This window comes from Sorangium sp. So ce381, assembly GCF_051473845.1.
Taxonomy (GTDB): Bacteria; Myxococcota_A; Polyangia; order Polyangiales; family Polyangiaceae; genus Sorangium; species Sorangium atrum.
Genome location: NZ_CP150336.1, coordinates 5040712 through 5098382 on the forward strand (window position 1 = coordinate 5040712; position 57671 = coordinate 5098382).

Consider the following 57671-nt stretch of genomic DNA (forward strand, 5'->3'; position numbering starts at 1 on the left):
CGGGTCGACGAGGCGATGGTGGAGGACGAGCTCGGGGCGATGCTGGCCACGGCGGCGCGCGAGAGCCGCAAGCAGCGCTCGCGGCAGCAGACGCCCGGTCGCTACTCGATGATGCCTGCGGACGAGGGCGCGTCGGTGCCGCGCTCGGAGCGCATGACCATCGGGGTGATGAAGGCGGCCCCGTCGTCGCGGCGCGACCCCGAGGCGACGCCGCTGCCGCGCTCCGGGCCGCGCAGCGCGGGCGCGCAGGAGCCGCGCAGCGCAGGCGCGCAGGAGCTCGCGTACCGCGAGCGCGTGGCGGCTGCCGTGGCTGCGCAGCGGCCGGAGCGCTCACGCGCGGAGGCGCCGGGGGAGGCCGCGTACCGCGCGCGCGAGGCGCCCGTGCCGCGCTCGGAGCGCCTGGGGGTCATGGTGGGGCCGCCCTCGTCGCGCGCGCGCCGTGAGCTGCCCGCTCCGACGCCGCTCCCGCCGCCGCCGGCCGCCGGCCCGGTGGTTGCGCGCAGGGACGCGTCGGCGCCGCCCTCCGCGAGGGGGGGCACCCACGCGCGGAGGGATGCGCCGCAGGCATCGCCGGCGGCTGGAGCCTACGTGCGGCGGGATACGCCGCTGGCAGGCTCGCATCCGGCCGAGGCCTACGCGCGGCGGGATACACCGGTGGTGGGCTCGCAGCAGGCCGGGGCGTACGCGCGTCGGGAGGCGCCGGCCGCGGCGTCTGCACGGCGGGAGACGTCCGCGCCGCTGTCGCAACAGGCCGTTCCGAGCTCGCGGCAGCAGGCCGGGGTGGCTCCACGCCGGGATACGCCGGCGGCGCATGCGCTTCCGCGGCAGGTGCCTCCGTCGCCTGCCGCGCAGCCGTGGGAGCAGCGCGACCTGCAGCCGTGGGAGCAGCGCGACCTGCAGCCGTGGGAGCAGCGCGACCTGCAGCCGTGGGAGGAGAACATCGGCCCGCAGCCAGGCGCGGCATCCCCGCAGCGCGATGTGCTCGCGATGGGCTCGCAGAACGGTGAGGCGCACCGCGGTCACTCCGCGCCGTCGCCGAGCTCCCATCGCGCGCCGCCGAGCTCCCACCGCGCGCCGCCGAGCTCCCACCGCGCGCCGCCGAGCTCCCATCAAGCGCCGCCGAGCTCCCATCAGGCGCCGCCGTCCTCTCGCAGGGCGCAGTTCCACGTCGACATCGCTCTCCTGTTCGATGAGCGAGGTCTGCCGCGCGCCGATCCCCAGGCGAAGTGACGCTCGGCCGGGGCGCGCCGTGCGGCTCATCCGTTGGCGGGGCGCCTGGCGATCCCTTTGTCGGCGAGCGGCCGCGTCGCACGGGTGACCGGCGGCGCGGCGGAGGGTAAGCTTCGCGCGGCCATGACGACAGGGACGAAGCAGGAGTCGATCCACGGCAAGCTCGTTCGCGCGCTCGAGCCCGTGCACATCGAGGTGGAGAACGAGAGCCGCATGCACAGCGTGCCGGTGGGCTCGGAGACCCACTTCAAGGTGCTCGTGGTGAGCGAGGCATTCCGGGGCCTGAGCCCGCTCGATCGCCACCGCCGCGTCAACGACGTGGTGCGCGAGGAGTTCCGCGCCGGGCTGCACGCCCTGACGATCCGCGCGATGACACCGGACGAGTGGGAGCGGCAGGGGGGCGCGGACTTCCGCTCTCCCGCGTGCCTGGGCGGCTCCAAGGCGGCGCCGGAGCCCGGCGCCAAGTCGGGCTGAGCGGCGAGGCGCGCATGGAGCTCGTCGTCGCGCTCGTCTCGGACCTGCACTTCGGCCCGGAGGCATCGTTCGGGGGCAAGCTGCGCAAGCTCACGGGCGAGGCGCCCGCGCTGACCCGCGCCTTCGTGAGGCGGATGAACGAGGTCACGCGGCCCGATCTCGTCGTGAACCTGGGCGACGACATCGAGGATGAGGGGCCCGAGGCCGATCGGGAGCGCTACGGCGCCTGCATGGCCGCGCTCGGCGGCCTGAAGGCCGAGCTCTTCCACGTCGCCGGCAACCACGACGTGGTCCACCTGAGCGAGGCCGAGCTGCTGTCGGCCTGGGGCAGACCCGAGGCGACGCGGCTCCACTACGCCTTCGACCGCGGCGGCTTCCATTTCACGGTCCTCCACACGCGCGAGCGCAAGGATCACGACATCTCGCTCGGGCCAGAGCAGCTCGCCTGGCTCGGAGAGGACCTCGCGGCGTCCTCGCTGCCCAAGATCGTGCTGATGCACCACAGCGCGGCCGATCAGGATCTCCGGGGCAACCGCTGGTTCGAGGGGAGCCCGCACATCTGCCTCGTGCGCGAGCGGCGCGCGATGCGGAAGATCTTCGAGGAGCACGGCGTGCTCGCCGTCTTCAACGGTCACCTGCACTGGAACCACCTCGACGTGATCCGGGGCATCCCGTACGTGACGCTCCAGAGCCTGATCGAGAACCTCGACGACGACGCGCCGGGCCGCCCCGCCGCGGCGCACGCGGTCGTGCGGCTCGGCCCGAAGCGCATCGTCGTGGAGATCGAGGGCGCCGAGCGGGCGCGGTACCAGTTCGACCGGCGGTAGGGGGCGGAGGGCGCCCGAGCCGCAAATTGAACAGGGAGACGGGGAAGCGGGGAGATGGGTGGTATTTCACTCCCCGTCTCCGCACCTCCCTGTGAACTTCACGAGAAAGTCGAGGGGATGCTTCAGCCGGCGCCCGCCGATTCAGCCGATGTCGTGAGCGCGGCGCGTCGCCGGCCCGACCGGGAATCGGCCGAGAGAGCCGCGCCAATGCCCGGTTTTGATCGTCGGTTTCAGGCGTGCGTCGGCTGGGAACTCCATTTGACACCTCATTCCGGGGCACTTTAGCGTTATTCTCGACCCTCATGCGTCGCAACGACTCACGCCTCCGCCCCGCTCTCCTCCTCGCGCTCGCCTTGTTCGGCGCCGATTGCGGTGACGACGCCATCTGTTCGCCAGGCGCCCTGTCCGCCTGTTTCCTCGCCGATGGGTCGCTCGGCGCGCAGCAGTGCAACGCGGATGGCACCGCGTTCGGCGCGTGTGCCCCCGTGGCGAGCGGGTCTCGACGAGGGTGCGAACACCTCGACGAAGCGTGCTGCCCCGCGCTCCCCGAAGAGCTCGTCGCGGGCTGCCACGCCGCAGCGAGCCAGGAGAACGACGCCGCGTGCGACGATTTCCTCGCGAGCGCCAACGCGGTCGACCTCTGCACAGGAGGGCCCGGCGAGGGCGGCGCGCCGGTGGTCCCTTATGGCCCGAGCTGCGCCGGCCTGCTCGACGCGTGCTGCGCGGCGCTGCCGGCGCAGCTCAGAGAAGCGTGCCACGCGACCGGATTCCGGGGCAACGAGCAGCTGTGTCACCGGTTCCTGGAGAGCGACGCCAAGGACAACGGCTTTTGCGCCGACGTCGACCCCGCGGCCGAGAGCTGCGGTTATCTGTCGGAGCGGTGCTGTCCCTCGCTCCCCGAGGGGGCGCGCGAGCGCTGCGCCGCCCTCGCGGGGGAGTCCGACGCGGCGCGGTGCCTCGACTACCTCGGCGGCGCAGCGGACGCGGGCCGCTGTCCGAGGCTCGCCCCGGACGAGCCGTTCAGCGCGGCCCCGTGCGAGGCGCTGCTCGATACGTGCTGCGCGACGCTCGATCCCGAGCTCGCGCTCGAGTGCGATCTGGCCGCGATGTCCGGCGTCCATGCCCGCTGCGAGGCGTTCACCGGCTCGATCCGCGCGTTCGGCCTCTGCCTCGACAGCGACGGCGCGGGGGGCGGCGGCGACGACTGCGGGGACACGTCGAGCGACGTGGACAACTGCGGAGTCTGCGGCAACGTCTGCGGCGACCAGCACGCGACGCCCTCGTGCGCGGCCGGCAGGTGCTCGCTCGCGTGCGACCTCGGCCACGCCGACTGCGACGGCGAGCCTGCGAACGGCTGCGAGGCAGACGTCGAAGGCGACGCGGACAACTGCGGGGCCTGCGGCAACACCTGCAGCGCGCTCCACGCCGCCGCCAGCTGCGTCGCGGGCGCCTGCGAAGCCGCGTGCGACGCCGGGTACGCCGATTGCGACGGCGAGCCTGCGAACGGCTGCGAGGTCGCGCTCGCCTCGGACCCGTTCAACTGCGGCGCCTGCGGCAACGACTGCGCGGGCGGCCTCTGCGGCGCCGGAGGGTGCGCCCCGGGCGCCACCTCGCTCGCCTCGGGCCTCGCGGTGCCTTCGGCCCTCGTCCTCGACAACAGCGCCCTTTACCTGGTCGGCTTCCAGCACGCCGGCGGCATCGCCGTCCGCATCGACAAGGTCTCCGGCGGCGCGACGTGCCTCGCCAACGGGGCTCCTCCCGGGGTCGTGGGCTGCAGCGCCGACCGCTTCGAGGGCATCGCGCTCCTCGGCGCCGACGCCGTCGTCACCGGCTCATCCGGCGTGGTCCGGTACCCCTTGTCCGGCGGCGCCGCGATCCCCCTCACCACCGCGATCCCCGACCCCTGGGCCGTCGTCACCGACGGCAGCGAGGTCTGGTTCACCTCGCTCTCCCAGGGCGGGATCTACCGCGTCGACGCCCTCACGAGCGGACAGCGCGCGCAGGAGATCACCGGCGTGTTCTCCGAGCCCGGGGGCGCCCTCGCGAGCGACGCGGAGCACCTCTACTGGTCCCGGACCGACGGCACCGTCGTGAAGCTCCGCAAGGACGGCACCGAGCGGCGCCAGATCGCGTCCGGACAGGTGGTGGACACGACGAACCTCACGCCTCACACCCTCGCCGTCGACGCCGGACACCTCTTCTGGAGCAGCCCGAACGGGTTCGTGTTCCGGCTCGCCAAGGACGGCGCCGACCTCACGGTGCTCGCCGACGACCAGCCGAACCCCGCCGGGATCGCCGTCGATCCCGGCGACGGCGGCGCCGTCTACTGGGCCAACCGCGTCGGCTCGATCCGCAAGGTCCCGAAGGCCGGAGGCGCCGTGACGACGCTCGCCGTCGGCCAGCGCGACGCGATCGCGATCGCCGTCGACGAGGCGTTCGTCTACTGGGCGACCCGGGCGGGGGACGTCCGCAAGATCGCGAAGTGAGCTGGAGAGCAGCCGGGAGATGCAGCGCATGCACGATCGCGTCGAGCGCAATCCGTCGCACCGAAGCCCTGTCCCGAGCCACCTCCGGCGCGTGCCGGCGGTGCGCCTCCTCGGGACGCTCGCCGTGCTGCTCGCCGCCGGGGTGGTGGCCGGCATGGGCTGCGGCAGGGAGCCGCCCCCGCCCGCCGTCGCGGCGCCGCCCCTGGGCGCGCAGGCGAACGACGACGCGTGCGCGTGCAGCGGCGGCTTTTATTACAACGGCGAGGCGATCCCGATCGAGGACACCCGGTGTGACAGCTTCGTGTGCGGGCGCGACCTCATCGCCTATCACTGCGTCGACCTCGGCGCGAACGACAACTGGCGCAGCTTCCCGGGGAACAGGTGCGGTGATCTCTCCTGTCCTGGCGCAGGAACCTTCTGCGGCGCGGACGTCGTGAACGGCGAGCCCGCGGCCCTGTACCAGTGCGCGGGCGCGGGGCAGATCCCGCTCGAGTGGACGATCTGCGAGGGGGGCTGCCGGCGCGGGGCGTGCACCGAAGCCGCGACCAGCGAGTGCCCGTGCGAGGTCCCGCCCGTGGCCGGCGGCGAGCACATCCCGCGCACCTGCGGGCAACGCGTGTGTTTCCCGACCGGCGCTGGCAGCGAGGGGGTGAAGATGGTGTGCACCGCGGACGGGTGGCAGAGCCTGGGGCTCTCGTGCGCGCAGGGCGCAGGCACCTGCAGCGCCTGCCGCGGGGTGCAGGACAGCTTCGACAACGAGGTGACCACGACCGCGTGCGGCGAGACGATCTGCGGCCTCGGGCACGGCAACCGCAGCGAATGGATCTGCGGAGAAGCGGGGTGGCTCGACCTCAATCGCCCCTGCGAGCCAGGCAAGCCGGAGGACGAGGGCGCGGAGTTCGGCCGCTGCCCGGAGCAGTTCCAGGACAAGGACGGGAAATGGAAGTCGGTCGAGCGAGGCCAGACCTTCTGCGGTGATCAGATCTTTCGTAGCCCCTGGAACAACGACCTGGCGCGGAGCTTTGGCGAGCCCTTGATCCGCATCAAGGGAAAGGCGACGCAGCTCTTCGCCTGCCCCGGGCCGGGCGCCCGCCCTGTGCCTTATCGCGACTGCTCCGCGCTCGGCGGCAGCGGCGAGTGCAAGCCCGTGCGGGAGCTGCCGGGCATGCACTACCACGAGGTCACCGGCGCGCAGCCCCAGGACGGCGCCAGGACGATCCGCGACTGGGACCGCTGCGACGAGGGGTGCCCCGCGGTCCCCGACGCGGTGTACACCGCCGCGGGGCCGGACGGCAACCGCTACTGCCGCCATCTGTTCTGCGGGCAACACGGGGTCACCGGTCGCGTCGGGACCTTGTACCAGTGCGCCTACGATGGTTGGACGTACTGTCCGCCGTCCGAGGAGTCCACAAAGGCCGTCGTGGGCCGTCCGGTGCCGTACGAGGAGTGCTCCGCGGCGTGCCTTCCGCGCGGCGCCAAGACCCACCACGACGTGTGTGATGCCACGTCGGATCAGGAGCCGTTCGGGATCCCGGATCCGGCGCCCGAGGCGAGCCCGTCGTCGCGCTGCGACGCGATCGTCGATTACCAGGGGAACGAGGTCCCTGTGACGTCGCGGCGGCGGGGCGCGAGCGTCTGCGGCCGCGGCGGGCAGGTGTTCGAGTGCCGCGATCGGCAGCTCTACCGCCCCGACGGCTGGCACGCCACGGGGATCTCGTGCGGCACGGCGTGCGGGATCTGCGGCCCGGATCCGTACGGGACCCAGAGCTCGTTCTGCAGGTCGATCGCGGAGTTCTTCGGCAACACGTGCAGCGACATCACCTCCGACCCGGAGGCGATCCTGTGCAACAACAGCGATGACGTCCTCCTGAACGACCCTGCCTACTGCGGCCACAACCCCGGCCTGCACGCCGCGGGGGACCCGTGGATGCTCTACACCTGCAAGGCGTATTGCGAGCGCGAGGACGGCGCCGCGACGCGCTGGGTGCCGTGCGAGGGGCGCGAAGGCGACGGCCGGAACGGGCGGGAGAGGACGCGGGTCTACCGCTTCGATCACGCGACCTACTGCCCCATGGGGTGCATGATCAACGAGAGGGTGAACGACGCGTGCATCGCGCCCACAGGCACCCTCCAGTTCCCCTTTCCCGACCACAAGATGATCCAGAACATAGGCCACAAGCCGGACTGGAATGACGGCCGGCACCTCGGCGAGGACATCGGCAAGGCGAGCGGCCGGACGGAGGGCACCTACGTCTTCCCGATCGCCCCTGGCAAGCTCCTCCGGGCGGGCATCAACTGCTCGCAGTACCTCGGCATCGCGCTCGTCGAGCACCGCTTCAAGGAGAACGGCGAGGAGAAGCGGTTCTGCTCCTTCTACGGGCACCTCGACGTGGATGAGCTGGCGATGGCCCTCGTGGGACAGGACGTCGGCACCGACACGCCGCTCGGGAAGATCGCCTATTGGGACGACATCCCGAGGCAACACAACCTCTATTGCGACGCCAAGTGGACGGAGTGCCCGGCGGAGGACAGCTTCCCCTGCGATCCGGGCAACTCGCACCTGCACTACGCGGTGCTCTCCCACGCCGAGTGCGCGCGCTTCGACGATGGGGGCGGCGCGCCGCCTGGGTACGATGCGTGCAACACCGCATCGGCGGTCGGATACCTCGACACGGAGACGCGGATCGAGTCCTATACCGCGCTCGACGAGACCTGCACGATCCCCATCTCGAGCCCCGACGGGTACATCTCCCCGGAGTGGTTCGTGACCTCTCGTCTACATTGACCCACCGCCGCGTCAGCGTCGGGCGCCGCGCGGGGAGGGAGGTGTCCTCGGTCCCCCTCGCGCCTCGCGCCGCCTCGCGCCGGCGGGCGCGCGACGTCAGGCGGTGGTCGGCGGGAGCGGCATCACGCACTCCACGAAATAGCGCAGGATGTCCTGCGGGGTGATGATCCCGACGAGGCGCCCCTCGCGCACCACCGGCAGGTGGTGGATCCGGTTCGCGCGCAGCAGGGTCATCACCTCGTCCGTGGGCATGAACTCGTCCACGCAGATGGGCGGGGTGCTCATCACGTCTGCAGCCGTCATGCCTGCGTACTCCTTGCGCAGGAGCACGCCCAGGAGATCCGTCTCGCTGACGAACCCGATGATGCGGTGCCCCTCGTCGATGACCGGCGCGCCGCTCAGGCGATGGTTGGCGAACAGCTGCAACATGTCGAGGACCGGCGTGCCGTGCTCCAAAGCGATCACGCGCTCGGTCATCAGATTGCGCGCATGGCCCTTCATGGTCCGGGGCATGTAATGCTCGACACGCAGCGGCGTCAAGTGCGCGCCGACGCACCGCGCCGAGCAGCCCGGTCAGCCGCCGTCCTTTCACACGTCACACGTCCCACGTCTCACGCCGATCCACGCCCACGCCGGGCCTCGCGCATGCCCTCCGTCGAGCGACCGCTGCGGACGGCCGTGGGGCGCGACGCACCGGTCGGCTCGGCGCTCGGCCGGCCTCGGCGCCTCCTGCCGGCCGCCCCGGCGGCCCGCAGGTCCGTCGAGGGAGCTCAGGAAGCCGACCGCGGGGGCCCGGGAGGCGCAGGCCCAGGCCGTCGTCCGCTCGGATGGATCGGGCCCGCCGAGCGCCTTTCGGGGCGCCTCCCGGCCGGAAGGTTGGCTGTCAGCGACAGGCCATCGTGTCGCCGTCAATCGCACTTCGACCTCGCCCCATCGCTCCTCCGTCCCCGGTGCCAGCATCGCTGTCCATGATGCCTTGGACAGAGCGGGAGTCTCGCGCCGACAGCGCCAACAGAGCGATCGCACCTCGACACAAAAAAAGCGACCCTTGCGTGCGCGTCGGTCTTTGCCCGGCGGGGTATCAGTGACATCTTTCCATTTGTCGCTGTAGCGGAGATGGCCCCATCGGCCGCTCCGACTCGTGGGCTTCTTCGCGGCTCGTGCATCTGAACAAGATCACGCACCGGCGTTCGACGCGCGCACCCCTTGGCCCGCGCCTCGGCGCCGGTCGTTTCGGGAGCTCGTGGGCCATGCGCTCATGGGCATCCCAGGGGGGCGTTATCCATGGAGCATTCGCGGAAGCTAGCTGCACTCCTCCTGGCCATCGCGGCGCTCTTCGCGAGCGCGTGCGCGGTGGCGCTCGATCCGGACGCTCCGGCCGAGGACGCCGGGGACGCCGCGTCCCAGGCCGCTCAGACGGCGAACGCGCTGACGTCGAACGCGTTGACGTCGAACGCGCTGACGTCGAACGCGCTGACGTCGAAGGCGCTGATCTCGAACGCGCTCACGGCCGAGGCGCTCTCCGGCCACCCGCTCACGGCCGAGGCGCTCCGTGACCCGGCCGCGCGCACCCTGCTGAAGTACGTCGCGGGCTGCGCGCTCCCCGCGGGCGAAGGCTTCACCGTCGCCGTCGGCGACGACGAGTTCTCCTTCCCGGGGGAGCTCGGGCTCGCGGCGAGCTGGGGCGAGGAGGGCGGCGCCTGCGACGAAGCTTGCCGGTCCTGGGTCAGCGGCTGCGTCCTCGCCCGCGTCAACTATCTCGGGCACAGGGTGAGCATCTCCGTCCGCGGGGATCGCAAGGAGCTCCGGGCCGACAAGGGCGAGCGCGCGGCCTACCCGAGGCGCGAGGCCACCTACTACGGCAACATCTTCGCGCCGCAGCGCCGCTACCACGCGTGCCTCCCCCCCGAGCCTTCGTCGCTCGTGCGCTCCTGCGGGCCGTCGCTCGAGACGTGTGCGATCCAGGTCGCCGGCTCGTGCGGCAGCCTGTGCGACGCGCCGAACAGCGACGGGAGCTTCCCGAACTGCCGCGGCAAGATCCGCAGCAGCTCGGGCAAGCTCATCGTCGAGAAGACGCCGAACCCCGGCTCCGTCACCGTGTTCCTCATGGACGACTGACGTGGGCCACGCGGAGATCATCGCGGGGCGCTTCGCCGTCGAGGGCGAGGCCGCCTCCGGAGGGATGGGCACCGTCTACAAGGCATACGACCGCCTCGGCGGCGCGGCGGTCGCCCTCAAGATCGTCCGCCTGAGGAACGAGATCCAGATCGAGCGGTTCGAGCGGGAGGCCGCCCTCCTCGCCGCGCTCGTCCACCCGGGCATCGTGCGCTACGTCGCGCACGGCAGCACCCCGGAAGGCGATCGCTACCTCGCCATGGAGTGGCTCGACGGCGAGGACCTCGCCGCGCGCCTCGCGCGCCGCGTCCTGCCGGCGGGCGAGGGGCTCTTGCTCGTGCGCCGGGCCGCCGACGCCCTGGCGTTCGCGCACGCGCGCGGCATCGTCCACCGCGACATCAAGCCGAGCAACCTCTTCCTCCCGGGCGGGGACGCCGGGCGGGTCAAGCTCGTCGATTTCGGCATCGCGCGGCCCAGCAGCGACGCCGGGCGCGTCACCGCCACCGGCGGCGTCCTCGGCACGCCGGGGTACATGGCCCCGGAGCAGGTCGAGGCGCACAGCGCGCCCGACCCGCGCGGCGACGTGTTCTCCCTCGGGTGCGTCCTCTTCGAGTGCCTCGCCGGCCGCCCCGCCTTCGCGGGCGCGAGCCCGATGGCCGCGCTCAGCAGGGTGCTGCTGATGGATCCGCCCCGCCTCCGCGACGTGCGCGCGGACGCGCCTGCGCCGCTCGACGAGCTCGTCGCGCGCATGCTCTCCAGGCAGCCCGGCGACCGCCCGCGCGACGGCGCCGAGGTCGCGGCCGAGCTCGACCGGATCGCCGCGATGGGGGGCGGGTGGACCGCGCCGCCCGACGCGCCGACGCTCTCGGGCGGCGCGCCGCTGGACGCGCCGGCCCACGGCCTCGCCCCGCGCGACCGCGCCGCCCTCACCCTGGGCGAGCAGCGCGTGGTGAGCCTCGTCTTCCTCGGCGAGCCCGGCCACGGCGCAGCCCGGGCGCCGCAGCCGGCCCAGGAGGCCCCTGGCGAGCCGCCGCCCGGCTCGCGCAGGTCGCAGCTGCCGCCCGCCTCTTGCAGGTCGCAGCCGCCGCCCGCCTCTTGCAGGTCGCAGCCGCCTCCCGGATCGAGCAGGTCGCAGCCGCCCACGACGAGCGCGCGGGCCGCGGAGATCCGCTCGCTCGTCGAGCTCCACGGCGGCAGGCTCACGCAGCTCGTCCCGGGCGTGGAGCTCGTCATGATGTCCGGCCACGGCAGCGCCGTGGATCGCGCCGAGCGCGCCGCCCAGTGCGCGCTCGCCCTCCGCGCCGAGCTCCCGGGCGCACCGCTCTGCGTCATCACGGGGCGGGGCGTCATCTCCGCGGGCCTCGCCGAGGGCGACGTCATCGACCGCGGCCTCGCCGAGCTCCGCGCGGCGCTCGATCAACGTGAGGTGCGCGCGGTGCGCATCGACCGCGCGACCGCCGACATGCTCGGCCCGCGCTTCGTCGTCGCGCACGCCGCCCCTTCGGCGCGGAGCGGGCCGCTCGTCCTTCACGGCGAGCGCGCCGTGGACGAGCTCGCCCCCGCTCTGCTCGGGAAGCGCACCCCGTGCGTCGGCCGCGCCCGCGAGCTCTCGATGCTCCACGGCGTGCTCGCCGGCTGCATCTCCGAGGCGCTCGCGAGCGCGGTGCTCGTCCTCGGGCCGCCCGGCGCCGGCAAGTCCCGGCTCCGCCTGGAGCTCTTCGCCACCCTGCGGCAGCGGGACGAGCCGATCGAGATCCTCTGGGGCCGCGCCGACTCGGGCTCTCCCGGCTCGCCGTTCGGCATGATCGCGGACGTGCTCTGCCGGGCCGCCGGCCTCCGCGCGCGCGACCCGGCGTGGGCGCGGCAGCGCAAGCTGAAGCAGCGGCTCGGGCGTCACCTGGGCGGCCCGGCGCTCGATCGCGCGGCGGCGTTCCTCGGCGAGATCACCGGCGCGCCGTCGCCGGAGCACGCACGCATGGTGCGGGCGGCGCGCCAGAGCGCCACCGGCATGAGCGACGGCGTGGGGGCCGCCTGGGAGGACTGGCTCGCCGCCGAGTGCGCCGCGCGCCCCGTGCTCCTCGCGCTCGAGGACCTGCACTGGGGCGACGCCGCCACCGTGCGCCTGCTCGACGCGACGCTGCGGAACCTCCGCGAGCTCCCGCTCATGCTGCTCGCGCTCGCGCGCCCGGACGTCCACCGGCAGTTCCCGAGCCTGTGGGCCGAGCGCGAGGTGCAGACGATCAAGCTCGGCCCGCTGCCTCGCCGCGCGAGCGCGGAGCTCGTGCGCGCCGCGCTCGGCGAGCCCGTGCCCGAGGGCGTGGTGGCGCACCTCGTCGAGCGCGCCGGCGGCAACCCGTTCTACCTGGAAGAGCTCATCCGCGCGGTCGCGAGCGGCAAGGAGGAGCTCCTGCCCGACTCGGTGCTCGGCACGGTGGAGGCGCGGCTCGACGCCGAGGGCAACGAGGGCAAGCGCGTGCTCCGGGCGGCCAGCATCTTCGGCGATCGCTTCTCGAAGCGCGGCGTCGCGGCGCTGCTCGGCGGCGAGGAGCGCCTCGCCGACGTGGAGGCCTGGCTGACGGCGCTCGCCGACCGCGAGCTCGTCGCGCCGGCCTCGGCGTCGGCGGGCCTCGCCGACGCCGTCGACTACGTCTTCCGCCACACGCTCGTCCGCGAGGCCGCGTACGCCATGCTGACCGAGCGCGATCGCGCCCTCGGACACCGGCTCGCGGGCGCGTGGCTCGAGCGGAGCGCCTCCGCCGATCCGGGGGGCGTGGCGGAGCACTTCCGCCGCGGCGGAGAGCCCGGCCGCGCGGTGCGCTGGTACCGCCGCGCGGCCGAGCAGTCGCTCGAGGCGAACGACCTGCGCGCCGCGATCGAGCGCGCCGCGTGCGGCGAGGCGTGCGGCGCCGAGGGCGAGGATCTCGGCGCGCTCCGGCTGGTCGCGGCCGAGGCCAGCGTCTGGACGGGCGACCTCGCGGCGGCCGAGGAGCTGGGCGCGTCCGCGGCCGAGCTGCTCCCCACCGGCTGCGCCGGGTGGTTCCGGGCGGTCACCCAGATCGCCGCCGCGGCCGGGAAGCTCGGCGCGGTCGACCGCGTGGCGCGGTGGGCCGCCGTGGCCGAGGGGATGTCCGCGGCGCCGCCGTCCTGCGCGCCTCCGGCGCCGACCTCCGCCGCGCCCGCGGGGCCGCCGTCCGCCGCGTCCGGGGCGCTGTCCTCCAGCGCGGCCGCGCTGCGCCGCGCCCGGATCGCGTGCTTCTGCGAGTGCGGCGCGCAGCTCGTCTTCGGCGGCCGTTACGCCGAGGCCGACGCGCTGCTCGCGCGCATCGACGAGGACCTCCGCGCGCCTCCGCCGCCGGACGCCGAGCTCGTCGCGATCGCGCAGCAGCTCCGGGCGATCCGCGCCTCGGCCGGCGGCGATCCCGAGGCGTGCCTCGATGGCCTGGAGGCGGCGCTCGCGGCCTTCGAGCAGGCCGGGGACAGGCGCAGCGCGTGCGTGATCGGCGCGAACCTCGGCTTCATCTACGCCGAGCTCGGCGAGCTCGGGGCGGCCGAGTCCGTCCTGCGCGCCGCCCTGGAGGCCGCCGACCGGATGGGGCTGCGCGAGCTCGAGACGGTGGCGCTGCACAACCTCGGCCACGCGCTCGGGCTGCTCGGCAAGCTCGACGAGGCGCTGCTCGTCGAGCGGCGTGCGGTGGAGGCGTTCCAGCGGCGCGGCGACCTCCGCATGGAGGGCGTGGCGCGGACCTACCTCGCGAAGATAGCGCTCCTCTCCGGCGACGCCGCGACCGCCGAGCGGGAGGCGCGCGCGGCCGAGGCGGCGCTGCACGTGGCCCCCCGGCTGCGCGCGGCCGCCGTGGCGGTGCGCGCGCGGGCGCTGCTCGCCGCGGGCGAGGTCGCGGCGGCGCTCGGCGCGGCGCGGGCGGCGTTCGGCGAGCTCGCGGCGCTCGGATCCCTGGAAGAAGGGGAGTCGCTCGTGCGGCTCGCCTACGCCGAGGCGCTCGCGGCGTCCGGCGCCCACGGCGAGGCGTCCGCCGTGCTCTCGGAGGCCAGGGAGCTCCTGCTCGCGCGGGCGCGGCGGATCGCGGACCCGCGGCGGCGCGAGCGGTTCCTGACGGCGGTGCCCGAGAACGCGCGCATCGTCCTCGGCGCGCTCGGCGCGACGGCGACCTAGCCGCCCCGAGGGCTCGCGCCCTCCGCCTCGTCCGCCCGCGTGTCCCCGGCCCTCGCCGCGACATGGGGGGTTGGGCGCCCCTGCGCTGATGCCCTGTCGCGCCGCCTGGACCGACGTGACCTGTGGAGGGGAGGACACCGGCCTGCCGATTGTCCAGGGTACGCGAGGTGCTTGTTGCGCTGAGAGCCTGTGAGTTCTGCTTGATTCGAATTAAAAAAATACTCTATCAGAGGTGACAGGTGATCAGACGAGCTCATTCCTCCAGCACGCGCGCTGCACTCCCCACCGCCGTCACACCCGCTCGAAATCAGGAGAGAGTCGAGAGAAAACGATGGGCCGGGCGCCGAATGTGGATTGACGCATTGCGGTGCACGGCGGGAGCCGTCGTGGTGCTGCTCTCGCAAGGATGCGTCGCGTCGATGGACGAGCCGGCGGACGCCGAGCGCGACGAGGTCGGCGAGGTCGGCGAGGGCGCGCTGGCGATGAAGAGCTATGCACAGACGCGGTATCCGATCGTGCTCTGTCACGGAATGGCCGGCTTCAAGGCGATGTTCGGGGTGATCGACTACTTCGGTGGGATCGCGGCGGCGCTGCGCGCCGGCGGATCGGAGGTGTATGCCACCGAGGTGCCCCAGTTCGACAGCACCGAGGCGCGGGGGGAGGCGCTGCTCGCGCAGGTCGAGGATATCGTCGCGCGCACCGGGAGCGGGAAGGTCAACCTGGTCGGGCACAGCCATGGCGGGCTCGACGCCCGGTATGTCGCCGCGGTGCGGCCGGATCTCATTGCCTCGGTGACCACCATCGGGTCTCCGCATCAGGGGGCCGAGCTCGCCAGTTTCCTCCAGGAGAACCTGCGGGAGGGCGGGTTCGCGGAGGGGGCGCTCTCGTTCCTCGCCAACAGCGTCGGCGCGGTGCTCAGCCTGCTCAGCGGGCACACGGCGCCCCAGGACTCGATCGCCGCCGTCAGGTCGCTCTCCGCGGCCGGGATGCGCGAGTTCAACGCGCGTTACCCGGCCGGGCTGCCCGACGGCCGGTGCGGGCAGGGCCCCGCCGAGGAGGGCGGCGTGCGCTTCTTCTCGTGGTCGGGGACATCGATCGTCACGAGCCTCATCGACCCGACCGACCTGACGCTCGGGCTCATCTCCAAGCTGTATTCGGAGTCGAACGACGGGATGGTGGGCAGGTGCAGCTCCCATTTCGGGGTGGTGCTCCGGGACGACTATGGGATGAACCACCTCGACGAGGTCAATCAGCTCTTCGGGTTTATCAACCTGTCTGGGCCGAACCCGAAGTCCGTGTTCCGGTCGCACGCGAGCCGGCTGAAGGGCATCGGTCTCTAGCCTCCTGGGGGCCCTTCGTGGTGCGTCGTCGCAGGACAGCTCTACTCGTGGCCATGGCGCTCGTCGCGACGATCGGCGTGGGGCGCCTCGTCTCGGGGGAGCGGCACCGGCAGGCCGCGCCCTCCGGCCGGTCGAACGGGGCCGCGCGCGTCGGTCGGAAGGAGACGCTGCCCGCGCTCTCGGTGGCGCCGTCTCCCACGCGCCTCCGGCAGGCGCTGTCGGTCTCGCGGCCCTCCGCGGCGCCGCGCCCGCCGACGAACGCCGCGCCGCCCTCGCTCCGCGGCACCGACGTCGACGGCGCGGTGACCGTCGACGAGCGCGGCGATCTGGTCGTCGGCCCGGAGCTGCTCGGGCTGTTCGACTACTTCCTCAGCGCCACCGGCGAGGAGCCGGCGCAGGCGATCAGGGGCCGCATCGTCGCGGCGATCCGGGAGCGGGCCGCGGGGCGCGCCGCGGAGCAGGCGATCGCGCTCCTCGACCGGTACCTCGGCTACCGCGAGGCGGCCGCCGGCGCGCGCGTGGAGCAGGAGGCCGATCCGGCGGCGCGCCTCGCCGCGCTGCGCGAGATCCGGCGCGCATGGTTCGGCGAGGAGGCCGCGGAGCGGCTGTTCGGCGACGAGGAGCGGGAGATCGAGGCGGCGATCGAGGAGTCCCGCATCCTCGCGGACGAGGCCCTCTCGCCGGAGGAGCGCGACGCGCGGATCGCCGACGTCGAGGCGGCGCTCCCGGAGCCCGTCCGCGAGGCGCGCGAGGCGGCGACGCGCCCGCTCGCGCAGCAGGCCGATGAGCAGGCGCTCCGGGACGCGGGCGCCTCGGACGAGGAGATGCACGCGCACCGGGTCGCGACGGTGGGCCCCGAGGCCGCGGACCGGCTCGCGGAGCTCGATCGGCAGCGGGCGGCCTGGCGGCAGCGCCTCGACGCCTTCGCCGGCGCGCGCGCCGACATCGAGGCGACGGTGGCCGATCCCGACGCGCGGCGCTCCGCCGAGGAGGCGCTCCTCGAGCGCTCGTTCACGCCCGAGGAGCGGCTGCGCGTGGGGGCGATCCTGGGTCTCGCCCGGTGACGGCCGGGCCTACATCGATCCGCTGATCGAGAGCCCGAGCCCGCCGGGGGTGACGAGCGGGGCTGCGCCCACCTGGAGGACCTGGCCGCGCTGCAGCGGCACGCGCAGCTGCCGAGGCATGGCGACGCCGCCGAGCAGCATCCCCAGGCCGACGGCTTGCCCTGCGCCGAGGAGGGAGAGGCCGACCGCGCTGGCCGCCGTCGGCCGCCCCGTGCCGAGGTGGATCCACGGACCCGCGAGGGGGATCAGCAGCGAGGCGGGGTTGGCCGAGGTGCGTTCGAGGCGCCGGACGAGGAAGCAGGCGCCCTGGGAGCACTGCGGCACCAGCCGGATCCGCACCTCCGGCTGTCCGAGGGAGAGAGCGCCACCGCGGACGGCCGACGCGGCCCAGAAGCCGCCCAGGGTCGACGCGCCCGCGATGATCCAGCGCGCCCTCCGCGGGTTCGCGACGTAGGTGGCGCTCGCGGCCCGCTGCGGGGCGCGCTGCGTGACGGTCGCGGCCTGCTGCGGGGCGCGCTGCGTGATGGTCGCGGCCCGCTGCGGCGGCGCGGCGCGACCCTGCGGCGGCGCGGCACGACCCTGCGCCGGGGCCTGAGGCGAGACGGCCTGGGTCGTGCCAGCGGCGGAAGCGCTGGAGACGCCGAGACAGAGGCCGATCCCGAGAAACCCGGCGAGCCCTTGGACGACGCCTTTCCCCCTTGTTGACCTACCGCTGGTTCTCCCCGTCTTCGAAGTCCACATGCGCCCCTCCCGGTGCCATCGACCGCACCTGCGCTGGAGAGAGCAAGCCACGGGCCTCCTCCGGGACATGCGATTCGCCCCCGTCGCTCGAGCCCCCGGCATCCGGCCGGGGAGGTGCAGTGAGCACAGAGAGCAAGGAGCGCACAGCGACTCTCTGCGATTCGCTCGGATTCCTCGGCGCCCCTGGGACTCCGCTTCCTGGCGAAGAGGCGCCGAGTCCCGCGTCCCGGGAAGACGTCGCAGACGAGGAGCGCTGGCAGGGGCATGCCCCGCGATCCGCCACGCTCTCCGTCTCTCTGTATCTCTATATCTCTGTCTCCCCGTCTCCCCGTCTCCCTGTATATCTGTCTCTCTGTATATCTGTCTCCCAGTGTCTCTGTCTCTCCCGCCTTCGTGCGCTGCGGGCATCGCGTGCGGCGCTCACCGCAGGATCAGGCACGTCGTGGTGGCGTGCGCGTAGAGGGTGCCGTCGGCGTCGCGCAGCGTCCCGTCGGCGGTGGCGTGGCGCTTGCCGAGGTGCACGACGCGGCCCTCGGCGATGAGCTCGGGCCCGCCGGCGCGCGGGGCCTTCACGAAGCTGACCTGGAGCGAGACGGTCGAGTAGCCGACCCCCGCCTCCAGGGACGCGTGCACGGCGCAGCCCATCGCGGAGTCGAGCATCGTGCTCAGATAGCCGCCGTGGACCATCGCGATAGGATTGTGGTGCTGCTCGCCGGGAGATCCGGTGATGACGATCCGGCCGGCCTCCACCGTCGCGACCCGCAGCCCGAGGAGGCTCGCGATGGGCGCCATCGGCAGCTCGCCGTTCATCATGGCCGTGAGGTAGGCGAGGCCGGACATCGATCTCACCCTCTCCACGGCCGGCGCAGGATCTTGCCACGTCACCACCAGCTGTCGTTCCTGATTCGTCGTCATGACTCCCTCTCTCCCTGTTCCTGAATCCGACGTCCGTGACGCTCGTGACGTCCGCGCGAGCCCGCGATCGATGCGCCTCGGAGCCTATCCGTGCAAGGCAGCGAGCTCAAGGCCGCCGCCGTCCTTCCGCCCGGCGCGGCGCGCGCCGGCGTCGGAGATCGCGACGCGCGCGGCATGCACCTCCTCGTCGCTGATCACCGCGCGGACCATCTCCGTCATCCGCCTCCAGACCGAGTCCCTGCGGTACGGGAGCCCGACCTCCCGGCACAGCGCCTCGACCTCCCTCGCGACCTCGGGGTATTGCCGGAGCGGCAGGTCCGGCCAGAGGTGATGCTCGATCTGATACCCCATGTAGCCGCGCAGGAAGTCGGCGGCGCTGCTGGGGCTCTCGTAGTTCACCGAGCCGACGATCTGCCGGACGTAGTACTCTTCACGGCTGCGCGCGGCGCCCTCGAAGATGGGGATATCCAGGCCGGTGTGGGTCGGCGCGATCACCGCGAAGCTGTGCAGGTTCGACAGGAGCTCCGCCGCCACGCTGTTGACGAGCACGCCGAGCGCTGCCCCGCGGCCGAGCGGCAGGAACGCGAGCGGCAGGAGGACGAAGTGCACGAGGGCATACGGCAGGTACGAGCGGAGCAGCATCTCGCGGTCGAGCAGCACGCTGGGCGACCAGGCCGCGCGATCACGCCCCTCCGTCGAGGCCTCGGCCGCGCGCTCGCGTCGCTTGCGCAGGGCGCTCCGGGTGGCAGGGCCATAGTAGAGCCACTTCCACGTGCACGCCGTCAAGAACAGCGCGAGCGCGCGGACGACCTTCGGCTTGCTCTTCAGCCACGCCATGTTGACGGCGACGCGGTCGGGGTCCCGCTCGTCGCCGGTGTAGCAGTGGTGAGAGACGTTGTGCTGCGCCTGCCACGCGTCGGCGTCCAGCCAGTCGAACCAGTCCCACAGGCTGCGCCGGCCCCGCGCGAACGTGCGGCTGTTCCAGGCGGGGTCGCCGCCGGCGACGCCGTCATACGCCTTGTGGAGGACCGGATGCGCGACAACGACCCACCTGGCGAACCGGCCAAGGGCGATGAGGATCATCGAGATCGGGTTGGGCCCGAGCGCCGACGTCGCGTACCCGAGGGCGGAGAAGGCGCGGCCCAGCAGGGACAGGCGCTTGATATGGCGGAGATCCTCCGCGCCCGTCCGGGCCGAGGCGCCGGCGCGGATCGCCTTGATCCCCGCCATCAGCCGCCGGGCATCCTCGGCCGAGAGCGCGGTGGTGGCAGGGGCCTTGTCGGTCGCCGCGGGCGCGGTGCGGGGAAACGCATCATCGGTCTTCATCGTGAGCTCCGTCATCTCCGTCGTCTGCGTCTCGAGCGAAGCGAGGCGTGTCATGGCCATGGTGATGATTGGAGCGCTCATGACGCGCCCCCGGGGGCCTGGTGGCGGCTCAGCCAGGCGGCGATCTGCTCGTACGGGGTCCGGGGTACGGCCGGGTCGAGGCCGAGATCGAGCCTGCGGGGAAGCGCGATATGGCCGCCGCCGTCCATCCAGACGACGCGGGCGGGCGACGAGAGCCCCCCGTGCGCTCCCAGGCCGGCGAGGGTCGCCGGGGGCACCATCGGATCCTGGCGCGAGTACAGGAGCAGCGCCGGGGTGACCAGCGAGCCAAGGATCCTCCCTGCGCCCTGGGCCTCGTAATAGGCCGTGGGATCGCGGAAACCGAAGCGGCGGACCACCGTCAGGCGGTCCCACTCGCGCAGCGTCGCCGCCCGATCCACGGCCGACGGCGAGACGGGCACCTGTCGCCGCCGCGCGATCTCCCGGTACATCCGCTTCAGCCCCCCGAGGACGTGGCGCCGGTACACGACGCTCTCGGGGCGATCCATGTGGCTCACCGCGCGATCGAGGTAGAGGGGCGAGCAGATCGAGGCCACGGCCGCGAGCCGCGGGTGCCCCGCCGCGGCGAGGTGGAGCGCCACGTGTCCGCCCATCGAGAAGCCGACGACGAAGATCCGGTCGTGGCGCGCGACGATCGGGTCGCCGCTCAGCACGGCCGCGAGGTCCTCCCAGAGCCCCGCGTGGTGGAGGTCCTCCGGGTCGCACGACGAGCCGCGCTGGCCGAGGTGCGGCAGTTCGAGAGCCGCGAGGAGCAGGAGCGGCTGGATCGCTGGATCGTCGAGACCCAGGGCGACCGGCGGATGATCCGCGAGCAATACGGCGTCTCGCTGGCCGGCCTGGGGATCCTCGCGTTCGCCGCCCCCGTGCTGCCGTTCTTCGCGCTGTACGCGCTCTTCCTCCCGGCGGCGGTGGTCGCCGGCGCCTTGCTACCGCTCGTGGCCTATCCGCTGTCCTCGCTCGTCCTCCACCCGTACCTGCACATGCCGCGGGCCGAGGCCATGGCCCGCGCGTCCCGGCCGATGCGGTGGCTGCTCGACACGCGCTACGTGCGCTTCATCTCCCGCCACCACTACCTGCACCACCAGTACATGCACTGCAATTACAACCTCCTCTGGCTCGGCGACCTGCTCCTCGGGCGGCACCGCCGGCCGAGCGACGAGGATCTCGCCGAGATGCGCGGCCAGGGGATGATCTGCTAATCGGCCTTCCCGCGCTCATCCATCGCTGGCGCCAGCCTGGATCGACCGCCTCACGGCGCCATCATGGACGGCGCGGGAGCGCACGATGCGGGCGTGCGGGCCCAGGGCTGGGTCCGTGATGAAGTGCCAGAGCACCCAGGTCCACGAGCGGTGCGAGACCAGCGTGTCGTAGTGGCGCTTCGCGATGCGGTGCAGCGCGGGCAGGCGCCAGCCGGGCACGTTCATGAAGTCGTGGTGCTCGACGTGGTAACCCACGTTGAACGTCACGTGGTTGAGCGGCCCGTAGTAGCTGTAGGTCTCCTGGTCGGGCGCGTACACGTAGTGCTCGTGCACGAAGTGGGCGGCCACCGGGTGCAGGCTGTGGCCGATCAAGGTCGACAGCAGCAAGTAGGCGAAGCCGGGCGCGCCGAGCAGGCGCCACGAGAGCCACGCGGCGGGCAGCTGGATGGCCAGGTTGATCCACTCGTCGCGGTTCGGCAGCTTGGCGAAGCGCGCGGCGCGGCCCAGGTAGGCCACGAAGTAGAAGAACAGCCACAGGAACTTGCGCACGCGGCCGGCGCCGATCAGCCGCACCTCGAGCGAACGAGGCAGATCGGTGTCCTCGCCGGCCACACCGAGCAGCGCGTGGTGCGCGAGGTGGTAACGGCGGAAGCTCATCGCCGCCGGCAGCACCATCGGCAGGTTGGCGATCAGCGCCAGCAGCTTGTTCGAGCGCGCGCGGCGAGCGGCCAGATCGTGCGCCGCTTCGTGGATGGCCATCGCGCACCAGTGCGAGAGCACCGCGCCGAACGTCGCCGCCGCCAGCGTGACCACCCACCAGGGTGCGGCGAACACGCCGAGCGACCAGGCGACGGCGAGCTGCGCGAGCACCACCGCCAGCGTGACCGCGATGGTGCGCCGGTCGTAGCCGAACAGCGCGCGGATCTCGGGGTGCTCGCGCAAGATGCGGCGCCGGCGGGCGCGGTGCGGCTCGGCGCGCGTGACCCATTCGAAGGAACGCATGCGCCTCGATCTAGGCAGCGCGACCGGCGCCGCCCATTCGCATTCCCGGCGCCGCGCCCGCGGCCGTCAGTCGGGCCGTAAATACCCGTACAAAAGCCGGGTGAGCTCGGCCTGCGCGGCCGGCGCGCGCAGCATGTCGCCCTCGCGGAAGGCCGCCATGCCCAAGGTGTTTCGCATTGCGTGGAACAGGAAGAAGCCGCCGAGCTGCGGATCCACCGCGCGGGTCTTGGGCCGGATGCGCACCAGGAGCTCGGCCAGCGCGGCCTCGGCCTCGCGGTCGGCGTCGGCGATCAGATCGAAGTCGCCCACCCGCACGAACCACTTCATGAGCGCCCTCATCACGCGCGCGTGGGCCAGCTCGAGCTCGATCAGCCGGCCGGCCAGCCGGTGCAACGCCGCCTCCAGCGGGAGCGGCTCGACCTCGTCGAGCACCCGGCGGATCTCGGCGAAGCGTTTCTGCACGAAGCGGCGCAGGAGCGCCGCGACCAGCGCCTCGCGGTTGGGGAAGTACTGATACAGCGAGCCCACGCTGACGCCGGCGCGCTCGGCGATGTGCGTGGTCGATACACGGCTCTGCTTCGCCTCCTCTTCGCGCTCGATCAGCTGACCGGCGGCCTCGAGGATGGCGTCGACCGTGCTGCGCGAGCGCTCCTGGCGCGGATCCTTGCGCGGCTTCTGCGGCGATATGGTCACGCCGCCCATCCTCGCACGGCCGCCGCTGGCCGCGTGAGGCCGACGTGCCAACGCTCGCAGGCGCAAGCGGGGCGGCCGCCGGCCATGGGCGATTCTCGCGAACGCAATTGGGCGAGGAGCGAGATTCCCTGTCGCCAGGGGCCTCGTGACCGCTCGCCTGTCCAGAAACGGCAGCGGGCTGTCCACGAACGGCAAGATAAGCAGGCGGACGCATCCTTCGCGGTTGAGAATTCGCCTGAAGCGACGGAGGGTGACGGCGGATGGACGCTACGCCATCCATGACAGGAGTCACCCATGCCGTTAGATCGAGACCTTCCCAAGCGCGAGATCCTGCCGATCCCGGACCGGCCCTATGTCGGCCCGGTGATGTACAACGCCGCGGACCCGGCTTCCGTCTTCCCTCCCATCGAGCCGATCAGACCGCCCCCGAACGCCCCCAACGTGCTCCTCATCCTGATCGACGATGTCGGCTTCGGCGCCGCAGAGCCCTTCGGGGGGCTCATTCGCACCCCGACAGCCACGCGGCTCGCCGAAAACGGCCTCAAATTCACCCGCTTCCACACGACTGCCCTGTGCAGCCCCACGCGCGCCGCCTTGCTGACCGGCCGCAACCCCCATTCCGTCGGCATGGGCTGTATCACCGAGCTCTATACAGGCGCGCCTGGCTACTCCTCGATGATCCCCAACACCGCCGCCTCGATCGCCAAGATCCTCAGGTACAACGGCTACTCGACGGCTCACTTCGGCAAGTGCCACGAGGTGCCCGTCTGGGAAACCGGCCCATCGGGGCCCTTCGACCACTGGCCCATCTACATGGGCTTCGAGAAGTTCTATGGCTTCGTGGCCGGCGAGACCAACCAGTTCTATCCCACCCTCTACGATGGAACGACCTACATCGAAACGCCTCACGACGGGGACTACCACCTGACCACGGATCTGGCAAACCAGACCATCAAGTGGATCGAGCAGCAGAAGGCCATGGCGCCGGACAAGCCATTCTTCATCTATTTCGCCCCCGGCGCGACCCACGCGCCCCACCAGATCCCGGATGACTGGCTCGATAAGTACAACGGGCAATTCGACTTCGGCTGGGACGAGCTGCGCATGCGGATCTGGCAAACCCAACGATCGCTCGGCGTCATTCCACCGGACGCGGAGCTGACGGACCGCAACCAATACATTCCGCCTTGGGCGGAGGTGTCGGACGACATGAAGCGTCCCCTGCGCCGCGAGATGGAGCTCTACGCCTCCTTCCTCGAGCAGACCGACTACGAGGTCGGCAGGGTGATCGACACGCTCAGAGACCTCGGCATCATGGATAACACGCTGATCATCTACATCCTCGGCGACAACGGCGCTTCCGCCGAAGGCACATTTGTCGGCACCTTCAACGAGATGATCGGCTTCAACAACATCCAGATGCCGCCCGAGGAGCAGGAGAACATCATCAAGGAGAACATCGACCGCTTCGGCACCAAGGAAGCGTACAACCACTATGCCATCGGCTGGGCCCAGGCCATGTGCACGCCGTATCAGTGGACCAAGCAAGTCGCGAGCTACTTCGGCGGCACGCGCAACGGCATGATCGTCCATTGGCCAGGCCACGTCGACCGGGGCACCGGGCTGCGACACCAGTTCACTTACGTGATCGATGTGCTCCCGACGATCCTCGAAGCGGCCGGATTGCCGGAGCCGTTGAGCGTCGACGGCGTGCTGCAGATGCCCATCGAGGGGACGAGCTTCCTCCGGACGTTCACGGACCAGGATGCGCCCGAGTTCCGCACGACCCAGTACTTCGAGATGTTTGGCAACCGTGGCATCTACCATGAAGGCTGGACCGCCGTCACCCTCCACTCGAAGCCCTGGGACTGGCAATCCAATCCGAACTACGAAGGGGACAAGTGGGAGCTCTACTACACGTACCCATGGCCGTCTCCGGACGGGAAGAAGCCGCCGTATGCGGTGGACTGGACCCAGGCCGTCAACCTCGCCGACAAGGAGCCCGAAAGGCTGGCGCAGCTGAAGAACCTCTTTGAGATCACCGCTGCCCGATACAACGTATTTCCCCTCAACGACGAAAAGACAGAGCGCCTAGAGCAGCCGCCCCCTCCGGTCGGCGCGAAGCAGAGGTACGTCGATGGCAGCTTCGTCTCTGACCCGTGCGTGATCAACAACTTCAACCGCTCATTCAGGATCACGGCAGAGATCACGACCGAGAAAGAGGCGAACGGCGCGATCCTCGCCCGGGGCAACGACTTCGGCGGCTTTGGCCTCTATGTCAAAAACGGAAAGCTCACCTACGTCTACAACTACCTCGGGCTCAAGCGGTACTACGCCCAAGCCCGAGATCCGCTGCCGCAGAGGGCCAAATCCTACGAGGTCCGCATGGAATTCACCTACACAGGCGGCGACCTCATGGGCCTGGGCGGCACGGTGAAGCTCCTCGTCCGAGAAACCAAGGAGCCCGGGGTCGTCTACGAGTTCGACGACCTCGGGCTCGTCGCATCCCCGGACATCGGTGAGGACCCGCTCGACGAGACACGCGAGAATGAGCCTGGCCATATCGTCGAGACCAATCCGATCATCTTCAACGTGGACGCCTTCCTGATGGTCGGCAAGAAGACTGGCGGCCCGTTGTGCCCCGACTTCGCAGGTAGCGGGGACAACCGCTTTACCGGCAAGGTGCACTGGGCGGAGATCGAGCTGACGGGCGAACCCGCCGAGGTGAGCCCCGAACACAAATTGCACGCGCTGGAGGCGATCCAGTGACACCTTGACCCGGCCGAACGGGCGGCCCGCTTCCGCGCTCAGCTCTCCCCCAGCGCCGCCACGACAAAGTCTCGGAGCAGGGGGCGCTCGAAGCGGCTCAGCGGCCTAGCACCCCCTTGATGCCCCCGGACTGGAGCACGATGAGGTCCGAGATCACCTGAGGGAGATTCAGCCCCGGCGGATAGGCGAGATAGCGGGGAGACCAGACAGGTCCAAATTTTTCCTTGTACGCTCGCAGTCCCTTGAAGTGATAGGGCCTCTCGGTCTCGAACATGATGTGCGCGATGCGGGTCCACGCGGGCGCGCCCCGGTGCTGCTCGAAGCCGGACAGGGGCGCGACTCCAAAGTCGAACCAGCGGTAGCCTTCCCGCTGCCCCCAAAGCAGCAGCTGTAGAAGCATATAATCCATCGCCCCGCGGGGCGAATCGGGCCGGTGTCTCATCAGGTCGATGGACAGCTCCTCGACGACCATCAGGACATTGCAGAAGGCGAGGATGTGGCTCTCGTCGCGGAGGAGCGCGATGGGTGAGCGCTCGAGATAGCTCGGGCTGAAATAGCCGTTCGAGAAGCGCTTCTCGCGCGTTTCCTTGGCGCGGAGCCATAGATCGGAGATCACCTTCAGCGCGGGGAGGATCGGCGCGACGTTCGCCGGGGCGACCAGCTCGAACCGGTAAGGCGGGCGATCGAACTTGCGCTGGATCTGGCGGAGCGCTTTGCGTTCATGACCCTCCAGCGAGAAGGCGCCGAGATCCACCCGCGCCGTCTCCCCGATCTTGACGAGGCGAAGGCCGAGATCAACGTAGCGGAAGAGCCATTCTGGTCGGACCTGGTAGAAGACCGGCCAGCCGTCGTACTCGTCGCAGAGCTCCCGGAAGCGCCGGAGGAGCTCTGCCGCCTCGTCGCCGGGCCCGATCGGATCGCCGAGGCAGATCCAGCTGCGCCGCTGGACGCCGAACATCAAGAAGGACTTGCCGCTCTCGCTGAAGAGAAGCGACTTGTCCCCGAGGCGCGCCAGGCAGGCGAGGGTATCTCGAGCGGCGCCGACGAGCCGCTCGGCGCGCGCGAGTTCGCTCGGGCTCGCCGCGCGCGCCCGGACGGGAGGTGGTCGCATGAGCTTCGCCCAGGCGAGGAGCATCGCCGTCGCCAGAGCGGCCACCGAGGCCCTGAGCGCCCGGGGGGCGTCGCTGGCGGTCAGGAACTGCCAGAGTGTTTGTGCCGAGTAGGCGACGTGACGCCGAGAGAAGACGGTGAGGCTCACACCGCCGATGATCACCAGCGAGATCGCCGCGCTCCAGGCCGGGGAGAAGGCGTCATCGAACAGCGACGACCGCCGGTAGAAGCGGGCCCGCAAGGTCACGAAGAGGGCGAGCAGACCGGCTACGCCGGCCGCGTGCCAGGGCGGGTGTCCCCGGGCGGCGCCCAGGAGGGTCGCCACGACGAGCAGGACGACGGTCGAATGGAAGGCCCCGGCCAGCCGGCGCTGGATGCCACGAGCGAGGAACAGGAGCGCCGCTCCCGCGACGCTCCCGAGCAGGCGCGAGAGCTCGAGAAGGGTGTCGGGGACGAAGTGGCTGAGCCGGCCGAAGGCGGCGCCGCCGGGATAGGCGTTCGTCAGGACGAGCGCCGCTCCCGCGAGGAACGTGCCTGCCGCGGCGATCGACGGGGAGAAGTCCCACAAGACCTGCAGGCCGGCGACGGCCATCCTGGAGAGAGCGCGGCCGCGCTCCTGCAGCTCGCGCAGGAGCCACGCGAGCAGCGCGAGGGCGAGCGGCACGAGGTAGTAAAGAGCACGGTAGGCGATCAGCCGCCCCGCGAGGGCGGGGGCGGACGCAGCGCCTGAACGCGTGAGGAGCAGGAGCGAGATTGATTCGAAGACGCCGATGCCCCCTGGCACCTGGCTCGCGATGCCCGCGAGCTGCGCGAGCAGAAAGGCAGTGAGGATGCGCGGAATCGAGATGGGAAGCACATCGCCGGCCATCGCGGCGAGGACCGAGCCGGCCAGGGCCCAGTCGATGACACCGAACGCGATCCCGGCCAGGGCGAACCGGGGCGCGGGCGGCGCTAGCGTGAGGCTCCGCAGGCGCAGCGGGCGTCCTCGCGCGCAGAGCCCCACGTAGACGGCGACGAGCACGAGGAGGACTCCCCCGATGAGCCGCTGCCACACCGAGGCCACCGGGAACCCAGTGACGGGCACAGCCAGAGACAGCAGCCCCGCCAGAACGGCCATGCCCATCCAGTAGGACAGGAGGTTGAAGGCGACAATCCTGGCCACCGCACGTGGCGAGACTCCCCAGCCGGAGTAAAGGCGCCATCGCACCGCACCGCCGGTCAAGGGCGACATGCCCAGGCTCTGGCTGATCCCATACGCGACGAAGGAAGCGAACGCCGCCCGCCTGAAGGAGAGCCGCTCCCCTGCATAGCGGACCGCCAGCCATTCGTATCCGCTGAAGACCGCGTAGTTCACGGCCGTGACGAGGGCGGCAAGCGCGACCCGTCGGCCGGGCACGAGGCGGAGGCTCGCGACGACCTCGGCCGCCACCGTAGGGCGGACCAGGTGCTGCAGGGCCATGACGGCAATGGCAAGCAGGCTGACAGCCAGGAGCAGCCTGAGCGCGCGCAAACTCTTGGCGATCATCGTCCTCACTGTCGGCCCCGGTGAACCGAGCATCAGACCGCGACGCTCCGGCGAATGACGCCGGCATAGCGCTCGGTCCGCGCAAAGTTAGTCAGGAGGACGATGAATGGTCCGTGGCCCTGCTGCCCGCCCTGGAGGCCACCTCGTGCTCCGCTCGATCGCGGCGTTCAAGCTGATCGAGGCCACGCTGTTGACAGCGGTCGGGCTCGGCGCCGTGCGACTCTCGGCCTCACGACGTAGCGAGCGAGCTCAGATCTTGGCTCCCGCGGCCGGCGAGGGGGTCTCTCGCCCCCGGGCGGCGGTGGCTACACCGCGCCGTCGCGGAGCCACTCGCCGAAGCGCTCGCCGATCATCAGCGCTGTCAGGTTCGTGTTCACGCTCGGGATGGTCGGCATGATGCTCGCGTCCGCGACGACAAGGCCCTCGACGCCGCGGACCCTCCCGCGCCCATCGACCGCCGCTGCGAGGTCCCCCTCGGGCCCCATCGGGGCCGTCCCGCACGGGTGGTAGCCCGAGCCGCAGCTCCGGTAGATCCACCGCTCCAGCGCCTCGCGCCGCCTCAGCGTGCGCTCCATCGGCCAGACGAACCAGCCGAGCTCGCGCATCGGCGCGGTGCGGGCGATCTCGTACGCGAGCTCCAGCGCGTCGACCGCGCGCGACAGGTCGTCGCGGTCGACGAGCAGGTTCGAGACGATGCGGGGCCGCGCGTGCGGATCGGCGCTCAGGTGCTCGATGCGGCCGACGCCGCGCGGCTTGCCGATGCAGCACGCGATCGCGAACGCCGGTATCGTGAGGCGCGGGTGCAGCGGGAAGAACGAGCCCGGCTGGAGCATCACGTCGTTCGGGTACTGGCTGCCGCGCGACGTGTAGCGGAGCATCGTCTGGACGAGCGGCTGGCGCAGGACGTCGATCAGGCCGCGGCGGCGCGGCCACAGGCCGATGGCGGCCCCCGGGTGATCGAGCAGCCGCGCCCCCACGGCAGGCACGTCGGACACGAGCGCGACCCCGAGGCGCGCGAGCTCGGCCCGCGGCCCGATCCCGCTGCGCAGGAGGATCCCCGGCGTCGCGATCGCGCCGGCGCTCAGCACCACCTTCCGCGTCGCGACGACCTCGACGCGCCCGTCGGTCTCGATCTCGACCCCCTCGACGCGGCGGTTCCGCACGAGCACCCGCCGCACCGTCGTGCGCGGCCGTAGCCGCAGGTTCTCGCGCCGGCGCACCTCGGCGGTCAGGTAGCAGCGCGCCGCGCTCATGCGCTGTCCGTCGATCTTGTTCATCGCGTGCGGCCCGACGCCGCCGGGCGCGCGCGGATCGTTGGTGTCCGCGCACTCGGGGTGGCCGAGCGCCCTGCACCCGTCGACGAACGCGGCCTGCCACGGCACGAGCTCCTCGCGCCGGGCGCGGCGGATCGGCACCGGGCCGCCCTTGCCGTGCCAGGGCTCGCCGAAGTCGAGATCGTCCTCGAGGCGCTTGAAATAGGGCAGGCAGGCGTCGAAGCCCCACTCGGGCAGGCCGAGCGCCGCCCACTCGTCGTAGTCGTACGGCTGGCCGCGGACGGCGATGCACGTGTTCACGGCCGACGAGCCGCCGACCACCTTGCCGCGCGGGAAGAGGAACATGATCTGCCCGGGCGTCGGCCGGTGGCGATAGCCCCAGTCGTGCGCGAGCCACGAGTTGCGGGTGCCGTCCCGCAGATCGGCGGGCAGGCGCTCCGGGTCCGGGTAGTCCGGGCCAGCCTCGAGCAGCAGGACCTCGCGATCCGCGCGCTCCGTGACGCGCGCCGCGATCACGGCGCCCGCCGAGCCGGCCCCGACCACGACGAGCTCAGCGGCGCCGGCCGGGCGGGGCGAAGAGGACAGTGACGATCGAAACACCTTGGAAACTCGACCTACACGGGATCGCGCCGCCGGGCAACGAACCCTCGAAACTGTCCTCGCTGTATGACCGTGGTGCGGCGCCAGAGCGCCGCGGCGCGCGCCGGGCCGCGTACGGCGCGCCCCCGTCCGATGGTCCGATGATCCGCCCGGGAGGCCACATTGGAAACACCGAGGTTCATACAGGGTGTCTACTCGTTCGAGGGGCAGGGCCTGGAGCAGCCGGTGCCCCTTCGTCCTGCGGTCGGGTACACCGTCCCGCGGGACAAGCGCGCTCAGCTCATCTACCTGCGCGCGGGCAACTCCACGTCGGAGCTCATCTACCTGCTCCTCAAGCGCGACGGGCACCCGATGCGCTATTTCCCGATCGGCGCCAAGGCGGCGATCCACGTGCCCCTCGTGATCGTGGAGGACATCCACCCGGAGAGCGTGATCGAGCTGTGCGTGGGCGCGCCCGAAGGCGCGCGCGGGCTCGCGACGATCGACATCGGCCTGGCGGAGATCTGAGCCATGCAGAAGAAGCGAAAGCTCGTGTTGATAGGCAACGGGATGGCCGGCGTCCGCACCGTCGAGGAGATCCTCGCGCGGGGCGGCGCCGATCAGTTCGAGATCACCATCTTCGGCGACGAGCCCTATGGCAATTACAACCGCATCCTGCTCTCGGAGGTGCTGAACGGCTCCCAGGACCCGAGCGAGATCTTCTTGAACCCCCTGGCCTGGTACCGGGAGAACGGCGTCCAGCTCCACGCGGGCGTGCGGGCGCGGGCCATCCACCGGCACTCGCGCCAGGTGACCGGCGATCACGGGGTCGTTGCGCCCTATGACAACCTGATCATCGCGACGGGCAGCTCACCGTACATCCCGCCGATCCAGGGGGTGCGGCTGGAGGGCGGCAGGGAGAAGCCCGGTGTGTTCGTGTTCCGCAGCCTGGACGACTGCCACAAGATCGCCCAGTACGCGCGGGGCAAGCGGAGCGCCGCGGTCATCGGCGGCGGGCTACTCGGGCTCGAGGCCGCGCGCGGGCTGCAGAACTTCGGGCTCGACGTCCACGTCGTCCACATCAGCGGTCACCTGATGGGGCAGCAGCTCGACGCCACGGCGGGCGGCATCCTGAGGACCACGCTGGAGCAGCTCGGCGTGACGGTGCACCTCAACAAGAGCACGAAGGAGGTGCTCGGAGAGGACCGCGTGACGGGGCTCCGCTTCGCCGACGACGAGACCCTCGCCTGCGATCTCGTGGTGATCTCCGCGGGCATCCGGCCGAACGTGGAGATCGCCCTGCGCGCCGGCCTGACCGTCGAGCGCGGGATCGTGGTGGACAACCACATGCGCTCGCCCGACGACCCGAGGATCTACGCCGTCGGCGAGTGCGCGCAGCACCGGGGGCAGGTCTACGGGCTCGTGGCGCCGCTCTGGGAGCAGGGCAAGGTGCTGGCCGACCACATCACGAAGCGCAACGAGAAGGCCTCCTACGCCGGCTCGAAGGTCTCCACGAAGCTGAAGGTCATGGGCATCCAGCTCGCCTCGATGGGCATCACCGAGCCTGCCGACGACCGCGACGAGATCGTGCAGTTCCTCGAGCCGAAGAAGGGCACGTACAAGAAGCTCATCATCCGCGACGGCAGGCTGCTCGGCGGCATCCTCCTCGGCGACGTCAGCAAGGCCGCGTACCTGATGCAGGCGTTCGACAAGAGCACGCCGCTCCCGGAAGAGCGGCTGTCGCTGCTGTTCGACATCGGCGCGCCCTCGCCGCAGGCGACGATCGAGGAGATGCCGCAGGGGATGCAGGTCTGCAACTGCAACGGCGTCACCAAGGAGGGCCTCGTCGCGTGTGTGCGCTCCGGCAAGCGGACCCTCCGGACCGTCATGGACGCGACGCGCGCGGGCATGGGCTGCGGCGCCTGCAAGCAGCTCGTCTCGGAGGTCGTGGCGTGGGCGTGCGGGGGCGCGGCGGAGCAGGACCCCGCGGCCAGCTACTACGTGCCTGGCGTCCCGCTGAGCAAGCCCGAGCTGGTCCAGGCGATCCGCGAGCGCGGGCTCCGGTCGGTGTCCGCCGTGTTCCGCGAGCTCGCCGGCGGGAGCGAGGATCCGGGGAGCAAGCCGGGGCTCGCGTCGCTGCTCCGCACGTTATGGCACCACGAATACGACGACGAGCGCGACGCCCGCTTCATCAACGACCGCGTTCACGCCAACATCCAGAAGGACGGCACCTTCAGCGTGATCCCGCAGATCGCGGGGGGCGTCACGTCGGCCGCGCAGCTCCGGCGGATCGCGGACGTCGTCGACAAGTACCGCGTGCCGCTCGTGAAGCTCACCGGCGGCCAGCGCATCGACCTGCTCGGCGTGAAGAAGGAGGACCTGCCGGCGGTGTGGCGCGACCTCGACATGCCCTCGGGGTTCGCTTACGGGAAGTCGTACCGGACGTGCAAGAGCTGCGTGGGGAGCGACTTCTGCCGGTATGGGCTCGGCGACAGCATCGCGCTCGCGGTGAAGATAGAAGAGCGCTTCCACGGCATGGACACGCCGGCCAAGCTGAAGCTCGCGACGGCGGGCTGCCCGCGCAACTGCTCCGAGGCGATGGTGAAGGACGTCGGGGCCGTCGCGGTGGAGGGCGGCAAGTGGGAGATCTACGTGGGCGGCGCGGCCGGCGCCCACGTACGCAAGGGCGACGTGCTCTGCGTTGTCGACGCGCACGAGGACGTGCTCCGGCTCATGGGCCGCTTCATCCAGTATTACCGCGAGAACGCCAGGTACCTGGAGCGGACATACGGCTTCGTGGAGCGCATTGGCATCCAGAAGATCCGCGCGGTGGTCGTGGACGACAGCGAGGGAATCGCCGCGCGCCTCGACGAGGAGATGCGGAAGACGGTCGAGGCGTACCGCGATCCGTGGAGAGAGGCGTATGCCCCGGCGACGCCGAACCAGTTCCGATCGGTCCTGCCGATCGTGCAGTGAGGGGGCGAGAGATGGAGATCACCCTGGGGCCCCTCTCGGCGATCCCGCCGGGCGAGGGGCGCGCGTTCGAGATCGGATCGGAGCGCATCGCCGTGTTCGTCACGCGCGAAGGCCGCGTATTCGCCACGCAGGCGAGCTGCCCGCACCGCGGCGGCCCGCTGGTCGACGGGCTGCTCGGCGGCTGTACGCTCATCTGCCCGCTGCACGCCCAGAAGTTCAACCTGGAGACGGGAGAGGCCCTGAGCGGCGGGGAGGGGCTCAAGACCTATCCTGTCCGCCTGAGCGCGACGAACCAGATCCTCGTGCGGATCGAGGGCGGCGGGGGCTGAGCGCCGCCCGCGCCGCGCCCGGGGGGAGGCCCGACGCCGGCGATGGCGCGCGCTGCCGCGCCGGCGCTCTGCGGAGCCCCTGGATCGCGCGTCTTTGGGTACGCTGCCGGAGCGGGTCGCGTGTCACGCGTCACCCGACGTTGCCCGGAGGGTTCCCGTTCGCCATGGCCGACCCCACGACAGCCGCACCGCTCGCTCCCGGCACCGTCCTCGGGGGCGATTTCCGCGTCGTCCGCCCCCTGAGCCAGGGGGGCATGGGCGCCGTGTTCGTCGCCGAGCAGCTCTCGACGGGCAAGCCGCGCGCGGTGAAGCTGATGCACGCGCAGCTCGCGCAGGACCCGCGCTTCCGCGAGCGCTTCGAGCAGGAGGCGAGGGTAGGGGCGCGGATCGACAGCGATCACGTCGTCGAGGTCGTCGCCGCGGGGGTCGATCCCGCGACGCAGACGCCCTGGCTGGCGATGGAGCTGCTCGACGGGGCCGACCTTTCGGCCGTGATGGCGCAGCGCGGCGCGCTGCCGCCCGACGAGGTGCGCGAGCTGATGGGGCAGCTGTGCCACGCGCTCGGCGCGGCGCACCGCGCGGGCGTCGTCCACCGCGATCTCAAGCCCGAGAACATCTTCATCGCGCGGCCGCGGCAGCAGAACGTCCGCTTCAAGGTGAAGGTGCTCGACTTCGGCGTCGCGAAGATCGTGGCCGAGGCGCGGGCGACGACGTCGGTCACCGCGTCGGTCGGGACGCCGCTCTGGATGGCGCCCGAGCAGACCGAGCTCGCCGCGCAGGTCGTCCCGGCGTCGGACGTCTGGGCGCTCGGGCTGCTCGCGTTCTACCTGCTCACCGCGCGCGTCTACTGGATCGAGCCGAGCCGTGGGCCGAGCGCCTCGGTCATGTCGCTCATGCGCGAGGTGCTGTTCGGCCCGCTGGATCCGCCGTCCGCCCGCGCCGCGCAGCTCGGCTGCGCGCACCTGATCCCCCCCGGCTTCGACGCCTGGTTCGCCCGGTGCCTCGCCCGCGACGTCCGCGCTCGCTTCGCCGACGCGGCGCAGGCCATGGCGGCGCTCGATCCCGTGCTCGCCGCGGCCGCCCACAGGTCCGCGCCGCTGCAGGCCGTGCCCTCCATGCCCACACCCCCGGTCTATTCCGGCCATTCCGGGCCGATCACCGCGCCGACCCAGCCGGGGGTCTCCCGCACCGACGTCGGCGGCATGACCGGCGGCACGCTCGTCCCGGTGCCGGCGTTGCCCCCGCGCAGGGCGCCCTGGGGCTTGCTGCTCGCGATCGCCGGCGGCGGGCTTGTCGCCGTCGCCGCGCTCGCCTTCGGCGGCTTCCTGGCCTTCCAGCGGCTCCGCGCGGCGGACCGCGCCGCCGGCGCGCCGCCGGCGCCGGTGTACGGCGGGGGCGACGCGCCCACGGGTGGGGCGCCGACGCCGCCGGCCAGGCCATCGAGCGCCGCGGCGAGCAGCGACGTCGATCTGGCCGGCACCTACGACATCGTGTCGTCGCGCAACCCGGGAGGGCAGGGCAGCTACACGGGCAACGTCCTCCTCTCCCGGAGCGGCGACACCTACCGCATCGCCTGGATCATCACGAAGGGCGCGGGCTACGAGGGGATCGCGTTCGTGCAGGGGCAGACGCTCGCCGTGGGATGGGCGAGCGGCGGGCCCTACGGCGCGGCCGCCTACCGCATCGACGGCGGCCGCCTCCACGGGCAGTGGATCGCCACGGACCGGCCCGGCCAGGTGATGGCCGAGGAGCTGGAGGGCCCTGAAGGGCTGGTCGGCAGCTACCGGATCGTCGACGGCGCTCGCAAGGGCACGGTCGTCATCGTGCCCACGGGCGAGACATACGCCGTCACGTGGGCGCTGAGCACCGGCGCGCTCAAGGGGGTAGGCATCCGCTCGGGCGATCAGCTCGTCGTGGGCTGGTCGCCGAGCCAGCAGGTCGGGGTGGTCAGCTACGCGATCGCGGGCCGACAGCTCGCGGGGCGATGGGGGACCCTGGGCGGCACGCTGGCGGGGAGCGAGGCGCTTGTGCGCCGCTGACGGGCGGAACGAGCGGAACGAGCCGAACCACGCGCGAGGCGAGCACGGACGCGCTGTTGCGACCGGGAGAGTCCAATGTATCTTTTCGGGATCATGGCCTCTCTGCCCGCGCCGAGCACCCCGCTTTGCGACCTCGAATTGCCCGCGCTCAGCCTGTCGGCGCGCGAGCAGCTCACGCGCGTCTGCGCGTTCCTTTACGTCGTGCGTCTTCCGGAGATCCAGACGCGCGCGCTCCTCGCGGACTACACGCCGGAGATTCACGCCGAAGGCGTCTACTGCGCGAGCGTCGTGAGGGGAGAGCGCTCGTTCGGGGAGTGGCGTCGATGGCGCGCCCTGCGGCCCCCGCGCGACCCCGACCTGCCCGAGCTCGTGTCCGAGCTCGATCGGTTCGCGAACCGGTGGCAACCGCGGGCGCTCTCGGCCGCCGCGAGGGTGGCCGATGCCGACGACCGCGAGGAGCTCGAGGACTACCTCGGCGCGCCCATCGAGCGCCCGAGCCGGACGTGGCGCGCCAAGGCGTGCGTCCGGTGCATCGAGCATCTCCGCGAGGTGCCGGTACCCGCCTATCAGGTCACGTGGGCTGCGCTCGTCGCGGAGGGCATCCAGACCGAGCTCGCGCGGTTCCGCGAGGTCCTCAAGACGGTCCAGGACTTCATCGCCACGGCGCCGCTCGACGCCGACGAGATCGCCGACATCCAGGCGGCGCGCGAAGAGAGCGCCGCCTCCGTCGCAGCGTGGCTGACCGCGCGGCGGCGCCAGTTCGCGGGGCACTTCACCGAGGAGACGCTGAATCTCCTGGCCCTCGGCGAGCCCGTGCCTCCGCCGCTGCCCGAGGTGCCCCTTTCCTTGCTCGCCCGTTTCCGGCCGGCGGCGCGCGCCTAGGGCGACCACGTAGGCGCGCCTCACCGGGTGACCTCGGCGCCTGCTCCTGCGACGCCGCGTGACCAGGCGGACTCATCGTCCCGGCGGGGGGGCCCCCCGGAGGCCGGGCGCCGTGAAGCAGGGCTTGCAAGGCAGCATCCAGGAGTAAGGCAGTATACAGCCGTTGCTCCGGGAGCGCGGCCGGAAGCAAAAAATCAGGCAGATCAGGCTGTTCTGTCGGGCTTTGGTGTGAGCTGGCACCCACGATGGGCTGCGAGAGAAGGGGCATGGTGTGGTCTGAGATACAAACCTGCCTCTTCCGGCGGTCGCGTGCCTTCCGGCGCAGGCAGGGGTGCCTGATTTCGTGCCTGGAGGTCCAGCGCCGGAGGGCTTCCAGGCTCTTGGCTGAGCCTGGTAGCTTCGGCGACCATGGCGAAACCCAAAGTTCAACCCGAGAAGTCCCCGGCGAAGGCCAGGGGAGAGGAGGGGGCCCGGAGCTACCAGGCCCTGTACAGGCACTACCTGCCGATCGGGGCGGGGCTCCCGCCCGACGACGTGCAGGCGTGCCGCGCCGATCCGCGCCTCGTGCTGGTCAACGTGAAGCGCGGTGTCGCGGCGGTGCTCGGCACGAAGGAGCAGGTGAAGGCCGTGCGCGAGCACCTGCCCAGGATCGCGGTCGACGAGCTCCTGGAGCTGCCGGACCTCGCGCGGGCGCTCCTGTTCGCCGTGCGCGAGGCGCTGCCCCGGGCGGCGGGCCCGAAGGAGATCGAGAAGGCGTTGAAGGAGATCGGCGGGCCGCGCGAAGATCTCCTGACGCAGGCAGAGCTCTTCGCCCGGCGCGGCCTCCTCGACAGGGAGCGTGTCGCGCAGATCCGGGCCGGCTCGGGGAAATACGATATGGCGCGGGACGGCATGGAGCTCGCGGCGCTGTTCACGCAGCACGCGGGCGAGCTCAAGGGGCTCCACCCGTTCACGAGGGAGGAGATCGAGAAGCTCCGGCGGACGAGCGAGTGGCTGCTCGAGAACCTGACCCCGGCAGGAGCCCGGGTGGAGGTCAAGAAGAAGGAGAAGAACGCGGCCGAGGACGCGAGAGATCGGCTGTGGACGCTGCTCCTGCGTCGGCACCCGGCGCTCCGGAAGGTGGGGTATTACTTCCACGGCGACGATTTCGAGTCGGTCACGCCGCGCCTGCTCTCGCGGGCGTCCTCGGCGCAAGCCGTCGAGGAGGCCCTGGAGGAGGAGCCGGAGGCGATCGCGGACGACGCGAGGGGAGAGACGCCCTGAGCATCGCTCCGCAACCGGCCTGAGCGCGAGCGACAAGGCGAGCGGCGTCCCAGGCGCGACTGATCAGAGCTGCCCATACTCACGGATCCGGTCGCGCTTTTCTTCCTTGTCTCCCTCGTCGGGCTCCAGATCGACGACGATCCCGAGGCGCGATTCGACGTAGGCCATCCAGAGGGTTCCATGCGGTGGAACGCTGGTCCAAGCGTTCATTTCCGTGATCGACAGGAGTCCATCCATGCTCCGATCGAAGATTCTTATGTCCCTGAACCGTAATCCGCACGTGAAGCCGAGCTGAACGTTCAGGTTACGGGAATAGACGTCTCCGCCGAGGAACAGATCGACGTGCGTGGTCCGGACAAGCGTCCCCTGCGGCCTCAAGGTCGTGGTGAACATGGGAAGAACGGCGCCGATCACTTGGTAGAGTTGAAAGCTCGTGGCCGCGCTCGCCCGGAACGGTCCGGCCTCGTACGTAGCGTGGATCCCCAGCTTCTTGTCTTCTATCGTCGACATGTTCTCCTTGCCCACTCCAACGCCGATGAAGTACCCGATGTTGAGCTCCTGGGTGGGACTCGCGGTCTGCCCGAAGCTCACCATGACGGTATGGACCGCCCCCGGAGCTGTTCCGCCGTCATATGTGGCTCCGATTCTCGCAAGATGGGGGAGCTTTGTCTGAACAATGCCGCTGAGGTAGAGGCCGTCCCAGTGGAATTTCTCTGGGGACCGTTGCTCTTGCGCTGATGTCAAAGCGGCAAGGGAGAACACTCCAAGCCCTGACAGCGCGCGCACGAACAGCTGCCATGGCGTGCTCGAACGGCGGGCCGATGGCTCCCGCGAGATGAACGGCGGTGCGGAATTGGCACGATTCATTCGGTCCGCATGCGGGCTATACACTCAGGGTTCTTCACCAGCTCGTCGACATCAACGTCTCCGAATTCGCTACTGAACATATAGGCGCTTTCCATCGCATCGAGGCCGAGAATGCTGCTCGTGACATCTGGCTGCGACGCGTCCTCGAAGGATCTTGCAACGGCGATACATTTGGAGTATTGCGCCTGGGCCAGATCTCGAATGCTCAAGATGGTCTCGCAGTCGATCGTGCTGCTTCCCAGTATTTCCTCGTATGCGCTGAATTGCCGTTTGAAGTTCCTACAGTTCGTTGCCATCCCATGCAGTTCTTTCGCCAGCGACCTAATGACGCATTGCTCCGAAAGCTCTGGTTCGGGTGAAGGAGCGGATTCGTCTTCGTTGCCGCGGAGCATCCTCTCTCTCTTCTGAAGTTGTGGATCGCGATGCTGGAGCGAATTTTCGCAGCTGGCCAACCGCTTCCGGGCGACGCTCAGGGTCGCCTGAAGATAGGAGTCGCTCTTGCTCGCGGCATCATGGCGTGCTTGAGGCTTTTTGTCGCTCTCTGCCGAGATTCTTCCTAAATGGAATGCCGCCGCCAGCACCGCGACCGCGATGGTCCCAAATCCAATCCATGTTATCGGCTTCGGTGATGTTCCCATGTGTCGAACGTTGCAGGTTGAAGTCCTGGTGCATGCGCGAGAACGGCGGTCCTGGCCCGTTTTAACAGCGGGTCGATGGCTCCCGCGAGATGAACGGCCTCGTGAAGCATGTTCGAGTCACTTGGTCTGCATGCGGGCTATGCACTCTGGGTTCTTCACAAGCTCATCAATGTCGTCGATGTCGCCGTGTTTGCTCTTGGTTGCGTAGGCATCCTCCACCGCGTCGATGGCGATGGGGCCGCTTGTCGCATATTGTTCGCGAAGTTCCTCGTCGACCTTTATAATGAGAATGCAAAGCTGGTATTGCATCCGAGCAAGGTCTCGAATACTCAGCACGGTTTCGCAGTCAATCGCATTGCTGCCCAGGATGGCCTTGTACGCATCAAAATGTCTTCTGAAGTCCTCACAGTTCGCGGCCACCATATTCTGCTCCTTCGCTTGCATCGCGATGATGCATTGCTTCGGAAGCTCTGGCTCAGGTGGAGGTGTGGGATTGCCTTCGTTGGCGTAGAGCTTTTTCTCCCTCTTCTGAAGATGTGGACCGCGACGCTGGAGGGCCTTCTCGCAGCTGGCCAACCTTTTCTGGGTGGCGCTCACAGTTGACCGAAGATCGGGATCGCCCTCGCTGCCGGCGTCCTGGTGCGATTGAGACCGGCTGTCGTTCGCTACCGATCTCATTCCCAGATTGTATGCTACCAAGGCGGCGGCCGAGATGGATCCCAATGCAATCCATGTCATCGGCTTCGGCGATGTTTCCATGTGTCCAAGCTCAGGGGCGCGGCGATCTCGATCGTCTATTGAGCGTTATTTGAATGGCGGAGATGGATCCGTGAATGGGTCTCTAGGGCGGCATTGGCTAGTAGTAGCAGGGATCCTTCTTGATCGGCGTTATTCCAATCATTTCAGGGGTAATCTTCAGAGCGGGACCACTGATGGGCTGCAGTTCTTCGCGCCATTGATTGCATGTCTTCGCGTTTATCGTGTTCACGAATTGGTTCTGCAGCGGTGTCGTCCTCATGCAGTTGATCAGCTGAGGGCGTCGGTCTTCTGATGCACACAGCGCTTGGCACTCGGGGGATGGATCCATGCACGTCTGTGTTGGTTTTTCGTCGAAGATCGTGCATCCGGCCTGGGATAGTACCGTCGCGGAGATGATTTGGGCGAGGCTGGGACGGATTGTCCTCGAACGACGACGTGCTGCGGTCATAGGCTCTTGCTCCAAGGGCATCTGGTGGTGGCTCGCGTTTGCCTATAACAGGAGGCAGGATGATACAGGGAAGGCCGTCGTTCTTCGATGAATCCGTGCGCATGACGCGGCCGGGCGTTGCGAGCGAGGTCACCCACGTACGCGCGTGATGTCCGGGACGTCGCGTGCAAGCGATGACTGGCGCGGCCGGTCGCGGGCGATCTCGCTTCGCTTCCAGGGAATACGTGGGCACGCCGAACAATTCGTGCGGCTCACGCCGCAAACGCTCGTTGGCAGCGCACCCATTCCCTGGCGCGCAGCCGCCCGCCTCTCGGACGTCCGGGCCTACGCGGCCATGTGGCGGCTTCGGGCCGAGGAATGCGGCACGCTCCCCGGGTCGATGATGGCGTTCTGGGACGTGAGGCGGTCGGCCGACGGTCGGCTCGTGGCCGCTCGCACACCCCCTGGTCGTCGCCCTCCGTGACGAGGAGCGCGGAGAGCGCGCAGATCGGGTGGAGCTGCTGCCGAGCGCGGGGCGATGATCGCCTGTTCTCCTCGCGGCCCTATGCCTGGCAGCAGAACGTCGACGGTTCGGCCGGCAGCAGCTCGCCGGTGGGCTCGCCGCCGCTCGGGGCGCAGCCGCCGGGGTCCACGGCCACGACCTCCGCCGACTTGCTGCCGAGGGCGACGCCGGGCGGCGTGACCCCGCAGAACGGCGTCGTCGAGCTCACGACGTTCGACGCGAGCAGCTTCCCGCATGCGCCGTCGCTGTAGACGGAGGCCTTGATGGTGCACGACGCGCCCTCCGGCTCCCCGCAGCCGCACTCGGAGCAGCCGCGCGTGTCCTCGGCGCCGCCGTAGAAGACGTGCCGGTCGAGGTACGGCTCCTCGCACGTCACGTCGCCCTCGTGGAAGATGCACGTCAGGAAGCCGCCGGGCGGCGGGACCCCGGGCTGCTCGGGCGAGGGCATGCAGGTGCTCCGGTCGCCCAGGCACTCCGTGTAGGCGCCGGGCACGCAGGCGAGCGCCCGGGTCTGCCACGGATCGCGGAGCGCCGGCGGCGGCGGGTCGTCCACCCTGGGCGTGCACGCGCCGGTCGCTGTCACGATCGGCGCCTCGATGGAGACCGACTGCACGCACGGCTTCCCGCCGCAGTCCTGGCCGGCGGGGATCGCGTTCGCGGCGGTGCAGGCGCCGTCCCAGCCGTCGGGCGCCGCGAAGGGGGTCCTGACGCCGCCGGGGTCGCCGGGACACGCCGAAGAAGCATTCGCCGACCAACCCAGCGGAAGCTGGCACGAGGCGGTGGCCGCGGCAGGTGGATCGCACAAGCAGGCCGCGCAGGCGAGGGGTGCAGGCGCGAGATCGGCGAACCCCTCGTAGCCGATGTTCGGCGCGGCAGCGGGGCAGTCCGGCACCTGGTCGCGCGGGCCGAACCAGAGGAGCGCCGGGCCGAACCAGCCGAGCGGCGCCGGTGGCACGCAATCGCCGGCGCAGGCCGTCTCGTCGCCACCGCCGGCCCCGCCGGCTCCGCCGGTTCCGCCGCCGCCCCCACCTTCGCCGCCGGCCCCACCGCCGCCTTCCTCGGGCCACGGGCAACCTGGGAGGCCATATTCCTGCGGCTGACAGGGACCGTAGACGGTCGGATCTTCTCCGGAACAGCCAGGCAAGAAGAGGGATCCTACGAGCAGGGGGATAAAGGTTCGCATGCCGGACAAGATACGTAGAGCTGGCACGCGTTCACAACGGGCAGATTTCACGAGAGAATCGATGGCACCGAGCATTGTGGTTTCCTTCTGAAATTTCTCACGTCGTTGGCGAGGAGAGCCGGGCTCCACGAGGTCTTTCAGTACGTCGCCGTGACACCGAGTCCGAGCGCCGCGGCGACCGGAGGCGAGGACCATCGGATGGATCCAGCGATCTCCCGATGCCCGCCTTGGCGCCGGAGCACCGCGTCCGCCACGATTGCGCTGGCCTCGGCGTATCCATGCGCGCTCCACCTGTCCGAGAAGGCCCAGGCGCTACCAAGCCGCGCTCCAACGCTGAACAGACGGTCGTCACGTACCGTCATGTCCCACGGATGCCGGGGCACGAACCGGACGAAGCCGGCGGTCGCGACCCCGCAGCCGAAAAGGTGATGGCCGTGCAGGCAGCCCACACCAGCCGCCGTGAAGGCCCTGGTGCTGATGGTCATCTCTTTCACCTCCTGCGCCAGGGACACGAGCCCCCGACCTTCCACGGCGACCGACCAGTCGGGCCGGCGAACGCCGATGGATAGGGTCATGCCAGCCGCGGCCCCCGGCGTGATCCCCAGGCCGAGCGTCGCCCCGAGCCCCGCCTCCAGCCGCCAGCGTTCTTTCGGCGCTGGCGTCGCTTCCGGCAGCGGTGGCGCCTCGGCCCGGTGCGCCTGCGGAACCGGCGGTGAATGCGGCGGCGACGGCTCGGGCGACGGCGGCCGCTCGGAGGGCGGTGACGCCCGCTCCGGCGCGGTCAGGATCTGCGCCACGATCGCGAGGGCCACGCCGGAGATCAGCTCCGCGCAGCCGCGCCGGGTGCTGAACCCCTCGGCCCAGCTCGTCTCGCCCGCGCCCTCGCTCTCGCGCAGTGCCATCCAGGCCGTGAGCTCCGGCCCCTCCTGCGCGATGAGGACCGTGAGCACCCGCGGCGCGTCGTCCTCGAACGGATCGCCGCCGAGCCCGCGCGCCACCTCCGCGCGCAGGAGCGCCTCGTCGGCGCAGCCCTCGGCGCCGGGGCCCCGCACGACCTCCAGCCGCATCGCAGCCTGCGGCAGATCCGGCGCCGCGCGTGCCGCGGCGACGCTCGGCAGGACCGTGGCCGCGGCGACGGCGCGCGCCAGCCACCTCGCGCCCCCGCGCGGACCGATGCCGCACCGGGCCAGGCGCTCGCCGAGCCTCGGTCTGGCGCAGCGCCCGCTCATCGCGACGGCTCGCTCCCCGGCGCGCCCTGCTTCGGCGCGGCGAGGCGCGCCAGGGCGACCGTGCGAAGCCGCTCCCGCACGTTCTTCAGCTGCCCCCCGGGGAACCGCTGCTCGTGCACCGCGATCTGCCGGAGCGCCCCGGTCGCATCACCGGCGGTGAGGCGCTCTCGCGCCGCGGTGAGCAGCCGCAGCTCCTCCGCGAGCGAGTCATCGCGCTCGCTGGCCTCGATGGCCCGTGGCGCCGCCCGCGGAGCAGCAGGGCACGGGCGGTGGGGCGCCTCGGGCGCGGGGGCGACGGGCACCGGCTCCGGCGCCTCCTGCTGCGGCGTCGCTGCAAGGCAGGCGGTGCGCGCGGGAAGCAGCTCGGGCAGCACCGGCCCGAAGCGGCGAGCCCAGAGGGCCGGCGGCCGCGCGAGGGCGAGCAGCACGGCGACCGTTCCGGCGACGCCCGCCGCAGCCGACCCGAGGACGAGGGCGATCCGGCCAGGTCCCCGTGGCAGCGTCGAGGTGACAGGCGAACGCGGCGGCGGTGCCGGCGGTCCGGGCGGAGCCGGTGGCCCAGGCACTGCCGGCGGCGGTGCCGGCGGTGCGGATGCCGCAGGCGGAGCAGGCGGCGGCGGCGCGGGGGCCGCAGGCGGAGCGGGGGCCGGCGGCGGTGCCGCCCGCTCCGTGGCGCTCGCGCCGCCGTCGCGCGCCAGGAACTCCGACGCCAGCGGGAACGGGAGCCAGCACGCGCGCAGCGCCTCCCGCTGGTCCGGGCGGAGCCGCGCGACGGCGGCGCGGTAGTCCTCACGGGCCAGGCGCAGCCGGTTGGCGGCGGTGTTGTAGTTGATGCCGAGCTCGCGCGCGATCTCGACGATCGGCACCTCGCAGGCCTCGTGCAGGACGAGCAGGACCCGCCGCTCGGGGGCGATCGTGCTCAGCACGTCGATCGCGAGCTCCAGCCGCTCTCGCTCCACGACGCGCTGCTCGCTGCTCGGCGCGGGATCGACCGCCTGGCCGCGCGGCGCGGGGTGCAAGCCGTCCGGCACCTCGCGGCGGCGGTAGGCGCGTTCCAGGTGCTTGCTGACCTTCCGCCACGCGATCCCGAAGAGCCATCGGGCTTCCGCGCTGCCGCGCGGGCGCCGGCCATCCCGCTGCGGCGGATCGCCGGCCGCGTCCGCCTCGCGCGGAGGCGACGACGAGGCGGAGGCCGGGTAATCGGGATCGAACCGATCCAGGCTCTCGTACGCCGCAAGGAGGACGTCCTGGACCAGGTCCTCCACGTCGGGCGCGGCGACCCCCAGGAGCCGGAGCGAGCGCGGGAGGGTCTCGATCGCTGCGGTGTGGACGGAATTCCAGGTAGCGGTGCGGGAAGCGTCAGCGGCGGGAGGAACGTGGGTGCTCATACCCAGAATTGCGGGGAGCTCTTCGGGTCTGTTTGGAAAACGCACGGCCCGGCGCACGGGACGGAGGCGCTCCTGCGGCGAGCGTCGCGCTCACGACAGGCTGCGGCTCTCTGGCGGGATCCGCGCCGAGTGGGGCGAGATCGTTTCCATGTGGGCCAGCACCTCGGCCTGACCCCAGCGGTCGAGCGCGTCCATCTCCGCCGGGCCGAGCAGCCGCCGGATCGCCCCCCAGGTGCGCTCGAACTCGAGCGCGCACAGGTGCTGCGACAGCGCGGTGAGGGGGCTCAGGTCGGAGTCGTCGCCGCGGTACGCCGCGTAGGCCTCGGCGTCCCATCCTTCCAGCGGGAGCGCTTCCGCCTCGTCGATGCGCCGCTCCAGCGCGTCCTCGGTCTCCGCCCAGGCTCGGGCGATCTGGAGGAGCTTGGCGATCTTGTCGAGCGGCAGGCCGAAGCGCGCGACGCGGTGCTCCTTGCGGCGCGATAGCCACACGACGAGCACCTGCCACATGGTCCGCCAGTCCGGCAGCCGGTCGAGGACGAAGTAGCGCTCCTCGACCCACGCGCGGATCTGCGCCGCAGCCGCCGTGCCCTGGGAGCGCTCCACCTCGGCGAGGAACGCCGCGATGTGCACCGCGATCATGCCCTCGTAGTCCCGCTCCTCGTCGTCCAGCGCCTCGATCGCGATCTCCGCCCGGACGCAGCGGCGCGCGGCCGTCTTCACCGGCTCGACGTCGTCGATGCGGAGCCCGAGATCGGGCCAGAAGGGCGTTACCCTGTCCATGCTGAGCAGCCGGACAGCGCTCGTGTAAGCGTAGGATACATTGAGGTCGAGAAGATCGAGGGTGGGGTTCATCGGCAGCGAAGCTCGGGTTGGCCCCGGAGCGGGCTGGGGGAGACGACATCCATGGCGACGCAACCCTACCAGCCAGCCGCATCTCGAGGCGACCTCTGAAGCGAACGCCGCCGTCTTCGCTCGCTGGAGCGTCGACCGCCGCGTGCCCGCCCTCGGACCGCCGGAGAGCGCCTCTCCGGCCGGAGCCGTTCTAGAATGCGGGCATGCGATTCGAAGGCCCACGCGCTCCGGGCACGCCGCTCGCGGCCGCGATTGCCGCCTCGCGGAGGTCGTCGTGACGGAGTCCGCCCACCGGCCCGAGATCGAGCGCGCGCTCCGCTTCATCGCCGCGAACCTCGAGAGGCCCATCACGGTCGCAGACGTCGCGCGCGCGGCGCGCCTCAGCGAGTTCCACTTCCACCGGGTGTTCCACGCGGCGGTCGGCGAGCCGATCGGGCGGTTCATCACCCGGAGGCGGCTCGAGCAGTCGGCGCTGCGGCTCGCGTACGAGCCGGACCGCAGCATCATGGATGTGGCGCTCTCGTCCGGGTATTCCTCCGCGTCGAACTTCTCCAAGGCATTTGCGGCGCAATACCACGCTTGCATGCCCTGTCCGCCGACCATCCCGCTGCCGCCCCCGCTCTTCCGCGGCCGCACCCTGGTCGCACGGCGGCTCCGGGCAGGCTCCGTGACCTTGGCCTGACCAGGAAAAATCTTACGGTACGGGCTCACCGAGCAAGGGCGCGACAACCGATCCGCTGGCGCCGGCGGTGAACCTCGAGGCCATCGGTTACCCATCGCACCAGCACGGCATCAAGTCGCGAGCGCGGCTTCCAACCTCGGTGCGCTTCTGATACAAGCCATCGTGTCTAGGGGGGACGTAGGGGAGGGAGTCTATGGCGAACGAAAAGGACGCCACTTCGGCGCTGCTTCATACATTTTTCGCGTCCTGCCCAGAGATGCTCTTCATCGCGGACGTCGATGGGAGAATGCTGCATGCGAGCGGCTCGCTCCGTCAGGCGCTGGGGGCTCGGGTACAGGATGGGAGTTCGCTCGCGGCGCTCGTCCATGCGGACGATCGATCCAACTTCGCCGCTGCGTGGACCAGGCTGAACGAGCAGACAGAGCCGGTGCAGGTCGATGTGCGGCTGATGGACGCCCAGGGCGCTTACCGGCGCCTGACGTGCAACGCGAGCCGGGCGTCCGAAGGGGGCACGATCCACGGGTCGTTGCGGCAGGCCGACGCCGACCGCGAGAGCAGCCCGGCCGAGCCGAGCCTCAAGGAGCGGCTCCTCGACGGTCTGGCAGACAACCTCCAGGTCGTCATCTGGGCGATCGACACCGAGGGGACCGTCATCTACCACGACGGCAAGGGGCTCGATGCCGCCGGGCTCGCGAGGGGCGAGCTCCTCGGGAAGAACCTGCTCGAGCTCTATCCCGAGAAAGACCGCATCATCTTGCGGGGAGCGCTCGCCGGCGCGATCGCCCATGACCACAACACGGCGCACGGCGTCCATTGGGAGAGCTGGGTCGTCCCCGTGCTCAACAGGCGCGGCGAGGTCGACTCGGTGCTCGGGTTCTCGCTCGACGTCACCACGGTGAGGCGCGCGCAGGACGAGCTGCGGGCCAGGATCACCCAGATAGAGAAGCAGCAGGAGGTGATTCGCAACCTCTCCACGCCGATCATCGAGGTGTGGAATGGGGTGCTGACGCTCCCCATGATCGGCGTGGTCGACAGCGTGCGGACGGCCGAGATGATGGACTCGCTGCTCGCGCGCATCACGGAAAAACAAGCCCAATTCGCGATCCTCGATCTGACCGGGGTCGAAGTGGTGGACACGAAGGTGGCGAGCCATCTCATCGAGCTCGTGGCGGCGATCCGCCTGCTCGGCGCCGAAGGCATCGTGGCCGGCATCAAGCCGAACGTCGCGCAGACGATGGTCGCGCTGGGGCTCGATCTCTCGACGATCGCGACGCAGCGCGATCTGCGAGCAGCCCTGAGCTACTGTATCCGGCGCATGGCGCCGCAGCCGCCGCAGGAGAACCGCGCCGGCGTGACCGCGAGCTGACGGGGCGGCCCCAGCGACGGTCGAGCTCGCTGCGGCGCCGGAGAGCGCCTCCGGCGCGCCGCCATCTCCCTTTTTCGGCGAATGCGGCGCACCGGAGGGTGCAGAAGCGCGGGAACGGAGCGATGATGCGCCGGTTATGACCGTTCAGCAGCGAGAGCCGCGCTCGGCCTCGCATCGGGCTCACGGGGTGGGTGCGTGCACACGACAGCCGAAGACAGAGCAGAGACTCTCCGCATCGATCCGCGCCTCCTGATCGAGGCCCTGGACGACCCCGCGCTCGTCATCGACGCGCAGGGCGCTGTCCTGTGCAAGAACGAGCAGCTCGATCTCCTCCTGGCGGGGCTCGGGGCGCCGAGCCTGCCGCTGTCGCCGGAGGGCGATCGCGTGCTGCTGTCGCTGGCGCCCGCGGCCGCCGACGTCGCCCGGATCCAGGCGCTGCTTTCGGGCGAGGTCGATCGAGCCGACATCGACCTCCCGGACCAGGGCCCCGGCGCGCCGCGGTGGGTGCTTCGCGGGCTCGCCTGCACGATCGGCGGCGGCCGCGGCGCGCTGCTCCGCCTCGTCGACGAGGGCGAGCGCCGCGTCCGGGAGCACCAGCGCCGGTGCGCGCAGGTGGTCGAGGCGATGCACCTCGGCTGCACCTTCCTCTCCCTCGAGGCCCCGGCGGACGACCGGTCGCTCCGGTACGTCTACATGAACCGTGCTGCCGAGCGGATCGCCAGCAGGCCCACCGCGGCGATGCTCGGCCGGACCATGGACGAGAGCGTCCCCAGCCTTCGGCAGCTCGGCATTCCTCAGCGCCTGGCGGAGCTGATCCGCAGCGGCGGGACCGACGAGAGCGAGCTGGTCCTCCCCCAGGAAGTGGGCACGCGCGTCATGACGACGTGGACGTTCCCCGTCGGAGATCAGTGCGTCGCCGTGGTCTACGACGATGTCACAGAGCGCAGGGCGACCGAAGCGTCGCTCGACAGCACGCGCGTCCTCCTCGACGGCATCATCGAGCACCTCCCGCTCCTGCTCTTCGTCAAGGACGCCGCGGATCTCCGCTACGTGCGGGTGAACAGGAGGTTCGAGGAGTTCCACGGGCACGCGCCGGGAGAGCTGATCGGCAAGCGCCTCGTCGACTATTTGCCGCAGGCGCTGGCCGCGAAGATCGACGCCGAGAGCCGCGCCGTGCTCGCGGGGGGCGTGCCGGTCGAGGTGCCGGAGATCCGCATCCCGTCGAAGCTCCTCGGGGACCGCATCGGCCACGCCCGGTGGATCCCCATGGAGGGCGCCAAGGGCAAGGGCCGTTATCTCCTCGGGCTCATCGAGGACATCACCGAGCGCAAGAAGATCGAGGACGCGAAGCTCCAGGAGTCGATCCTCCTGGAGACGCAGCGGCGGCTGCTCGAGCTCATCCAGGAGCTCTCGACGCCGAGCATCCCCGTCCACCCGGGCATCCTCGTCGTCCCGCTCGTCGGCCAGATGGACAGCTCGCGCGGCGCTCAGCTCGTGGAGTCGCTCGTCGCCGCGGTCGAGCGGCACCACGCCGAGTTCGTCATCATCGATATCACCGGCGTCACGTCGGTCGACAGCGCGGTGGCCAACCACCTGCTCCAGGCCACGCGCGCCGCGGGGCTGCTCGGGGCCGAGTGCAGCGTCGTCGGCGCCTCGCCCAGCATCGCCCGCACCGTGATCGAGCTCGGCATCGAGTTCGGCAAGCTGGCGACGCACCGGGACCTGCAAGCCGGGTTCCGCCACGCGCTGGCGCGGAAGGGGTATGCGATCACCCCGCGCGCGCGCGTCGATCGACAGGCCTGAGCACGGCGGAGCCGTCCGCGCAGCGCGAGACGGCCGCTCGCGCTACCGCGCCGGCGTCACGAGCTCGGCGAGAACATGATGGGATACACCACGGTGACGACGCCGCCCTCGGGCGCCGGAAACGTGAACTTCTCGAACTCGCGCAGCACGCAGCTCACGACCGCGCGATCCGGCATGGGCGCGCTCGCGGGCGACGGCGCGGGGCTGTTCGGCAGATCGCCCTCGGCGACCGCGGTCACCTTGCCGTCCCTGCCGATGACGAAGCGCACCGAGATCCGGCCGGCGAGGTTGGGATCACGGCGCAGCCCGGCTTCGTAGCATTTGCGCAGCTCACCGAACCGGGCGCGCACGACGCTCCGGATCTCCTCGGGGGCCAGCCGGCCCGAGACCTCCATCGATAGCGCGCGAAACGAGGGCGGCGCCCCTGGCGGCCCGGTGAACTTGCCTTCGCGGGGGAGGGCTCGGAGCATGAGGATCTCCGGCGTCGAGGCCGGCTGTCGCCCCTTCCATTGCCGCGCGCGGCTGAGCGTGGTCGACAGGACCTCCTTGACGTCGGCGAGGCTCGCTAATGGCACGGCGCGCAGGCCGATGCGGTCGAGGCAAGTCCGCGGCGCCTTCGCGCACGCGGCTTCTGCGAGCTCCGAGAGCGCGGCGGAGGCGCGTTCCCGCTGCGGGCCCACCGCCTCGCGCTTCACGAGCGTCCGGACGAACCCGCCGCCCTCCGAGGCGCTCGGCGGGGAGACGGTCAGCTCGAAGAGGCTCACCTCCACGTCGCGTTCGCGGACATCGACGGCGATCTCGAGCCACGGCGGCTCCGAGGCGTCCTCACCGGGAGATCCGGGCACGGGCGTGCGGAAACGGAGCCCGCCCGGGCCGGTGCGAAGCAGCGCCACGGGGTAGCCCGCGAAGGCCGCCGTGCGGGAGACGCTCTCGACGACGATCCAGGCGACCGATTCGTCCGCGGCGACGGCGATCTCGCCCTGCGCGGGCGCGCCGCGGTCGCTCTCGCGGGCGCGCCGCGCCTGGAGCTGCTCGAAGAGCTCATCGACCTTGGTCAGCTGGCCGAGCTCGGCGATGCTCTTCGCGTCGCCGACGAGCCGGCCGTCCAGGAGGACCTGGTGGCCTCGGATCTCGACCTCCGGCGGCGAGGCCGCGTCGGGCGGGGCCTCTGGAGCGACGGGCGGCGCCGCGGGCGCCACGGTCACGGCGATCGGACGCTCGGTCGGGGCGCGCGGGGGAGCAGGCGCGGCGCACGCGCAGAGCGACGCTGCCAGCAGGACGACGGGGCACCAGGTCGGGTGAGGCATCGAGGGGCTCTCTCCAGGGGCGCGACGCTGAACCGCCGCGATTCGAGGATGCGAGCATACCTGTCCAGGCGAGCGCGAAGCGAGGCTGGCGATGCGGTGAGGGCCTGACTCTTCCGCTCGTGCCCCTTGCGATCCGGCCGGTCCGTACCAGAGCTTCAAAACACCGCTCATGCCTGAAGGCGACACCCTCTTCCGCATCGCCGCCGCCCTCGGCCCCGCGCTCACCGGCGCGCGCGTCGTCGCGCTCGAGCTGCCCCGGAGCGACCAGCCGTGTCGTTGGCTCGTCGGCCGTCGCATCGAGCGCGTGGAGGCGCGCGGCAAGAACCTCCTGATCTTCTTCGACGAGGGGACCGTCCTCCACACCCACCTGCGCATGAGCGGGGTCTGGCACCTCTACCGCGAGGGCGAGCGCTGGAAGCGGTCCGAGGCGACGGCGTCGGCCATCCTCGCGGTCCAGGGCTACATCGCCGTCTGCTTCCGCGCGCCCGTCGCGCGCCTGCTCCGCGCGAGCGCCCTGCGCGGTGATCGCCTCCTCGGCGGCCTAGGCCCGGATCTGCTCGGCGACGCCTTCGATGCCGCCGAGGCGCTCCGCCGCCTGCGCGCCCTCGACGAGGTGCCCCTCGGCATCGCCGTCATGGACCAGCGCGTGGTCGCCGGCATCGGCAACATCTACAAGAGCGAGCTCCTCTTCCGGACGCGGCTCGACCCCTTCGCCCCGGTCCGGGCGTACTCCGACGAGGAGCTCTCCGCGATGCTCGACGTCGGCCGCAGCCTCCTGCAAAGCAATGTCGAGCCGCGGGACGCCGCCAGCGCGTACCGTGGTCCGACCGCACATTATATGACCACACGCACGACGCGCGCCGGCGGAGACCGCAGGAGGCCGGTCAGCGTGTACGGCCGCGAGGGGTACGCCTGCTACGACTGCGGCGCCGCGGTCCAGATGCGCCGACAGGGGATGATGATGCGGTCGACCTACTTCTGTCCCCGTTGCCAGCCGACCCGCGCCGCGCCGCCGCCGGCCGGGCCTGCTCCGTCCGCGCCGTGACCTCGGCCGCCGGCGGGCCGCGCCGCGACGTGCGCGAACGCCAGCACCCCCGGCGATCGCGCGTCGCGCGCAACCGTGCTGCCCGGCAGACCTTTCCGGCGCTCCGATCGTACGATCCGCTCCATGCGCCTCACCCTGCTCCTGATCCTCGCGCTCGCGCCCGGGTGCAGCAACACCCTGGACGAGCCCATCACCCCGGACAACGCCGGGAGCGCAACGCCCCCTCCGGCCCCCGTCTCCTCCTCCTCGGCAGATGCGCCGGGCTCACCGCCCGAGACCGGCACCGCCGAGGCCGAGCTCGACCCCCGCCTCGCCCCGCTCATCGCCGCCGCCTTTCGCGACTACAAGCCGTGGGGGCGCGTCGACGACGAGCTCCGCTGGGCGCCCTGGCTCTGCCGGATGCCGCTGCCCGGCCGCGTCCGCATGAGCGCCGCCGAGGACGGCGGCCACGCCCGCAAGCTCTACTCGGTGTTCGCCAAGCACCGCGATCGCTATCCGCTCGTCGACGCGCAGGCGCCCGTCGCCCAGCCGGTGGGGCAGGTCCTGATCAAGGAGAGCTATGTCCCCGAGCTGGTGGAGGACGGCGCGGCGGCCGCCCTCCCGGGCGCCGGCGCCACCCCGCCGGACGCCACGGATCATTTCGATCCCATCCTGCGCGACGGCGATCGCGTCTACCGCGCGTCGCGCCTCGCCGGCGCCTACGTGGTGCTCAAAGTCGCGCCGGACACCCCCGGCACCGACGCGGGCTGGGTCTACGGCACGGTCACGCCCGCGGGCGAGGTGACCTCCGCCGGCCGTGTCGCCTCCTGCATGGGGTGCCACGTGAGCGCCCGTCACGAGCGCGTCTTCGGGCTCGCGCCGGCGCCGTCCGCGGCGCCCTGACGGGCTCCGGGCGCCGCGGCAGCGTCGACGACCCCGGCGAGCGCGTCCAGCGACATCGGCTTGACGAAGTGGGCGTCGAACCCTGCCGCCTCGGCGCGGCGGCGGTCCGACGCCTGCCCATACCCCGTGAGCGCGACGAGCGCGCCCGAGCACAGCCCGGCCTCCCGCAGGCGGCGCGCCACCTCGTAGCCGTCCATCCCGGGGAGCCCGATGTCGAGGAGCACGAGATCGGGCCGATGCTCCGCCGCGGCCCTCAGCGCGCGCGGGCCGTCGCCGGCGATCCACACCTCTTGCCCGAGGGCCAGCAAGGCGTCGGCGAGGGTGCTCGCCGCGTCCACGTTGTCCTCGACGATGAGGACACGGAGCTTCCTGGCCGCCGGAGACGGCTGCTCTGCGTTCTTCGAGGGCGCGGACGCCGTCCCGACGGCCGCCGCGGGGAGGCGCTCGTCCGCCGCCGCGGGCGCGCGCTCGTCCGCCGCGACGGGCAGGCGCACGATGAACTCGCTGCCTTGCCCGAGCCCCGGGCTCGTCGCTTCGATGGTCCCGCCGTGGAGGGCGACCAGATCGCGGACGATGGTCAGCCCGATCCCGAGGCCGCCGGGCGCCCGATCGAGGCTGCGATCCGCCTGATGGAACAGCTCGAAGACCTGGGGCAGCACCTCCCTGGCGATCCCGATCCCGTCGTCGCGGACGCGCAGCTCCACCTGGTCCCCGCGCTGCTCGACCGTCACCCCGATGTGGCCCCCGAGATCCGTGTACTTGCACGCGTTGGTGAGCAGGTTGACGAGGATCTGCTCGAGGCGGACTGGGTCCGCGAGGACGTGGACGGCGGCCCTCGGCAGCGCGACCCGGAGCTGGTGCCGCCGCGCCTCGATCTGCTCGCGCGTCGACTCCACGGCGCGCGCCACGGCGGCCTTGACGTCGATCCGATCCTTGCGGAGCTCGATCTTCCTCCGGGTGATGCGCGACACGTCGAGCAGATCGTCCACGAGGCGCATCAAGGTCTTCGTTTGCCGCGCGATCACCTCGACGTGCGGGTCCGGCGGCCCGCCGGGGCTCCTCCGCCGGATGAGCTCCACGGCCACGCAGATCGGCGCCATGGGGTTGCGCAGCTCGTGCGCGAGCATGGCCAGGAACTCGTCCTTCCGGCGATCCGCGTTGGCCAGCGCATCCTCGACCTGGCGGCGGAGCCTCGCGATCTCGATGCGCCCGCCGACGCGCGCGAGCAGCTCGCGGACCGAGAACGGCTTGACGAGGTAATCATCCGCGCCCGCCTCGGCGCCGTGCACGCGCGACGCTTCCCCGGATCGGGCCGAGAGCAGCACCACGGGGACGAGCCTCGTCCTCGGATCGGCGCGCAGCGCCTCGAGGAGGCCGAACCCGTCGATCCCGGGCATCATGACGTCGCTGAGAACGAGATCGGGCACGCGCGCCCGCGCGGCGCAGAGCGCCGCCTCGCCGTTCTCGACGGCCTCCACGGTCCACCGCATCGCGAGGACGTCCCGGAGGTAGCTCCGCATGTCGGGGTTGTCCTCGACGAGCAGGACGTGGCCGGCGGGGCCCTCCGCCGGGCGCGCGTGTCCTGCGCTTGCCGGTGACCCCAGCGGCAGCTCCGCCGACGGCGCGGCCTCGGCGTCCCACTGCGACGCTTCCTCGACGAACGCCTGGACCGTCACCGCCGTCACGCCGAGCTCCCGCTCCACGCCGGTGCGCTCCGCAGGCACGTGCGCGGATCCGGCGGGGATGCGGACGGTGAACGTGCTGCCCCGGCCGACCTCGCTCGTCGCGTGGACGTCGCCCATGTGGAACCGGACCAGCTCCCGCACGAGCGCGAGGCCGATGCCGGAGCCCTCGTGGCTCCGCCCGGGCGCCCCCTGGATCCGGTGGAAGCGCTCGAAGATCCGGGGGAGCTCGTCGGCGGGGATCCCCGTCCCCGTATCGCGGACCTCGAGGAGCACGTGGTCGCCGCCCCACCGGAGCGAGACCGCGATCTCGCCCTCGAACGTGAACTTGAACGCGTTCGAGACCAGGTTGAGGACGATCTTCTCCCACATCTCGCGATCGACGTAGATGCGCTCCGGAAGCGGCGGGCAGTCCACCACGAGCCGGAGCCCCGCCCGCTGCATGGTCGCGCGGAACGCGTTCGCCACCTCCGCGGTCAGCGCCGAGAGGTCGAGCGCTTCGTAGACCATTTGCATGCGGGCCGTCTCGATCCGGGCGAAGTCGAGCAGGCTGTTCACGAGCTTGAGGAGCCGCCGCGCATTGCGGCGCGCGAGCTCGACGAGCTCGCGTTGCCTGCCGGTGAGGCTGCCGGGCGCGCCGGTCAGGAGCTCGTCGATCGGGCAGAGCATGAGCGTGAGCGGCGTCCGGAACTCGTGGCTCACGTTCGAGAAGAACCTGGTCTTGAGCTCGTCGAGCCGGCTGAGCTGCTCGTTCGCCACGCGGAGCTGCTCGTTCGCGCGCTGGATTTCCTGTGCCCGTAGGAAGACCTCGGCCTCGACCCGCTCCGCCCGCGTCTTGAGCTCCTCCGTGCGCCGTGCCTGCTCGATCCCGCGCTGCTTCAGCCGGACGAACTCGGTCACGTCCTCGACGCGGTGGATGATGTACGCGACCTTGCCGTCCGGACCCAGGAGGGGCGAGTTCAAGGGGCTCCAGTACCGTTCCTCGAAGCCGCCTCCCTCCGCTTCGGGGCGCGGGATATCGTATTTCTGCACGGCCATGCTGTCCGGGGCGCCCGTCTGGATCACACGCTCGAACGAGGCGCGCAGGTTCCTCGTACCGGTCGCCTGCAGATCGTCCGGATTGTCCGGGAAGGCATCGAAGGCGTTGCGACCCAGGAGCTCCTCACGCCGGGTGTTCGCGGCCCGGAGAAAGGCATCGCTCGCGGCGATGATGGTGAAGTCCGGACGGAGCACGACATAGTTTCCCGGGATCCCCTCGAAAATAGCGCGGAAGTCGGCGCTCGCGGGCAGCGCCTGCTCGCCCTCCGATCGCGGATGCGGCTTCGTGCTCGTCATGGCGCTCGTGGACATGGGCAGATCTTCGAGAGAAGACCTGGTGCACGAGGTCGCCTATCGCTACCCGGATCTCCGCGCCCCCGCGACGCTCGGCCGCAGCAGTGAGCTTGGCGCCGGCTCGCCGCTGACAGGCGCCGTTTCTGGCGCCTCGGGCGCGGGCTCCATGATGCGCGCGACCCACGACAGTCCCTCCACGTTCTCCAGCGTGATCTTCGCGACCATCATGATGGGCACCGACAGCAACGCTCCCGCCGGCCCCCAGAGCCAGCCCCAGAAGAGCATGCCTATCAGGACGGCGAGCGGCGACAGGCCCAGGGTCCGCCCCAGCACACGCGGCTCGAGCACGTTGCCCACCAGCAGGTTGATCAGCAGGTACCCGACCGCCACGAGGGCCGCGGTGCCGGGACCCTGGCTGGCGAGCGCGGCGAGCACGGCCGGGATCGTCGCGACCGCGGCGCCGATGTTGGGGATGAAGTGCAGGACGAACAGGCTCGACGCCAGGAGGAGCGCCAGGTCCACGCCGAGGAGGACCAGGAGCACATAGGCGAGGACGGCGACGAGCAGGCTCGTCAGCGTCTTCACCACGAGATACTTCTTCACCTCCCGCACGATGCGATCGACGTGCTCGAGCCCGCGCGCAGGGGTCGAGAGCAGCCGCCGCACCTTCGCGCCCGCGCCGGCGCCCTCGCAGAGCGCGAAGAACACGACGAGGAGCACCACCCCCAGGCTCGACGCCGCGCTGGCGACCGTGACCGCGGCCCCGCCGAGGAGGGGGACCAGGGACGCCGTGTGCAGCGTGCGCGACAGGAACTCCGGGTTCACCGGGAAGCCGCGCTCCGTGAGCGTCATGGCGAGCGCGCCGGTCATCGAGGACATCCGGACCAGGTAGGCCGGCACCTTCTCCTCCAGCTCCACCCCGGCGATGGTGACGACCGCCCCGACGAAGACCAGGATCGCCAGGTCGACCACGAGCGCGGCCAGCGCCCCGAGGGCCGCGGGCAGCCCGCGGCGGGTCACCCAGGTCGCGATGGGCGACGAGATCGCCGCGAGCGCGACGCCGAACAGCACCGGCACGAGGAACGGCTCCGCGTAGCGCAGCCCCACGATGACGACGACCGCCGCCGCCGCGACCACGACCATCTGAGCTCGACGAGACATCGTGAAGATCCCCATGCCCAACCTCGCTGCTGACGGGTTCTCGCGTCACCTCCGCTCCGGTGGAGCGGAGCGCTGCGCAGTCCCGAGAGGAGCAAGGGATGCGCCACGCTCCGTCCCGCCCGATCCACGGCGCCGGCGAGCCGGCGCGCCGCGCCGCGGATCGGCGCATCGATCCGCTGCGCGACGGCGTGGATCGCTACCGCGCGGACACCCTGGCGTTGCCGGGTTGCCCGCCGTTCAGCGGCACCGCGCCGTGCTGGGCGGCGTCGGTCTTCGGGGTCGTCCCGGTGACGTACGCCTTGACCGCCTCGACGAGGAACCTGAGCCCGGCCGCGCCCTCGTTGTCCCAGTACTCGCCCTCGCGCGGGCTCACGTGGATGAGCGCGAGGGAGGGATCGTCCTTGCCCTGCGGGAAGAAGACCTTGGCCTCCTCCGACCACAGCGCCTCGATCTTCGTCCGACTCCGCACGATCGAGGCGCTGCCCGACAGCGACAGGAAGCGGCGCCCCTCCTGGAGGGTCACGTTCACCTCCGGGTGGGACTCGATCTCATCGACCTTGCTCGAGTCGATGCTCGTCATGAACCAGACGTCCCCGGTCTCGCTGTCGACCTTCATGAGCGCCATCGGGCGCGCCCGCAGCGCCCCTTGGCTGGCTTGCGTGACGAGCATGGCAGTCCGAAACTTCTTGAGGATCTCCAGCAGCTTCTCCCTCGATCCAGTCTCCATGGTTTCCTCCATTGAGCTCCGGCGTCAGTGCGAGATCCGGACCATGGCCGGAGCGCGCTGTGGAGGGAGCGGACCATGGCTCTGCTGTGCCGCACCGAGCGTGCGCTAGAGGCATTCCGCCACAGCGGCAGGCGCGGCCCGCCGCGCCCGCGCGGCGCCGGGCTTGGGGGAGGGGGACCGGGCGGCGGGCGAAGCTACGCTGCGCGGGCGAGCACGAGCGCCCCGATCACGAGCACGACGAGCGCGAGCGCGCCGGCGACCACCAGCGCCACCTTGCCCCACGCGATCGGCGCCGTGCCTGTGACGTGGCTCGCGTCCTGGCCGTGGACGACGGCGCGGTAGCTGCGCCCCTTGTAGCGGTAGGCGAGCACGTACGACGGCAGCGCCAGCCGGCGGGTCTCGAGCGCGTGCAGGAGCACCGCCACGTGCACGTTGCGGAACGTGGACCCCGGGATGACGCCTCGCTTCAGGGCGTCCTCCGCGCTGGCGGCGATCCGCTCGCTGACGATCTTCCGCGCCGCCGAGCGCTGCGCGTCGAACTGCTCCAGCACCGCGTCGGGCGGGCCGAGCTGCTGCTGTGTCCGGTGCGCGGCGGGCACCGCCAGGTCGAGCCGGAAATACGGCGCGAGCTCCCGGGCCTCGTC

43 protein-coding genes (2 of these 43 only partly in view) are annotated in these 57671 nt (G+C 71.2%); 22 read left to right on the forward strand and 21 right to left on the reverse strand.

All coding sequences use genetic code 11. The features are described 5' to 3' along the window. From WMF29_RS18925 to WMF29_RS18945, 5 genes are all read left to right on the forward strand, one after another. Positions 1-1230, forward strand: partial view of a hypothetical protein gene (locus tag WMF29_RS18925; RefSeq protein ID WP_437330181.1) — the 3' portion only. It extends 258 nt beyond the left edge of the window; only the last 1230 of its 1488 coding nucleotides appear in the window; its start codon lies off the left edge, out of view; its stop codon occupies positions 1228-1230. 123 nt (positions 1231-1353) lie between these two features. Next, positions 1354-1704 carry a BolA family protein gene (locus tag WMF29_RS18930; RefSeq protein WP_437330182.1) on the forward strand — a complete coding sequence of 117 codons (351 nt, stop codon included), beginning with the start codon at positions 1354-1356 and terminating at the stop codon, positions 1702-1704. Between the two features lie 14 nt (positions 1705-1718). Next, a complete protein-coding gene (locus WMF29_RS18935) occupies positions 1719-2531 on the forward strand; it encodes a metallophosphoesterase family protein (protein ID WP_437330183.1) in 813 nt (270 codons plus the stop codon). A 302-nt stretch (positions 2532-2833) separates the two neighbouring features. Continuing rightward, a complete protein-coding gene (locus WMF29_RS18940; protein ID WP_437330184.1) occupies positions 2834-5017 on the forward strand; it encodes a hypothetical protein in 2184 nt (727 codons plus the stop codon). A 19-nt stretch (positions 5018-5036) separates the two neighbouring features. After that, the gene (locus tag WMF29_RS18945; RefSeq protein ID WP_437330185.1) at positions 5037-7802 is read left to right on the forward strand and encodes a hypothetical protein; all 2766 of its coding nucleotides are present in this window, start codon (positions 5037-5039) and stop codon (positions 7800-7802) included. A 96-nt stretch (positions 7803-7898) separates the two neighbouring features. On the opposite strand, the gene WMF29_RS18950 is transcribed toward WMF29_RS18945, so the two are convergent. After that, the gene (locus WMF29_RS18950) at positions 7899-8303 is read right to left on the reverse strand and encodes a CBS domain-containing protein (protein WP_437330186.1); all 405 of its coding nucleotides are present in this window, start codon (positions 8301-8303) and stop codon (positions 7899-7901) included. 783 nt (positions 8304-9086) lie between these two features. On the opposite strand from WMF29_RS18950, the gene WMF29_RS18955 reads away from it, so the two are divergent. From WMF29_RS18955 to WMF29_RS18970, 4 genes are all read left to right on the forward strand, one after another. Then, on the forward strand, positions 9087-9920 hold the full coding sequence (locus tag WMF29_RS18955) for a hypothetical protein (RefSeq protein WP_437330187.1): 834 nt from the start codon (positions 9087-9089) through the stop codon (positions 9918-9920). 1 nt (position 9921) lies between these two features. Beyond that, positions 9922-14088 carry a serine/threonine-protein kinase gene (locus WMF29_RS18960; RefSeq protein ID WP_437330188.1) on the forward strand — a complete coding sequence of 1389 codons (4167 nt, stop codon included), beginning with the start codon at positions 9922-9924 and terminating at the stop codon, positions 14086-14088. Positions 14089-14507: 419 nt separating this feature from the next. Further along, positions 14508-15428, forward strand: coding sequence for an esterase/lipase family protein (locus WMF29_RS18965; RefSeq protein ID WP_437330189.1), 921 nt, complete (start codon positions 14508-14510; stop codon positions 15426-15428). 53 nt (positions 15429-15481) lie between these two features. Next, complete coding sequence (locus WMF29_RS18970) at positions 15482-16492, forward strand: lipase secretion chaperone (RefSeq protein WP_437330190.1); 1011 nt, start codon at positions 15482-15484, stop codon at positions 16490-16492. A gap of 9 nt (positions 16493-16501) precedes the next feature. Here WMF29_RS18970 and WMF29_RS18975 read toward each other — a convergent pair whose 3' ends face one another. The 4 genes from WMF29_RS18975 to WMF29_RS18990 form a co-directional block, all read right to left on the reverse strand. Continuing rightward, positions 16502-17233 carry a hypothetical protein gene (locus WMF29_RS18975; RefSeq protein ID WP_437330191.1) on the reverse strand — a complete coding sequence of 244 codons (732 nt, stop codon included), beginning with the start codon at positions 17231-17233 and terminating at the stop codon, positions 16502-16504. 420 nt (positions 17234-17653) lie between these two features. Next, positions 17654-18148, reverse strand: a complete 495-nt coding sequence (locus tag WMF29_RS18980) for a PaaI family thioesterase (protein ID WP_437330192.1) — start codon at positions 18146-18148, stop codon at positions 17654-17656. Between the two features lie 84 nt (positions 18149-18232). After that, entirely contained in the window at positions 18233-19528 is a 1296-nt protein-coding gene (locus tag WMF29_RS18985; RefSeq protein WP_437330193.1) for a fatty acid desaturase family protein, read from the reverse strand. Positions 19529-19551: 23 nt separating this feature from the next. Continuing rightward, complete coding sequence (locus WMF29_RS18990; protein ID WP_437331141.1) at positions 19552-20268, reverse strand: alpha/beta fold hydrolase; 717 nt, start codon at positions 20266-20268, stop codon at positions 19552-19554. On the opposite strand from WMF29_RS18990, the gene WMF29_RS18995 reads away from it, so the two are divergent. Beyond that, positions 20155-20733, forward strand: coding sequence for a hypothetical protein (locus WMF29_RS18995; protein ID WP_437331272.1), 579 nt, complete (start codon positions 20155-20157; stop codon positions 20731-20733). The two genes, WMF29_RS18990 and WMF29_RS18995, sit on opposite strands and share 114 nt — an antisense overlap. Positions 20734-20748: 15 nt before the next feature. Here WMF29_RS18995 and WMF29_RS19000 read toward each other — a convergent pair whose 3' ends face one another. Continuing rightward, positions 20749-21735 carry a fatty acid desaturase gene (locus WMF29_RS19000; protein WP_437330194.1) on the reverse strand — a complete coding sequence of 329 codons (987 nt, stop codon included), beginning with the start codon at positions 21733-21735 and terminating at the stop codon, positions 20749-20751. 66 nt (positions 21736-21801) lie between these two features. Continuing rightward, positions 21802-22428 (reverse strand): TetR/AcrR family transcriptional regulator, encoded by a 627-nt coding sequence (locus WMF29_RS19005; protein WP_437330195.1) that lies wholly within the window; start codon positions 22426-22428, stop codon positions 21802-21804. A 294-nt stretch (positions 22429-22722) separates the two neighbouring features. Between WMF29_RS19005 and WMF29_RS19010 the strand changes: the two genes are divergently transcribed. Next, a complete protein-coding gene (locus tag WMF29_RS19010) occupies positions 22723-25197 on the forward strand; it encodes an arylsulfatase (protein WP_437330196.1) in 2475 nt (824 codons plus the stop codon). A gap of 97 nt (positions 25198-25294) precedes the next feature. On the opposite strand, the gene mprF is transcribed toward WMF29_RS19010, so the two are convergent. Together mprF and WMF29_RS19020 are read right to left on the reverse strand one after the other, a co-directional pair. Further along, positions 25295-27832: a bifunctional lysylphosphatidylglycerol flippase/synthetase MprF gene (gene mprF / locus WMF29_RS19015; protein WP_437330197.1), complete on the reverse strand. Its 2538-nt coding sequence runs from the start codon at positions 27830-27832 to the stop codon at positions 25295-25297. 305 nt (positions 27833-28137) lie between these two features. Then, complete coding sequence (locus WMF29_RS19020) at positions 28138-29706, reverse strand: GMC family oxidoreductase (protein WP_437330198.1); 1569 nt, start codon at positions 29704-29706, stop codon at positions 28138-28140. Between the two features lie 162 nt (positions 29707-29868). On the opposite strand from WMF29_RS19020, the gene WMF29_RS19025 reads away from it, so the two are divergent. The 6 genes from WMF29_RS19025 (at position 29869) to WMF29_RS19050 (ending at position 37174) form a co-directional block, all read left to right on the forward strand. Then, a complete protein-coding gene (locus tag WMF29_RS19025; RefSeq protein WP_012236117.1) occupies positions 29869-30213 on the forward strand; it encodes a hypothetical protein in 345 nt (114 codons plus the stop codon). Positions 30214-30216: 3 nt separating this feature from the next. Then, on the forward strand, positions 30217-32661 hold the full coding sequence (gene nirB / locus WMF29_RS19030) for a nitrite reductase large subunit NirB (protein ID WP_437330199.1): 2445 nt from the start codon (positions 30217-30219) through the stop codon (positions 32659-32661). A gap of 11 nt (positions 32662-32672) precedes the next feature. Next, positions 32673-32990: a Rieske (2Fe-2S) protein gene (locus WMF29_RS19035; protein ID WP_437330200.1), complete on the forward strand. Its 318-nt coding sequence runs from the start codon at positions 32673-32675 to the stop codon at positions 32988-32990. 164 nt (positions 32991-33154) lie between these two features. After that, complete coding sequence (locus tag WMF29_RS19040; protein WP_437330201.1) at positions 33155-35029, forward strand: serine/threonine protein kinase; 1875 nt, start codon at positions 33155-33157, stop codon at positions 35027-35029. A gap of 93 nt (positions 35030-35122) precedes the next feature. Then, positions 35123-35911 carry a hypothetical protein gene (locus WMF29_RS19045; protein ID WP_437330202.1) on the forward strand — a complete coding sequence of 263 codons (789 nt, stop codon included), beginning with the start codon at positions 35123-35125 and terminating at the stop codon, positions 35909-35911. Positions 35912-36319: 408 nt separating this feature from the next. Continuing rightward, positions 36320-37174 (forward strand): hypothetical protein, encoded by an 855-nt coding sequence (locus WMF29_RS19050; protein ID WP_437330203.1) that lies wholly within the window; start codon positions 36320-36322, stop codon positions 37172-37174. Positions 37175-37237: 63 nt separating this feature from the next. On the opposite strand, the gene WMF29_RS19055 is transcribed toward WMF29_RS19050, so the two are convergent. The 7 genes from WMF29_RS19055 to WMF29_RS19085 form a co-directional block, all read right to left on the reverse strand. Continuing rightward, complete coding sequence (locus tag WMF29_RS19055; RefSeq protein ID WP_437330204.1) at positions 37238-37960, reverse strand: hypothetical protein; 723 nt, start codon at positions 37958-37960, stop codon at positions 37238-37240. Between the two features lie 77 nt (positions 37961-38037). After that, on the reverse strand, positions 38038-38679 hold the full coding sequence (locus WMF29_RS19060) for a hypothetical protein (protein WP_437330205.1): 642 nt from the start codon (positions 38677-38679) through the stop codon (positions 38038-38040). Between the two features lie 117 nt (positions 38680-38796). Beyond that, complete coding sequence (locus tag WMF29_RS19065) at positions 38797-39438, reverse strand: hypothetical protein (RefSeq protein ID WP_437330206.1); 642 nt, start codon at positions 39436-39438, stop codon at positions 38797-38799. A gap of 990 nt (positions 39439-40428) precedes the next feature. Then, on the reverse strand, positions 40429-41571 hold the full coding sequence (locus WMF29_RS19070) for a hypothetical protein (RefSeq protein WP_437330207.1): 1143 nt from the start codon (positions 41569-41571) through the stop codon (positions 40429-40431). Positions 41572-41708: 137 nt separating this feature from the next. Continuing rightward, positions 41709-42800, reverse strand: a complete 1092-nt coding sequence (locus WMF29_RS19075; RefSeq protein WP_437330208.1) for a hypothetical protein — start codon at positions 42798-42800, stop codon at positions 41709-41711. Further along, positions 42797-44188, reverse strand: a complete 1392-nt coding sequence (locus WMF29_RS19080; RefSeq protein ID WP_437330209.1) for an RNA polymerase sigma factor — start codon at positions 44186-44188, stop codon at positions 42797-42799. The genes WMF29_RS19075 and WMF29_RS19080 overlap by 4 nt, the downstream gene beginning before the upstream one ends. Before the next feature lie 90 nt (positions 44189-44278). Then, on the reverse strand, positions 44279-45040 hold the full coding sequence (locus WMF29_RS19085) for a hypothetical protein (RefSeq protein ID WP_437330210.1): 762 nt from the start codon (positions 45038-45040) through the stop codon (positions 44279-44281). 274 nt (positions 45041-45314) lie between these two features. Here WMF29_RS19085 and WMF29_RS19090 point away from each other — a divergent pair, with 274 nt between their 5' ends. The 3 genes from WMF29_RS19090 to WMF29_RS19100 all read left to right on the forward strand — a co-directional run bounded on the left by WMF29_RS19090 (position 45315) and on the right by WMF29_RS19100 (position 48891). Continuing rightward, a complete protein-coding gene (locus WMF29_RS19090; RefSeq protein WP_437330211.1) occupies positions 45315-45722 on the forward strand; it encodes a helix-turn-helix domain-containing protein in 408 nt (135 codons plus the stop codon). 193 nt (positions 45723-45915) lie between these two features. Beyond that, a complete protein-coding gene (locus WMF29_RS19095) occupies positions 45916-47088 on the forward strand; it encodes a PAS domain-containing protein (protein WP_437330212.1) in 1173 nt (390 codons plus the stop codon). A 195-nt stretch (positions 47089-47283) separates the two neighbouring features. Continuing rightward, the gene (locus WMF29_RS19100; protein ID WP_437330213.1) at positions 47284-48891 is read left to right on the forward strand and encodes a PAS domain-containing protein; all 1608 of its coding nucleotides are present in this window, start codon (positions 47284-47286) and stop codon (positions 48889-48891) included. A 56-nt stretch (positions 48892-48947) separates the two neighbouring features. Here WMF29_RS19100 and WMF29_RS19105 read toward each other — a convergent pair whose 3' ends face one another. Then, entirely contained in the window at positions 48948-50198 is a 1251-nt protein-coding gene (locus WMF29_RS19105) for an AgmX/PglI C-terminal domain-containing protein (protein ID WP_437330214.1), read from the reverse strand. Positions 50199-50367: 169 nt separating this feature from the next. Here WMF29_RS19105 and WMF29_RS19110 point away from each other — a divergent pair, with 169 nt between their 5' ends. Together WMF29_RS19110 and WMF29_RS19115 are read left to right on the forward strand one after the other, a co-directional pair. Then, positions 50368-51243 carry a DNA-formamidopyrimidine glycosylase family protein gene (locus WMF29_RS19110; RefSeq protein ID WP_437330215.1) on the forward strand — a complete coding sequence of 292 codons (876 nt, stop codon included), beginning with the start codon at positions 50368-50370 and terminating at the stop codon, positions 51241-51243. A 123-nt stretch (positions 51244-51366) separates the two neighbouring features. Beyond that, entirely contained in the window at positions 51367-52125 is a 759-nt protein-coding gene (locus WMF29_RS19115) for a hypothetical protein (RefSeq protein WP_437330216.1), read from the forward strand. On the opposite strand, the gene WMF29_RS19120 is transcribed toward WMF29_RS19115, so the two are convergent. From WMF29_RS19120 to WMF29_RS19135, 4 genes are all read right to left on the reverse strand, one after another. Next, complete coding sequence (locus tag WMF29_RS19120) at positions 52077-55157, reverse strand: ATP-binding protein (protein WP_437330217.1); 3081 nt, start codon at positions 55155-55157, stop codon at positions 52077-52079. The two genes, WMF29_RS19115 and WMF29_RS19120, sit on opposite strands and share 49 nt — an antisense overlap. A gap of 45 nt (positions 55158-55202) precedes the next feature. Continuing rightward, entirely contained in the window at positions 55203-56300 is a 1098-nt protein-coding gene (locus tag WMF29_RS19125; protein ID WP_437330218.1) for an AI-2E family transporter, read from the reverse strand. Positions 56301-56496: 196 nt separating this feature from the next. Next, a complete protein-coding gene (locus tag WMF29_RS19130; RefSeq protein ID WP_437330219.1) occupies positions 56497-57027 on the reverse strand; it encodes a pyridoxamine 5'-phosphate oxidase family protein in 531 nt (176 codons plus the stop codon). Between the two features lie 194 nt (positions 57028-57221). Beyond that, a protein-coding gene (locus WMF29_RS19135; RefSeq protein WP_437330220.1) for a zinc ribbon domain-containing protein crosses the window boundary here: on the reverse strand, positions 57222-57671 show its 3' end. 567 nt of this gene lie beyond the right edge of the window; 450 of the gene's 1017 nt are visible here — the last part of the coding sequence; its start codon lies off the right edge, out of view; it ends in the stop codon at positions 57222-57224.

Bases quoted from the DNA above. Each gene is read 5' to 3' on its own strand.
- nirB (WP_437330199.1), top strand. From the start codon at position 30,217: ATGCAGAAGAAGCGAAAGCTCGTGTTGATAGGCAACGGGATGGCCGGC.
- WMF29_RS18940 (WP_437330184.1), top strand. From the start codon at position 2,834: ATGCGTCGCAACGACTCACGCCTCCGCCCCGCTCTCCTCCTCGCGCTC.
- WMF29_RS19110 (WP_437330215.1), top strand. From the start codon at position 50,368: ATGCCTGAAGGCGACACCCTCTTCCGCATCGCCGCCGCCCTCGGCCCC.
- WMF29_RS19095 (WP_437330212.1), top strand. From the start codon at position 45,916: ATGGCGAACGAAAAGGACGCCACTTCGGCGCTGCTTCATACATTTTTC.
- WMF29_RS18965 (WP_437330189.1), top strand. From the start codon at position 14,508: ATGGACGAGCCGGCGGACGCCGAGCGCGACGAGGTCGGCGAGGTCGGC.
- WMF29_RS19010 (WP_437330196.1), top strand. From the start codon at position 22,723: ATGCCGTTAGATCGAGACCTTCCCAAGCGCGAGATCCTGCCGATCCCG.
- WMF29_RS19060 (WP_437330205.1), bottom strand. From the start codon at position 38,679: ATGGGAACATCACCGAAGCCGATAACATGGATTGGATTTGGGACCATC.
- WMF29_RS19105 (WP_437330214.1), bottom strand. From the start codon at position 50,198: ATGCCTCACCCGACCTGGTGCCCCGTCGTCCTGCTGGCAGCGTCGCTC.
- WMF29_RS19085 (WP_437330210.1), bottom strand. From the start codon at position 45,040: ATGAACCCCACCCTCGATCTTCTCGACCTCAATGTATCCTACGCTTAC.
- WMF29_RS19125 (WP_437330218.1), bottom strand. From the start codon at position 56,300: ATGTCTCGTCGAGCTCAGATGGTCGTGGTCGCGGCGGCGGCGGTCGTC.
- WMF29_RS19070 (WP_437330207.1), bottom strand. From the start codon at position 41,571: ATGCGAACCTTTATCCCCCTGCTCGTAGGATCCCTCTTCTTGCCTGGC.
- WMF29_RS19045 (WP_437330202.1), top strand. From the start codon at position 35,123: ATGGCCTCTCTGCCCGCGCCGAGCACCCCGCTTTGCGACCTCGAATTG.
- WMF29_RS19000 (WP_437330194.1), bottom strand. From the start codon at position 21,735: ATGCGTTCCTTCGAATGGGTCACGCGCGCCGAGCCGCACCGCGCCCGC.
- WMF29_RS18985 (WP_437330193.1), bottom strand. From the start codon at position 19,528: ATGACACGCCTCGCTTCGCTCGAGACGCAGACGACGGAGATGACGGAG.
- WMF29_RS19120 (WP_437330217.1), bottom strand. From the start codon at position 55,157: ATGTCCACGAGCGCCATGACGAGCACGAAGCCGCATCCGCGATCGGAG.
- WMF29_RS19035 (WP_437330200.1), top strand. From the start codon at position 32,673: ATGGAGATCACCCTGGGGCCCCTCTCGGCGATCCCGCCGGGCGAGGGG.
- WMF29_RS19080 (WP_437330209.1), bottom strand. From the start codon at position 44,188: ATGAGCACCCACGTTCCTCCCGCCGCTGACGCTTCCCGCACCGCTACC.
- WMF29_RS18970 (WP_437330190.1), top strand. From the start codon at position 15,482: ATGGCGCTCGTCGCGACGATCGGCGTGGGGCGCCTCGTCTCGGGGGAG.
- WMF29_RS18935 (WP_437330183.1), top strand. From the start codon at position 1,719: ATGGAGCTCGTCGTCGCGCTCGTCTCGGACCTGCACTTCGGCCCGGAG.
- WMF29_RS19050 (WP_437330203.1), top strand. From the start codon at position 36,320: ATGGCGAAACCCAAAGTTCAACCCGAGAAGTCCCCGGCGAAGGCCAGG.
- WMF29_RS18945 (WP_437330185.1), top strand. From the start codon at position 5,037: ATGCAGCGCATGCACGATCGCGTCGAGCGCAATCCGTCGCACCGAAGC.
- WMF29_RS18950 (WP_437330186.1), bottom strand. From the start codon at position 8,303: ATGAAGGGCCATGCGCGCAATCTGATGACCGAGCGCGTGATCGCTTTG.
- WMF29_RS19040 (WP_437330201.1), top strand. From the start codon at position 33,155: ATGGCCGACCCCACGACAGCCGCACCGCTCGCTCCCGGCACCGTCCTC.
- WMF29_RS18975 (WP_437330191.1), bottom strand. From the start codon at position 17,233: ATGTGGACTTCGAAGACGGGGAGAACCAGCGGTAGGTCAACAAGGGGG.
- WMF29_RS19115 (WP_437330216.1), top strand. From the start codon at position 51,367: ATGCGCCTCACCCTGCTCCTGATCCTCGCGCTCGCGCCCGGGTGCAGC.
- WMF29_RS18930 (WP_437330182.1), top strand. From the start codon at position 1,354: ATGACGACAGGGACGAAGCAGGAGTCGATCCACGGCAAGCTCGTTCGC.
- WMF29_RS19065 (WP_437330206.1), bottom strand. From the start codon at position 39,438: ATGGAAACATCGCCGAAGCCGATGACATGGATTGCATTGGGATCCATC.
- WMF29_RS19075 (WP_437330208.1), bottom strand. From the start codon at position 42,800: ATGAGCGGGCGCTGCGCCAGACCGAGGCTCGGCGAGCGCCTGGCCCGG.
- mprF (WP_437330197.1), bottom strand. From the start codon at position 27,832: ATGATCGCCAAGAGTTTGCGCGCGCTCAGGCTGCTCCTGGCTGTCAGC.
- WMF29_RS18980 (WP_437330192.1), bottom strand. From the start codon at position 18,148: ATGACGACGAATCAGGAACGACAGCTGGTGGTGACGTGGCAAGATCCT.
- WMF29_RS18955 (WP_437330187.1), top strand. From the start codon at position 9,087: ATGGAGCATTCGCGGAAGCTAGCTGCACTCCTCCTGGCCATCGCGGCG.
- WMF29_RS19130 (WP_437330219.1), bottom strand. From the start codon at position 57,027: ATGGAGACTGGATCGAGGGAGAAGCTGCTGGAGATCCTCAAGAAGTTT.